General features: G+C 45.4%; 72 protein-coding genes (1 of these 72 cut by a window edge). 59 read left to right on the forward strand and 13 right to left on the reverse strand.

The window, feature by feature from the left end:
- From BM293_RS08775 to BM293_RS08925, 31 genes are all read left to right on the forward strand, one after another.
- Window positions 1–430, forward strand: a 430-nt coding sequence (locus tag BM293_RS08775) for an EF-Tu C-terminal domain-related protein (RefSeq protein WP_255360092.1), incomplete at its 5' end; no start/stop codon positions are given.
- A 106-nt stretch (window positions 431–536) separates the two neighbouring features.
- On the forward strand, window positions 537–848 hold the full coding sequence (rpsJ, locus tag BM293_RS08780) for a 30S ribosomal protein S10 (RefSeq protein ID WP_093448921.1): 312 nt from the start codon (window positions 537–539) through the stop codon (window positions 846–848).
- A 57-nt stretch (window positions 849–905) separates the two neighbouring features.
- Entirely contained in the window at window positions 906–1,541 is a 636-nt protein-coding gene (gene rplC, locus BM293_RS08785) for a 50S ribosomal protein L3 (RefSeq protein ID WP_093448565.1), read from the forward strand.
- 25 nt (window positions 1,542–1,566) lie between these two features.
- Complete coding sequence (gene rplD, locus BM293_RS08790) at window positions 1,567–2,172, forward strand: 50S ribosomal protein L4 (RefSeq protein WP_369793730.1); 606 nt, start codon at window positions 1,567–1,569, stop codon at window positions 2,170–2,172.
- Complete coding sequence (rplW, locus tag BM293_RS08795; protein WP_093448569.1) at window positions 2,169–2,465, forward strand: 50S ribosomal protein L23; 297 nt, start codon at window positions 2,169–2,171, stop codon at window positions 2,463–2,465. The genes rplD and rplW overlap by 4 nt, the downstream gene beginning before the upstream one ends.
- A gap of 10 nt (window positions 2,466–2,475) precedes the next feature.
- Window positions 2,476–3,306 (forward strand): 50S ribosomal protein L2, encoded by an 831-nt coding sequence (gene rplB, locus BM293_RS08800; RefSeq protein WP_093448571.1) that lies wholly within the window; start codon window positions 2,476–2,478, stop codon window positions 3,304–3,306.
- An 11-nt stretch (window positions 3,307–3,317) separates the two neighbouring features.
- Window positions 3,318–3,593 (forward strand): 30S ribosomal protein S19, encoded by a 276-nt coding sequence (gene rpsS / locus BM293_RS08805; RefSeq protein WP_006459607.1) that lies wholly within the window; start codon window positions 3,318–3,320, stop codon window positions 3,591–3,593.
- A gap of 10 nt (window positions 3,594–3,603) precedes the next feature.
- Window positions 3,604–3,936, forward strand: coding sequence for a 50S ribosomal protein L22 (gene rplV, locus BM293_RS08810; RefSeq protein WP_093448573.1), 333 nt, complete (start codon window positions 3,604–3,606; stop codon window positions 3,934–3,936).
- Between the two features lie 11 nt (window positions 3,937–3,947).
- Window positions 3,948–4,637, forward strand: a complete 690-nt coding sequence (gene rpsC / locus BM293_RS08815) for a 30S ribosomal protein S3 (protein WP_093448575.1) — start codon at window positions 3,948–3,950, stop codon at window positions 4,635–4,637.
- 13 nt (window positions 4,638–4,650) lie between these two features.
- A complete protein-coding gene (rplP, locus tag BM293_RS08820; RefSeq protein ID WP_093448577.1) occupies window positions 4,651–5,064 on the forward strand; it encodes a 50S ribosomal protein L16 in 414 nt (137 codons plus the stop codon).
- A 1-nt stretch (window position 5,065) separates the two neighbouring features.
- Window positions 5,066–5,257 (forward strand): 50S ribosomal protein L29, encoded by a 192-nt coding sequence (rpmC, locus tag BM293_RS08825; RefSeq protein ID WP_093448579.1) that lies wholly within the window; start codon window positions 5,066–5,068, stop codon window positions 5,255–5,257.
- A 2-nt stretch (window positions 5,258–5,259) separates the two neighbouring features.
- Window positions 5,260–5,523: a 30S ribosomal protein S17 gene (gene rpsQ, locus BM293_RS08830; protein ID WP_093448581.1), complete on the forward strand. Its 264-nt coding sequence runs from the start codon at window positions 5,260–5,262 to the stop codon at window positions 5,521–5,523.
- Between the two features lie 120 nt (window positions 5,524–5,643).
- Entirely contained in the window at window positions 5,644–6,012 is a 369-nt protein-coding gene (rplN, locus tag BM293_RS08835) for a 50S ribosomal protein L14 (RefSeq protein ID WP_093448583.1), read from the forward strand.
- A gap of 10 nt (window positions 6,013–6,022) precedes the next feature.
- Entirely contained in the window at window positions 6,023–6,337 is a 315-nt protein-coding gene (gene rplX / locus BM293_RS08840) for a 50S ribosomal protein L24 (RefSeq protein WP_093448585.1), read from the forward strand.
- Window positions 6,338–6,350: 13 nt separating this feature from the next.
- Window positions 6,351–6,890, forward strand: a complete 540-nt coding sequence (gene rplE, locus BM293_RS08845) for a 50S ribosomal protein L5 (protein WP_093448587.1) — start codon at window positions 6,351–6,353, stop codon at window positions 6,888–6,890.
- 11 nt (window positions 6,891–6,901) lie between these two features.
- On the forward strand, window positions 6,902–7,207 hold the full coding sequence (gene rpsN / locus BM293_RS08850) for a 30S ribosomal protein S14 (protein WP_093448589.1): 306 nt from the start codon (window positions 6,902–6,904) through the stop codon (window positions 7,205–7,207).
- A 10-nt stretch (window positions 7,208–7,217) separates the two neighbouring features.
- A complete protein-coding gene (gene rpsH, locus BM293_RS08855) occupies window positions 7,218–7,613 on the forward strand; it encodes a 30S ribosomal protein S8 (protein ID WP_093448591.1) in 396 nt (131 codons plus the stop codon).
- Between the two features lie 10 nt (window positions 7,614–7,623).
- The gene (rplF, locus tag BM293_RS08860) at window positions 7,624–8,157 is read left to right on the forward strand and encodes a 50S ribosomal protein L6 (protein ID WP_093448593.1); all 534 of its coding nucleotides are present in this window, start codon (window positions 7,624–7,626) and stop codon (window positions 8,155–8,157) included.
- A gap of 8 nt (window positions 8,158–8,165) precedes the next feature.
- Complete coding sequence (rplR, locus tag BM293_RS08865) at window positions 8,166–8,522, forward strand: 50S ribosomal protein L18 (RefSeq protein WP_234968975.1); 357 nt, start codon at window positions 8,166–8,168, stop codon at window positions 8,520–8,522.
- Between the two features lie 14 nt (window positions 8,523–8,536).
- Window positions 8,537–9,046: a 30S ribosomal protein S5 gene (gene rpsE / locus BM293_RS08870; RefSeq protein ID WP_093448596.1), complete on the forward strand. Its 510-nt coding sequence runs from the start codon at window positions 8,537–8,539 to the stop codon at window positions 9,044–9,046.
- A gap of 1 nt (window position 9,047) precedes the next feature.
- Window positions 9,048–9,236, forward strand: coding sequence for a 50S ribosomal protein L30 (rpmD, locus tag BM293_RS08875; RefSeq protein ID WP_093448598.1), 189 nt, complete (start codon window positions 9,048–9,050; stop codon window positions 9,234–9,236).
- A gap of 1 nt (window position 9,237) precedes the next feature.
- On the forward strand, window positions 9,238–9,672 hold the full coding sequence (rplO, locus tag BM293_RS08880; RefSeq protein ID WP_093448599.1) for a 50S ribosomal protein L15: 435 nt from the start codon (window positions 9,238–9,240) through the stop codon (window positions 9,670–9,672).
- 2 nt (window positions 9,673–9,674) lie between these two features.
- Window positions 9,675–11,003 carry a preprotein translocase subunit SecY gene (gene secY, locus BM293_RS08885; protein ID WP_093448601.1) on the forward strand — a complete coding sequence of 443 codons (1,329 nt, stop codon included), beginning with the start codon at window positions 9,675–9,677 and terminating at the stop codon, window positions 11,001–11,003.
- 87 nt (window positions 11,004–11,090) lie between these two features.
- The gene (rpsM, locus tag BM293_RS08890) at window positions 11,091–11,447 is read left to right on the forward strand and encodes a 30S ribosomal protein S13 (RefSeq protein WP_093448603.1); all 357 of its coding nucleotides are present in this window, start codon (window positions 11,091–11,093) and stop codon (window positions 11,445–11,447) included.
- 18 nt (window positions 11,448–11,465) lie between these two features.
- Window positions 11,466–11,855, forward strand: a complete 390-nt coding sequence (gene rpsK, locus BM293_RS08895; protein ID WP_093448604.1) for a 30S ribosomal protein S11 — start codon at window positions 11,466–11,468, stop codon at window positions 11,853–11,855.
- A gap of 11 nt (window positions 11,856–11,866) precedes the next feature.
- Window positions 11,867–12,487 (forward strand): 30S ribosomal protein S4, encoded by a 621-nt coding sequence (gene rpsD / locus BM293_RS08900; protein WP_093448606.1) that lies wholly within the window; start codon window positions 11,867–11,869, stop codon window positions 12,485–12,487.
- Between the two features lie 24 nt (window positions 12,488–12,511).
- Window positions 12,512–13,498 (forward strand): DNA-directed RNA polymerase subunit alpha, encoded by a 987-nt coding sequence (gene rpoA, locus BM293_RS08905; RefSeq protein WP_093448607.1) that lies wholly within the window; start codon window positions 12,512–12,514, stop codon window positions 13,496–13,498.
- Window positions 13,499–13,516: 18 nt separating this feature from the next.
- Complete coding sequence (rplQ, locus tag BM293_RS08910; RefSeq protein ID WP_093448609.1) at window positions 13,517–13,912, forward strand: 50S ribosomal protein L17; 396 nt, start codon at window positions 13,517–13,519, stop codon at window positions 13,910–13,912.
- 41 nt (window positions 13,913–13,953) lie between these two features.
- Window positions 13,954–14,691, forward strand: coding sequence for a TatD family hydrolase (locus BM293_RS08915; protein ID WP_093448611.1), 738 nt, complete (start codon window positions 13,954–13,956; stop codon window positions 14,689–14,691).
- 1 nt (window position 14,692) lies between these two features.
- Entirely contained in the window at window positions 14,693–15,421 is a 729-nt protein-coding gene (locus BM293_RS08920; protein ID WP_093448613.1) for a tRNA threonylcarbamoyladenosine dehydratase, read from the forward strand.
- Between the two features lie 2 nt (window positions 15,422–15,423).
- Window positions 15,424–16,569, forward strand: a complete 1,146-nt coding sequence (locus BM293_RS08925; protein ID WP_093448615.1) for a hypothetical protein — start codon at window positions 15,424–15,426, stop codon at window positions 16,567–16,569.
- Here BM293_RS08925 and lysA read toward each other — a convergent pair.
- Together lysA and BM293_RS10295 are read right to left on the reverse strand one after the other, a co-directional pair.
- Entirely contained in the window at window positions 16,562–17,812 is a 1,251-nt protein-coding gene (lysA, locus tag BM293_RS08930; RefSeq protein ID WP_093448617.1) for a diaminopimelate decarboxylase, read from the reverse strand. The genes BM293_RS08925 and lysA overlap by 8 nt on opposite strands.
- Complete coding sequence (locus BM293_RS10295; protein ID WP_200770630.1) at window positions 17,809–17,982, reverse strand: lipoprotein; 174 nt, start codon at window positions 17,980–17,982, stop codon at window positions 17,809–17,811. The genes lysA and BM293_RS10295 overlap by 4 nt, the downstream gene beginning before the upstream one ends.
- Before the next feature lie 71 nt (window positions 17,983–18,053).
- On the opposite strand from BM293_RS10295, the gene BM293_RS08935 reads away from it, so the two are divergent.
- From BM293_RS08935 to BM293_RS08950, 4 genes are read left to right on the forward strand one after another with little or no spacing between them, the layout of a single operon-like run.
- Window positions 18,054–18,731 carry an alpha/beta hydrolase gene (locus BM293_RS08935; RefSeq protein WP_093448618.1) on the forward strand — a complete coding sequence of 226 codons (678 nt, stop codon included), beginning with the start codon at window positions 18,054–18,056 and terminating at the stop codon, window positions 18,729–18,731.
- 10 nt (window positions 18,732–18,741) lie between these two features.
- Window positions 18,742–19,131, forward strand: a complete 390-nt coding sequence (locus BM293_RS08940; RefSeq protein ID WP_093448620.1) for an acyl-CoA thioesterase — start codon at window positions 18,742–18,744, stop codon at window positions 19,129–19,131.
- A gap of 22 nt (window positions 19,132–19,153) precedes the next feature.
- Entirely contained in the window at window positions 19,154–20,371 is a 1,218-nt protein-coding gene (gene coaBC / locus BM293_RS08945; RefSeq protein ID WP_093448622.1) for a bifunctional phosphopantothenoylcysteine decarboxylase/phosphopantothenate--cysteine ligase CoaBC, read from the forward strand.
- A 4-nt stretch (window positions 20,372–20,375) separates the two neighbouring features.
- Complete coding sequence (locus tag BM293_RS08950) at window positions 20,376–20,927, forward strand: mechanosensitive ion channel domain-containing protein (protein ID WP_093448624.1); 552 nt, start codon at window positions 20,376–20,378, stop codon at window positions 20,925–20,927.
- 2 nt (window positions 20,928–20,929) lie between these two features.
- Here the strand turns inward: BM293_RS08950 and uvrA are convergent, their stop codons facing one another.
- Both uvrA and BM293_RS08960 read right to left on the reverse strand, forming a co-directional pair.
- The gene (gene uvrA, locus BM293_RS08955; RefSeq protein ID WP_093448625.1) at window positions 20,930–23,737 is read right to left on the reverse strand and encodes an excinuclease ABC subunit UvrA; all 2,808 of its coding nucleotides are present in this window, start codon (window positions 23,735–23,737) and stop codon (window positions 20,930–20,932) included.
- Between the two features lie 125 nt (window positions 23,738–23,862).
- Window positions 23,863–25,173, reverse strand: a complete 1,311-nt coding sequence (locus BM293_RS08960) for a HipA domain-containing protein (RefSeq protein WP_093448627.1) — start codon at window positions 25,171–25,173, stop codon at window positions 23,863–23,865.
- A 343-nt stretch (window positions 25,174–25,516) separates the two neighbouring features.
- Between BM293_RS08960 and BM293_RS08965 the strand changes: the two genes are divergently transcribed.
- The 10 genes from BM293_RS08965 (at window position 25,517) to BM293_RS09010 (ending at window position 32,415) form a co-directional block, all read left to right on the forward strand.
- Window positions 25,517–25,801 carry a DUF2442 domain-containing protein gene (locus tag BM293_RS08965; protein ID WP_093448629.1) on the forward strand — a complete coding sequence of 95 codons (285 nt, stop codon included), beginning with the start codon at window positions 25,517–25,519 and terminating at the stop codon, window positions 25,799–25,801.
- A 53-nt stretch (window positions 25,802–25,854) separates the two neighbouring features.
- Entirely contained in the window at window positions 25,855–26,778 is a 924-nt protein-coding gene (locus BM293_RS08970) for a restriction endonuclease (RefSeq protein ID WP_234968976.1), read from the forward strand.
- A 59-nt stretch (window positions 26,779–26,837) separates the two neighbouring features.
- A complete protein-coding gene (locus BM293_RS08975; protein WP_093448633.1) occupies window positions 26,838–27,182 on the forward strand; it encodes a type II toxin-antitoxin system RelE/ParE family toxin in 345 nt (114 codons plus the stop codon).
- Between the two features lie 9 nt (window positions 27,183–27,191).
- On the forward strand, window positions 27,192–27,494 hold the full coding sequence (locus BM293_RS08980) for a helix-turn-helix domain-containing protein (RefSeq protein ID WP_093448634.1): 303 nt from the start codon (window positions 27,192–27,194) through the stop codon (window positions 27,492–27,494).
- A gap of 78 nt (window positions 27,495–27,572) precedes the next feature.
- Window positions 27,573–28,229, forward strand: a complete 657-nt coding sequence (locus BM293_RS08985; protein ID WP_234968966.1) for a flavin reductase family protein — start codon at window positions 27,573–27,575, stop codon at window positions 28,227–28,229.
- A gap of 58 nt (window positions 28,230–28,287) precedes the next feature.
- Window positions 28,288–28,599, forward strand: a complete 312-nt coding sequence (locus tag BM293_RS08990) for a hypothetical protein (RefSeq protein ID WP_093448636.1) — start codon at window positions 28,288–28,290, stop codon at window positions 28,597–28,599.
- 50 nt (window positions 28,600–28,649) lie between these two features.
- Window positions 28,650–29,036, forward strand: coding sequence for a DUF302 domain-containing protein (locus BM293_RS08995; RefSeq protein ID WP_093448638.1), 387 nt, complete (start codon window positions 28,650–28,652; stop codon window positions 29,034–29,036).
- A 99-nt stretch (window positions 29,037–29,135) separates the two neighbouring features.
- The gene (locus BM293_RS09000) at window positions 29,136–30,722 is read left to right on the forward strand and encodes a cryptochrome/deoxyribodipyrimidine photo-lyase family protein (RefSeq protein ID WP_234968967.1); all 1,587 of its coding nucleotides are present in this window, start codon (window positions 29,136–29,138) and stop codon (window positions 30,720–30,722) included.
- A 6-nt stretch (window positions 30,723–30,728) separates the two neighbouring features.
- Window positions 30,729–30,893 carry a DUF2256 domain-containing protein gene (locus BM293_RS09005; protein ID WP_093448930.1) on the forward strand — a complete coding sequence of 55 codons (165 nt, stop codon included), beginning with the start codon at window positions 30,729–30,731 and terminating at the stop codon, window positions 30,891–30,893.
- Entirely contained in the window at window positions 30,886–32,415 is a 1,530-nt protein-coding gene (locus BM293_RS09010; protein ID WP_093448640.1) for a cryptochrome/photolyase family protein, read from the forward strand. The genes BM293_RS09005 and BM293_RS09010 overlap by 8 nt, the downstream gene beginning before the upstream one ends.
- An 8-nt stretch (window positions 32,416–32,423) precedes the next feature.
- On the opposite strand, the gene BM293_RS09015 is transcribed toward BM293_RS09010, so the two are convergent.
- Window positions 32,424–33,134: an SIMPL domain-containing protein gene (locus tag BM293_RS09015; RefSeq protein WP_093448643.1), complete on the reverse strand. Its 711-nt coding sequence runs from the start codon at window positions 33,132–33,134 to the stop codon at window positions 32,424–32,426.
- Window positions 33,135–33,250: 116 nt separating this feature from the next.
- On the opposite strand from BM293_RS09015, the gene BM293_RS09020 reads away from it, so the two are divergent.
- The 3 genes from BM293_RS09020 to BM293_RS09030 all read left to right on the forward strand — a co-directional run bounded on the left by BM293_RS09020 (window position 33,251) and on the right by BM293_RS09030 (window position 35,905).
- Window positions 33,251–34,642, forward strand: a complete 1,392-nt coding sequence (locus tag BM293_RS09020; RefSeq protein ID WP_093448645.1) for an MFS transporter — start codon at window positions 33,251–33,253, stop codon at window positions 34,640–34,642.
- A 7-nt stretch (window positions 34,643–34,649) separates the two neighbouring features.
- Complete coding sequence (ssb, locus tag BM293_RS09025; protein ID WP_093448647.1) at window positions 34,650–35,228, forward strand: single-stranded DNA-binding protein; 579 nt, start codon at window positions 34,650–34,652, stop codon at window positions 35,226–35,228.
- Window positions 35,229–35,320: 92 nt separating this feature from the next.
- Complete coding sequence (locus tag BM293_RS09030; protein ID WP_093448650.1) at window positions 35,321–35,905, forward strand: hypothetical protein; 585 nt, start codon at window positions 35,321–35,323, stop codon at window positions 35,903–35,905.
- 28 nt (window positions 35,906–35,933) lie between these two features.
- On the opposite strand, the gene BM293_RS09035 is transcribed toward BM293_RS09030, so the two are convergent.
- On the reverse strand, window positions 35,934–36,899 hold the full coding sequence (locus tag BM293_RS09035) for a polyprenyl synthetase family protein (RefSeq protein WP_093448652.1): 966 nt from the start codon (window positions 36,897–36,899) through the stop codon (window positions 35,934–35,936).
- A gap of 295 nt (window positions 36,900–37,194) precedes the next feature.
- On the opposite strand from BM293_RS09035, the gene rplU reads away from it, so the two are divergent.
- The 5 genes from rplU to BM293_RS09060 all read left to right on the forward strand — a co-directional run bounded on the left by rplU (window position 37,195) and on the right by BM293_RS09060 (window position 41,530).
- Window positions 37,195–37,509 carry a 50S ribosomal protein L21 gene (gene rplU / locus BM293_RS09040; protein ID WP_093448932.1) on the forward strand — a complete coding sequence of 105 codons (315 nt, stop codon included), beginning with the start codon at window positions 37,195–37,197 and terminating at the stop codon, window positions 37,507–37,509.
- A gap of 62 nt (window positions 37,510–37,571) precedes the next feature.
- Entirely contained in the window at window positions 37,572–37,835 is a 264-nt protein-coding gene (gene rpmA / locus BM293_RS09045) for a 50S ribosomal protein L27 (protein WP_093448655.1), read from the forward strand.
- A 102-nt stretch (window positions 37,836–37,937) separates the two neighbouring features.
- The gene (gene cgtA, locus BM293_RS09050) at window positions 37,938–39,008 is read left to right on the forward strand and encodes an Obg family GTPase CgtA (protein ID WP_093448657.1); all 1,071 of its coding nucleotides are present in this window, start codon (window positions 37,938–37,940) and stop codon (window positions 39,006–39,008) included.
- 2 nt (window positions 39,009–39,010) lie between these two features.
- Window positions 39,011–40,132 (forward strand): glutamate 5-kinase, encoded by a 1,122-nt coding sequence (gene proB, locus BM293_RS09055; protein WP_093448660.1) that lies wholly within the window; start codon window positions 39,011–39,013, stop codon window positions 40,130–40,132.
- An 81-nt stretch (window positions 40,133–40,213) separates the two neighbouring features.
- Window positions 40,214–41,530, forward strand: a complete 1,317-nt coding sequence (locus BM293_RS09060) for an MFS transporter (RefSeq protein WP_093448662.1) — start codon at window positions 40,214–40,216, stop codon at window positions 41,528–41,530.
- A 111-nt stretch (window positions 41,531–41,641) separates the two neighbouring features.
- On the opposite strand, the gene BM293_RS09065 is transcribed toward BM293_RS09060, so the two are convergent.
- The 7 genes from BM293_RS09065 to BM293_RS09095 all read right to left on the reverse strand — a co-directional run bounded on the left by BM293_RS09065 (window position 41,642) and on the right by BM293_RS09095 (window position 48,466).
- Complete coding sequence (locus BM293_RS09065) at window positions 41,642–42,589, reverse strand: hypothetical protein (protein WP_093448665.1); 948 nt, start codon at window positions 42,587–42,589, stop codon at window positions 41,642–41,644.
- A gap of 56 nt (window positions 42,590–42,645) precedes the next feature.
- The gene (locus BM293_RS09070) at window positions 42,646–42,927 is read right to left on the reverse strand and encodes a hypothetical protein (protein ID WP_143607761.1); all 282 of its coding nucleotides are present in this window, start codon (window positions 42,925–42,927) and stop codon (window positions 42,646–42,648) included.
- Between the two features lie 14 nt (window positions 42,928–42,941).
- Window positions 42,942–43,823: an ion transporter gene (locus BM293_RS09075; protein WP_093448670.1), complete on the reverse strand. Its 882-nt coding sequence runs from the start codon at window positions 43,821–43,823 to the stop codon at window positions 42,942–42,944.
- 81 nt (window positions 43,824–43,904) lie between these two features.
- A complete protein-coding gene (locus BM293_RS09080; RefSeq protein WP_093448672.1) occupies window positions 43,905–44,912 on the reverse strand; it encodes an amidoligase family protein in 1,008 nt (335 codons plus the stop codon).
- 4 nt (window positions 44,913–44,916) lie between these two features.
- On the reverse strand, window positions 44,917–45,354 hold the full coding sequence (locus tag BM293_RS09085) for a gamma-glutamylcyclotransferase family protein (RefSeq protein WP_093448675.1): 438 nt from the start codon (window positions 45,352–45,354) through the stop codon (window positions 44,917–44,919).
- A gap of 63 nt (window positions 45,355–45,417) precedes the next feature.
- Window positions 45,418–46,473: a porin gene (locus BM293_RS09090; protein WP_093448678.1), complete on the reverse strand. Its 1,056-nt coding sequence runs from the start codon at window positions 46,471–46,473 to the stop codon at window positions 45,418–45,420.
- A 28-nt stretch (window positions 46,474–46,501) separates the two neighbouring features.
- The gene (locus tag BM293_RS09095) at window positions 46,502–48,466 is read right to left on the reverse strand and encodes a BCCT family transporter (RefSeq protein ID WP_093448680.1); all 1,965 of its coding nucleotides are present in this window, start codon (window positions 48,464–48,466) and stop codon (window positions 46,502–46,504) included.
- 185 nt (window positions 48,467–48,651) lie between these two features.
- Between BM293_RS09095 and BM293_RS09100 the strand changes: the two genes are divergently transcribed.
- From BM293_RS09100 to BM293_RS09125, 6 genes are all read left to right on the forward strand, one after another.
- Entirely contained in the window at window positions 48,652–49,389 is a 738-nt protein-coding gene (locus tag BM293_RS09100; protein ID WP_234968968.1) for an EAL domain-containing protein, read from the forward strand.
- 129 nt (window positions 49,390–49,518) lie between these two features.
- The gene (groES, locus tag BM293_RS09105) at window positions 49,519–49,806 is read left to right on the forward strand and encodes a co-chaperone GroES (protein WP_093448683.1); all 288 of its coding nucleotides are present in this window, start codon (window positions 49,519–49,521) and stop codon (window positions 49,804–49,806) included.
- Between the two features lie 37 nt (window positions 49,807–49,843).
- Window positions 49,844–51,475 carry a chaperonin GroEL gene (groL, locus tag BM293_RS09110; protein WP_093448686.1) on the forward strand — a complete coding sequence of 544 codons (1,632 nt, stop codon included), beginning with the start codon at window positions 49,844–49,846 and terminating at the stop codon, window positions 51,473–51,475.
- 137 nt (window positions 51,476–51,612) lie between these two features.
- On the forward strand, window positions 51,613–52,659 hold the full coding sequence (gene argC, locus BM293_RS09115) for an N-acetyl-gamma-glutamyl-phosphate reductase (protein ID WP_093448689.1): 1,047 nt from the start codon (window positions 51,613–51,615) through the stop codon (window positions 52,657–52,659).
- Between the two features lie 70 nt (window positions 52,660–52,729).
- Complete coding sequence (gene erpA / locus BM293_RS09120; protein WP_093448691.1) at window positions 52,730–53,074, forward strand: iron-sulfur cluster insertion protein ErpA; 345 nt, start codon at window positions 52,730–52,732, stop codon at window positions 53,072–53,074.
- Window positions 53,075–53,135: 61 nt separating this feature from the next.
- Window positions 53,136–53,173, forward strand: the 5' portion of a protein-coding gene (locus tag BM293_RS09125) for a citrate synthase (protein WP_093448694.1). 1,165 nt of this gene lie beyond the right edge of the window; only the first 38 of its 1,203 coding nucleotides appear in the window; it begins with the start codon at window positions 53,136–53,138; its stop codon lies off the right edge, out of view.

Genomic DNA, 53,173 nt, shown 5'->3' on the forward strand with positions numbered 1-53,173 from the left:
TAAAACGACCGTAACCGGTGTTGAGATGTTCCGTAAGTTGTTAGACCAAGGTGAAGCAGGCGATAACGTTGGTGTTCTATTACGTGGTACTAAGCGTGAAGACGTAGAGCGTGGTCAAGTACTAAGCCATGTTGGTAAGATTAATCCACATACGCAGTTTGAAGGCGAAGTGTACGTGTTATCAAAAGAAGAAGGTGGTCGTCATACCCCATTCTTTAATGGTTACCGTCCACAGTTCTACTTCCGTACAACTGACGTAACGGGTGCATGTGAACTCCCATCAGGCGTAGAAATGGTTATGCCGGGTGACAACATTCAAATGACGATCACCCTAATCAACCCAATCGCAATGGACGAAGGTCTACGTTTTGCGATTCGTGAAGGTGGTCGTACCGTTGGTGCGGGTGTTGTTTCTAAGATCTTGAAGTAATCAATAACTATTGATTAATTAGGTTTTAGGGTATATAATCCGCAACCTTATTAGCAGTAGGCATATGCCTGCTGCTTTTATTTTTTTTATAAAGCGAGAAGTGTTTATGGCAACTCAAAATATTCGTATTCGCTTAAAAGCGTTTGATCATCGTTTGATAGATCAGTCAGCTAAAGAGATTACTGAAACGGCTAAGCGTACTGGGGCACAAGTTAAAGGTCCTATTCCGATGCCAACGCGTAAAGAACGTTTTACTGTGTTGATTTCACCGCATGTAAATAAGGATGCGCGTGATCAATATGAGATTCGCACTCATAAAAGAATGCTAGATATCGTTGATCCAACTGATAAAACTGTAGATGCACTAATGAAGCTAGACCTAGCTGCAGGTGTTGATGTTCAGTTGGAATTACGTTAGTTAGCGATAGAAGCCATCAATCGTAATGGCGGATTGCAATAATAAGAGGTATTTTTAATGAGTATTGGTATCGTTGGAAAGAAAGTTGGAATGACACGCATCTTTAATGATGAAGGTGTGTCTGTTCCAGTTACAGTGGTTGAGGTTTCACCAAATCGTGTGACTCAGCTTAAAACGATCGAGAACGATGGTTATGCTGCAGTTCAGGTAACCGCCGGCTCAAAGCATTCTGGACGTGTTAATAAGCCAGCTGCGGGTCACTTTGCTAAGGCAGGTGTTGAAGCAGGTGAAGGTTTATGGGAGTTCCGAGTAACAAATGATGAGTTATCTGCCTATGAAGTGGGCGCTGAGCTCACCGTTGCACAGCTGGCAGATACGCCAGTTGTCGATGTGATTGGTAAGACCAAAGGTAAAGGCTTTCAAGGTGGTGTTAAGCGTCATAACTTTAGAACGCAGGATGCAACACATGGTAACTCACTGTCTCATCGTGTCTTAGGTTCAATTGGTCAAAACCAAACACCTGGTCGTGTTTTTAAAGGCAAGAAAATGGCCGGTCACATGGGTGATGTGCGTCAAACTACGCTTAATCTAGACCTGGTTAAGGTTGATGTTGAAAACAATCTACTCTTAATCAAGGGTGCTGTTCCTGGAGCAAAAGGTGGAACAGTTATCGTGCGTAAAGCAATTAAGTAAGGTGGGCGCAATGGAATTAAAAATGATTGAATTAGCAACGGGTAATCAGGCAGGTACTGTTGGCGTTTCAGACGCAGTATTTGGTGTTGATTTCAATGAAACACTGGTTCACCAGGTTGTCGTTGCCTATATGGCTGGTGCGCGTTCGGGTACCAAGAAGCAGAAGACACGCTCTGAAGTTAGAGGTGGTGGAATTAAACCTTGGCGCCAAAAGGGTACGGGTCGTGCCCGTGCCGGTACTATCAGAAGCCCACTGTGGGTTGGTGGTGGTCGTGCTTTTCCAGGTCACAACCGTGATTTTAGTCAAAAAGTAAATAAAAAAATGTACCGTGGCGCAATGAAATCAATTCTTTCTGAGTTGAATCGTAACGGTCGTTTAATTGTTGTTGATGATTTTAAAGTAGAGGCACCAAAAACACGCGAGTTTAAAGCTAAGCTTGCACAGCTTGGTGTTAATGATGCGTTGATTGTCACAGAGGCGTTTGATGAGTACTTGTACTTATCATCACGTAATTTGTATCAAGCAGATGTTTGTGATGTTGCCTCAATTGATCCACTGAGTCTTGTTGGTTTCAAAAACGTAGTGATGACTCAGGGTGCTGTTAAGCAGTTAGAGGAGAAATACGCATGAGTAATGAGCGTCTATTAAAAGTATTGCTAGCGCCGCATGTGTCTGAAAAGAGTGCCTTAATGGCTGACAGTAAGTCGCAGTATGTCTTTAAAGTTGCACCAGATGCGACTAAGAATGAAGTAAAGCAGGCCGTTGAAAGTCTGTTTGATGTGCAGGTGGAGTCTGTTAATGTGCTAAATCTTAAAGGTAAGCGCAAGATGTTTAAGGGCCGTCCTGGTAAACGTAATGGTGTAAGAAAAGCCATTGTAAAATTAACCGCCGGTCAAGAAATAGACTTTGTTGCGGGTGAATAAGGAGTAATTTATGGCGATTATTAAGAAATCAAAACCTACTTCTCCCGGACGTCGCTTCGTAGTTAGTATCGTTGAGCCTGGATTGCATAAGGGTGATCCTTATGCTCCGCTGCTCGAGAAGAAAAGTAAAAAAGGCGGTCGTAACAATACCGGTCGTATTACAGTAAGACATACAGGTGGTGGGCATAAGCAACATTACCGTTTAATCGATTTTAAACGTAATAAAGACGGGATCCCTGCCGTTGTTGAACGCTTAGAGTATGACCCAAACCGTACGGCAAACATTGCCCTGATTAGATATGCAGATGGTGAGCGTGCTTATATTCTTGCTCCGCGCAATCTTAAGGCGGGTGACAAGGTTGAATCTGGTGTTCATGTAAATATTAAAGTTGGTAATACATTGCCGTTGCGTAACATACCAGTAGGTACCGTCGTTCATGCCCTAGAAATGCGTCCAGGAAAAGGTGCTCAAATAGCCCGTAGCGCCGGTGCATCCGTACAAATTGCTGGCAAGGAAGGCTCTTATGTTTTAGTTAAGTTACGTTCAGGTGAAATGCGCAAAATTCACGTTGAATGTAGAGCAACTATTGGTGAGGTTGGAAATACCGAACATAATCTCCGCAAGCTAGGTAAAGCTGGTGCTAAAAGATGGCGTGGTGTTCGTCCAACTGTTCGTGGTGTTGCAATGAACCCGGTAGACCATCCACATGGTGGTGGTGAAGGTCGTACCTCTGGTGGTCGTCATCCCGTGACGCCTTGGGGTGTGCCGACTAAAGGTAAGAAAACTCGTAGCAATAAGCGTACAAATAATATGATTGTACGTCGTCGTAATAGTAAATAAGGAAGGACATAATGCCACGTTCAGTTAAAAAAGGACCTTTTGTAGATCATCACTTGGCAAAGAAAGTGATTGAGGCGCAAGAATCTGGTAATAAACGTCCAATTAAAACTTGGTCAAGACGTTCAATGATCTTGCCAGATATGATTGGTTTAACCATAGCCGTGCATAACGGCAAAGAGCACATTCCTGTTTTCGTTTCAGAGAACATGGTAGGTCACAAGTTAGGTGAGTTTTCTATGACTCGTACCTATCGTGGTCATGCTGCTGATAAGAAAGCTAAGCGATAGGAGATATAAGATGCAAGTTAGTGCAACACATAAATTCGCTCGTATTTCTCCACAGAAAGCACGTTTAGTAGCAGACCTTATTCGTGGTAAAAGTGTTGAGTCGGCAGTAAATATTCTTGCTTTTAGCGATAAAAAGGCCGCTGATTTGATGAAGAAGGTATTAAACTCTGCCATTGCTAATGCTGAGAACAATAATGGTGCCGATGTTGATGAGCTTCTAGTAACAGCTGTGTTTGTGGATGAAGGTCCATTAATGAAGCGTATGAGAGCCCGTGCGAAAGGTCGAGGAAATCGTATCATTAAGCGCATGAGTCATATCACTGTTACTGTTGGCGAAAAATAAGGAGAGCCATTATGGGTCAAAAAGTACATCCAATTGGTATTCGTCTCGGCATTGCAAAGGATTGGAATGCACGTTGGTATGCGGATAGCAAAAATTATTCAGACTTCCTTGTAAGTGACATTGAAATTCGTAATGAATTAAACAAGAAGTTAAAGAATGCATCAGTTAGTAAAATTCATATTGAACGCGTAGCGAATGGTATTCGCGTTACTATTCATACTGCCCGTCCTGGTATTGTGATTGGTAAGAAGGGCGAAGATATTGAAAAATTGAAAGCTGATCTTGTCAAAAAAACTGGCTTGCCAGTTAACATAAATATTGAAGAAGTTAAGAAGCCAGAATTGGATTCAAAGCTTGTTGCAGAAAGCATTGCACAGCAATTAGAGAAGCGTATCCAGTTTCGTCGTGCGATGAAGCGCGCTGTCGGAAATGCGATGCGTCTTGGTGCGCAGGGTATTAAGGTCGCTATTGCTGGTCGCTTGAACGGAGCTGAAATTGCCCGTACAGAATGGTACAGAGAGGGGCGTGTACCGCTTCACACTCTTCGAGCTGATATTGATTATACAAGTTATGAAGCTGATACAACGTACGGTAAGCTAGGTGTTAAGGTTTGGATTTTTCACGGCGAAAAGCTTGGCAAATTGTCTTTAACTTCTAATGATAATCAAAAACAACCTAAAGGCAAGAAAGGCCGTAAATAAAAGGATTTAGACCATGTTAATGCCTAAGCGTACTAAATTTAGAAAAGTTCAAAAAGGACGTAACCGTGGTTTGGCTCTAGCTGGTAGCAAAGTCAGTTTTGGTGAGTATGGTTTGAAGGCTGTAGAACGTGGCCGTATAACATCTCGTCAAATAGAGTCGGCTCGTAGAGCGATGACACGCCATATCAAGCGTGGCGGTAAAATTTGGATTCGTGTTTTCCCTGATAAGCCTATTACCAGTAAGCCTCTTGAGGTTCGTATGGGTAAAGGTAAGGGGAGCGTTGAATACTGGGTTGCTCAGATTCAACCAGGTCGTGTCCTTTATGAAGTTCAGGGTGTCAATGAAAGCCTAGCGCGTGAAGCGTTTAGTTTAGCTGCCGCTAAACTTCCTTTCAAAACACAGTTTGTAATCAGAACGGTGATGTAAGATGACTAGTAAAGAACTAAGAGAAAAAAGTCCTGAGGATTTGAACACTGAGTTGCAGGCTTTATTAAAGGAGCAGTTTAACCTAAGAATGCAACAAGCTACTGGTCAATTAGCAAGTACTGCACAGTTAAAAACAGTTAGGCGTTCAATTGCTCGTGTAAAAACCATCATTCGTGAAAAAGTGAGTGTATAATAATGAGCTCAGAAAATGTAAAAGCAAGAACGCGTGCTGGTGTAGTTGTTAGTAATGCAATGGATAGTTCAATCGTTGTGCTAACCGAGCGTTATGTTAAGCACGCTAAGTATAAAAAGTATGTTAAGAAGTCTACTAAAATAATGGCTCATGATGCTGATAATCAGTGTCAGGTTGGTGATAAGGTTACGATTCAAGAATGTCGTCCTCTGTCAAAAAGTAAGTCTTGGACTTTAGTAGAAATTAACGAAAAAGCTAAAATCTAACAATATTGGTTTTTGTTTTTTCACCGCTGATGTAACTAAGCCTTTTGGAACTGGTTACGCAGCGGTTTTTGTGTTATTATTAATTATTTGGCTGATTTATAGCAAATTTGGAGTGCCGCTATGATTCAAATGCAAACAATTTTAGACGTTGCAGACAACAGTGGTGCAAAGCGTGTGCAATGTATCAAAGTGTTGGGTGGTTCTAAGCGCCGATATGCGAGCGTTGGAGATGTAATTAAGGTTTCTATTAAAGAAGCTGCACCGCGTGGGAAGGTTAAAAAAGGCGATGTTTACAACGCTGTCGTTGTAAGAACTGCGAAAGGCGTGCGTCGTCCAGACGGTTCATTAATTCGTTTTGATGGTAATGCCGCTGTTATTCTTAATAGTAAGCAAGAGCCAATTGGAACTCGTATTTTTGGACCAGTAACACGTGAATTGCGTACAGAGAAATTTATGAAAATTGTTTCTTTAGCGCCAGAAGTGTTGTAAGGGGAAAAGAATGAATCGTTTAAGAAAAGGTGATGAAGTGATTGTCATCACAGGTAAAGACAAAGGTAAAAGAGGAACAGTCTCTAAATTTGTTACTGCCGATAAAGTTTTGGTTGATGGAATTAATCTTGTAAAAAAACATACAAAGGCTAATCCAATGACAGGTTCACAAGGTGGTATTGTGACGAAGGAAATGCCAATTCACATTTCAAATGTAGCGTTATTGAACCCTGAGACACAGAAAGCAGATAAAGTTGGATTTCGTGTTGAAGATAATGTGAAGGTTAGATATTTCAAGTCAACAGATAAAGCGGTTGACGCTTAATTGGATTGGTGAAATGGCAAGATTAAAACAAGTATATAAAGAACAAATAGTACATAAGCTGGTTGAGCAGTTTGGCTATAAGTCCGTTATGCAGGCGCCAAAAGTTACCAAAATTACCCTAAACATGGGCGTTGGTGCGGCGTTAGCTGATAAAAAGATTTTAGATAATGCTTTAGCAGACATGGAAGCAATTACTGGTCAGAAGCCTGTTAAGACATTGGCTCGTAAGTCAGTGGCTGCTTTCAAGGTTCGTCAGGGCTGGCCGATTGGCTGTAAAGTGACATTGCGTGGTGAGAGAATGTATGAATTCCTTGACCGCCTTATCAATATTTCCCTACCACGTGTACGTGACTTTCGTGGCCTTAATGCAAAATCATTTGATGGCCGTGGTAATTACACAATGGGCGTTAAAGAGCAGATTATCTTCCCAGAGATTGAGTTTGAAAAGGTTGATATGATGCGCGGTATGGATATTAATATTGCGACAACTGCGCAGACAGATGCTGAAGCTAAAGCTTTGCTAGAAGCTTTTAATTTCCCATTTAAGAAATAAAAGGAATTGAAATGGCAAAGACTTCAATGAAGATGCGCGAAGCAAAGCGTACAAAAACAGTTGCGAAGTATGCAGAAAAACGTGCTGAACTAAAGGCTAAATCTGTAGACATGAGTCTTTCATATGAAGAGCGTATGGAAGCAATGGACAAGTTGGCTCGCCTGCCACGTAATGCCTCGCCTGTTAGACAACAGCGTCGCTGCAAATTAACAGGTAGACCTCATGCTGTTTACAAGAAGTTTGGTTTATCACGAAATATGCTTCGTTTATATGCAATGCAGGGCGACGTACCTGGTTTAAGAAAAGCTAGTTGGTAGGATTTTATTTATGAGTATGTCAGATCCAATCGCCGATATGCTAACGCGTATCAGAAACGGTCAAATGGCGGGTCACAAGAGCGTCACTATGCCGTCTTCAAAATTAAAAGCATCAGTTGCAAAATTATTGGCTGATGAAGGTTATATAGAAAAATTTGATGTTAAGGATCTAAACGGTAAGATGACTCTTTCTGTAGATCTGAAATATTATCAAGGACAGCCTGTTATTGAATTGTTAAAGCGTGTTAGCCGTCCAGGATTACGCGTTTATAAGAACAAGGATGAGTTGCCTAAAGTTATTGGTGGCCTAGGTGTCGCTGTTGTTTCAACATCAAAAGGCATTATGTCTGATCGTCAAGCTCGTGAAGTGGGTGTTGGTGGTGAGATCTTATGCTATGTAGCTTAAGGAGAGATTTATGTCAAGAATAGCAAAAGCTCCCATTACGCTACCTTCTGGTGTCGATATTAAAGTCGAAGATAATATGGTTTCTGTGAAGGGTGCAAAAGGTGCGGTAACAGGTCCATTAAATAAGTCTGTAAGCATAACTAATGATTCTGGTGTATTAACCTTTGCACCTAATGGCAATGCTGTTGATGGCTGGGCTCAGGCAGGTACTGCACGCTCACTGGTTAACAATATGATTATTGGTGTTACAGAGGGTTTTGAAAAACGCCTGAAGTTAGTTGGTGTTGGTTACCGTGCTCAGGTTCAGGGTAATGTTGTAAACCTTACGCTTGGTTTTTCACATCCGGTTGCTCATAAGTTACCTGATGGTGTTACTGCTGAAACACCTAGTCAGACTGAGATTGTTTTACGTGGTGCTGATAAGCAGGTTGTAGGACAAGTTGCTGCACAAATACGTGGCTACCGTCCACCTGAGCCTTATAAAGGTAAAGGTGTTAAGTATGCTGATGAGCGTATTTTGCGTAAAGAAGCTAAGAAGAAATAAGGTTGGTAATCATGGATAGTAAACAATCAAGACTTCGTCGTGCCAAGAAGACACGTGCTAAGATCAGTGAACTGAATATGCCACGTCTATGTGTCAATCGTACACCACGTCATATCTATGCGCAGCTAATTGCTGCTGATGGTGCCACTGTTATTGCTGCTAGCTCTACGGTACAAGCTGACGTTAAAAGTGCTGTCAAGTATTCAGGTAATAAAACTGCGGCTGAAGTTGTCGGAAAAGCGATTGCTGAAAAAGCAAAGTCGGCAGGAGTGACCAAAGTTGCTTTTGATCGTTCAGGTTTTAAATACCACGGTCGTGTACAGGTCCTTGCTGACGCTGCACGTGCAAATGGTCTAGAGTTTTAAGATAAGGGTTGATTATGTCTTCACAAGAATTGCAAGATGGTCAAGACGGCTTAATCGAGAAATTAGTTTCAGTACGTCGTGTTGCTAAAGTAGTTAAAGGTGGTCGTGTATTCTCCTTCTCTGCACTTACTGTGGTAGGTGATGGTGAAGGACGCATTGGCTTTGGAAGTGGTAAGGCAAGTGAAGTTCCTGTTGCAATTAAAAAAGCAATGGAGCAAGCACGCCGTAACATGCGTAATGTCCATTTGAATGATGGTACGCTTGAGTATCCAATCAGTTTTGAACAAGGTGCTGCTAAAATTGTAATGTTACCAGCTTCCGAGGGTACTGGTGTTATTGCAGGTGGTAGTATGCGTTCTGTATTGGAAGCGGCAGGTGTAAGAAACGTACTTGCGAAATGTATTGGTACTACACGTCCAGTAAATGTTGTTAGAGCTACAGTCAATGCACTTACTTCAATGCATTCACCTGATTACATCGCTGCTAAGCGTGGTAAAACAGTAAATGAGATTGTAGGTGGATAAGATGGCAGATAAAAAAAGAATTAATGTCACTTTAGTTAAAAGTATTATTGGTCGTTTACCTAATCATAAGGCCTGTGTAAAAGGTCTTGGATTGCGTAGAATGCATCACACGGTTTCAGTGATTGATACTCCTGAAAATCGTGGCATGATCAATAAAGTTTCTTATTTATTAAAAGTAGAGGAAGCCTAAGATGTTTTTAAATACATTAGCGCCTTCTGAAGGAACTAAACGTGCACGTAAACGCGTTGGACGTGGTCAAGGTTCTGGTCTTGGTAAAATGGGTGGACGTGGTCATAAAGGTCAGAAGTCGCGCTCAGGCGGATTTCATAAAGTTGGCTTTGAGGGTGGTCAAATGCCAATTCAGCGTCGTCTGCCGAAAGTTGGCTTTACATCAATGAAAGCTATGGTTACCACTGAGATTAGGCTTGATACGCTTAATCGTCTAGATGCAGTTGAAATTGACCTTGAAACATTAAAGGCGGCTAATCTTATCGGAAAGAAAATTCGCTTTGTTAAGGTGGTCAACTCCGGCGAAATTAATCGTGCGGTTAAGTTAAACGGAATCAAGGCTACTGAATCAGCTAAGCAAGCAATTGTTGCTGCTGGTGGAAGTGTAGATATTTAAATATGAATAGTCCTGCAATAGCTCAATCTGGTAGTTCTTCCCAAGGTTGGGGTGATTTAAAGGCACGTTTATTATTTGTTCTGGGTGCTCTAATTGTGTTTAGGTTAGGCACTCATATACCTGTTCCGTCGATTGATCCAATTGCACTTGCTGCGATGTTTGAACAACAACGCGGTACTGTTTTGGATATGTTTAACATGTTCTCTGGTGGTGCGTTAGAGCGTCTATCAATACTTGCATTGGGTATTATGCCGTATATTTCTGCGGCTATTATTATGCAACTTTTGACCGCTGTGTCACCAACACTAGAGCAGTTGAAAAAGGAAGGCGAGGCTGGTCGACGTAAGATAACGCAATACACTCGCTATGGTACCGTTGTACTTGCAACCTTCCAAGCTATAGGTGTTTCAATCGCGCTACAGGCACAAAATATAAATGGTATGCCAGTTGTTGTAAACCCTGGGCCATTGTTTATGGTAACCGCTGTTGTAACACTAGTTAGTGGGACAATATTTCTAATGTGGTTGGGTGAACAAATCACCGAACGTGGTATTGGCAATGGTATTTCGTTAATTATTTTTGCAGGTATCGTTGCTGGCTTACCATCTGCCTTGGGTGGAACCCTGGAACAGGTTCATACTGGTGCATTGCATGCAATTACTGTAATAATACTATTATTGTTAGTTGCCGCTGTTACTGCATTTGTAGTTTTTGTTGAAAGGGGGCAAAGACGGATCCCGGTTCAGTATGCCCAGAGAATGAGAGGTCGTAAGCTATATGGTGGACAAGAAGGACATTTGCCACTTAAGCTTAATATGGCTGGTGTAATACCGCCCATCTTCGCCTCAAGTATTATTCTATTCCCAGCATCATTGGGTGGTTGGTTTGGTTCATCGGATAACATGAGTTGGTTAAAGGATATTGCGACAACCCTGGCTCCCGGCCAGCCGTTGTACATAATGTTCTATGCGCTTGCTATCATGTTTTTCTGCTTCTTTTATACTGCAATTGTATTTAATCCAAAGGATACAGCAGATAATTTAAGAAAGTCGGGTGCTTTCTTACCAGGTATTAGACCAGGACCTCAAACAGCTAGATATATCGACACCATAATGGGTCGATTAACACTTGCTGGCGCAGTGTACATAACCGCAGTGTGTTTATTACCTGAGTTTTTAATTCTGTATTGGAATGTTCCCTTCTATTTTGGGGGTACAGCGTTACTGATTATAGTAATTGTTGTTATGGACTTTATGACACAGATACAAGCTCAGTTAATGTCCGGTCAATACGAAAGTATGATGAAGAAGGCTAATTTAAAAGGGCGATAGTTTTTTTACTCTAGCCTAGTTTTTGAGCGCGAAAACAAGTATAATCGCCTGTTTTCGCAAAATAGAATTTTTTAGGGGAGCGTCAATATGGCACGTATTGCCGGCGTAAATTTACCGCTAAACAAGCACATTGTTATCGGTTTAAGATCAATTTATGGTATTGGTCAAACAACAGCGCAAAACCTTTGTACTGTTGCCAACATTGATCCAACAACTAAGGTTAGAGATATGACCGAAGACCAGTTGGAATCTTTACGTGTTGAAATTGCAAAATATAAAATTGAGGGTGACCTTCGTCGTCAAGTCTCGATGAATATTAAACGTTTAATGGATATGGGTTGCTACCGTGGTATTCGTCACCGCCGTAGTTTGCCATTACGTGGTCAGCGCACAAAAACAAATGCGCGTACACGTAAAGGGCCCAAGAAACCAATTAAAAGATAAGCATAGCTGAGATAAATTATGGCAAAAGCAAATACGCGTGCAAAGAAGAAAGTTAAGCAGGTTATTAGTGATGCGGTTGCGCATGTGCATGCTTCTTTCAACAATACTATTGTTACAATCACTGATCGCCAAGGTAATGCACTTTGTTGGGCTACTGCAGGTGGTAGTGGTTTTCGTGGTTCAAGAAAAAGTACACCTTTTGCAGCGCAGGTCGCTGCAGAGCGTGCCGGCCAGATGGCTCACGAATACGGCGTGAAAAATATGGATGTTATGGTAAAGGGTCCAGGCCCTGGTCGTGACTCTGCCGTTCGTGGTTTAAATAGTGCTGGATTTAAAATTACTTCGATTTCTGATGTGACACCTATTCCACATAATGGCTGTCGTCCATCTAAGAAACGTCGTGTTTAAGGGATAATTTCATGGCAAGATATATTGGTCCAAAGTGTAAATTAGCACGTCGCGAAGGAACTGATCTGTTCCTAAAAAGCGGTGCTCGTAGCATTGATTCTAAATGTAAAATTGATCAGGTGCCTGGTCAACACGGTGCACGTCGTACACGTGTTACTGAATATGGCACCCAGCTACGTGAAAAACAAAAGGTTCGTCGTATTTACGGTGTACTAGAAAAGAAGTTTCGTCTTTATTACAAAGAAGCTGATCGTCGTAAAGGTTCAACAGGTGTAAACCTGTTACAAATTCTTGAAAGCCGTTTAGATAATGTTGTATACCGTATGGGCTTTGCCTCTACGCGTGCCGAAGCACGTCAATTAGTATCGCATAAAGCTATTCAAGTAAATGGCCAAACTGTAAATATTCCTTCTTATGAAGTATCAGCCGGTGATGTGGTCGCTATTCGTGAGAAGTCACGTAATCAATCGCGTATTGCTCAAGCGTTAGAGCTATCTGCAAAAATGGGTCAAGCTTCTTGGGTAGAGGTAGATGCCAAGGCTTTTCAAGGAACATTTAAATCAGTTCCGGACCGCAGTGATTTATCATCTGATATCGCTGAAAACCTTATCGTAGAGCTTTACTCTAAGTAATAAAAATTTTGGAGATGACTCCTGATGCAAGAGATGTTAGAACAGTTGTTAACCCCGCGTCTTGTTGACATCAAAAGAATTAGTGCAACGCATAGTCGTGTAACGCTAGAACCTCTTGAACGTGGTTTTGGACACACGCTAGGCAATGCACTAAGACGTATTTTATTGTCCTCTATGCCCGGTGCAGCTATAACTGAGGTTCAGATTGATGGTGTGTTACATGAATATTCTTCTATTGAGGGTGTTCGTGAGGACGTGCTAGAAATTCTATTGAATCTGAAAGAGGTTGCGGTCAAGCTTAATACACGTCAGTCTACCGAGATGAGTCTGTCTGTTGTTGGGCCTGCAGTTGTACGCGCTAAGGATATTCAAGTTGATCACGATACTGAGATATGTAACCCAGATTTGGTTATAGCACATCTTGGTGACGGTGCGAAACTTGCAATGGATTTGCGTGTCGAAAAAGGTATTGGATATAGTGCTGCTACTCAAGGTGATCAAGCTGCTGGAACGGTAGGATTTCTTAAATTAGATGCTAGCTTTAGTCCAGTTCATACTGTAAGTTACTCGGTTGAGAACGCTCGTGTTGAACAGCGTACTGATTTAGATAAACTTATTTTAGATGTAGTGACTAATGGTACTTTAGATCCTGAAGATGCAATCAAACAGGCTGCAACGGTATTGCATTATCAGTTGAATGCCTTTGTTGACTTGAAGCATCAGGAAGTTGAGGCACCTCAGGAAGAAGAAAATGAATATGATCCTATTTTCTTACAACCTGTTGATGACTTAGAGCTTACAGTTCGTTCAGCGAACTGCTTGAAGGCAGAGCAGATTTACTATATTGGTGACTTAGTACAACGTACTGAAGCGCATTTATTAAAAACGCCAAACCTGGGTAAAAAGTCATTACAAGAAATCAAAGATGTTCTTGCTCAGCGTGGCTTAGGTTTGGGTACTAAATTAGACAATTGGCCACCATCAAGTTTGGTGGGTAAAGAGTCAGCGTAATTTTAGAAGGAAGCTATTATGCGTCATCGTAAGAGTGGTCGTAAATTAAACCGCAATAGCTCGCACCGTAAGGCGATGTTCAAAAACATGTCTGCCTCTTTGATCGAACATGAAATGATCAAAACGACGGTAGCGAAGGCTAAAGAATTGCGTAGTGTTGCAGAGCCGTTAATTACTCTTGCAAAAGAAGACAGTGTTCATAACCGTCGTCTTGCTTTTGCACGTTTAGGTAGTAAAGCGGCAGTTGGTAAGTTATTTTCAGATTTAGGTGTTCGTTACCAGGGTCGTCCAGGTGGATACATTCGTATCCTTAAGTGCGGTTACCGTGCTGGTGATAACGCTCCTATGGCTATTGTTGAGTTAGTTGATCGTCCTGTTTTGGATGTTTCAGCTGCTCCGGCAGAAGCTGAATAGTCTAAAACCGGCGCAAGCCGGTTTTTTTTAACCTAAAATTTATGTTGTTGTTTGACAGTCATGCCCATCTAGACAGTATTGCTTATCCAAAATCTGTTGATATATCCAATGTCATTGCTGTCTCTGTAGATTTAAAAACATCTCTGTACTTTTCTTCCTGTTCTTCCTTAAGTCGAAACTTAAATGTTTATCCGTTTGTTGGTCTGCATCCATGGTTTATTGAACGTAATTTTGAATTTGATTTGACTAGCCTTAGGCAGCTGATTATAGAATCCGGTAATTCAATTTATGGCATGGGTGAGATTGGCCTCGATTATTACCATAACTCTAGTAATAAAATAGAACAGCAGGCCTGCTTCGAAGCTCAGATAGCAATGGCAGCCGAGTTTAGCTTGCCTGTCTCAGTTCACTGTGTAAAAGCTTTTAACGATTTGTATGCCATTTTAAGATTATCATCTGTAAATGGTGTGATACATAGTTTCCCATTAAAGCGTCAGGAAGCAAAACGGTTGGTTTCATTGGGGCTTAAATTAGGATTAAATCCCCGAATTATTACCTCTAATATGACTGAACGTCATGCTTTTTATCAGCAGTTTCCTTTGAGCGTTTGGGTAGTGGAGTCTGATTTTCCCAATTTAAATCGTGACAATGTTTGCTATGACCCGCGTTTGGGTATGCTTGCATTAATCAAGGATTTGGCACTTGCTTATGGAATTAGTAATGAAGAGGTTGCGGTTCAAATTTATAATACTACCCAACAGTTATTGATGAGAGCGTGAAATGAACCTAAGAGATCCTCTGTTTGAACGCAGTTTGCTGGTTTTTAATGAACAGACTTTACTAGACCTAGCAAATGCCAGGATTTTAATCGCCGGCGTGGGCGGTGTTGGAGGGTTTGTGGCTGAAGCCTTGGCGCGTGCCGGGGCTGAAAATATAACACTTGTTGATCATGATCGTGTGTCTGCATCTAATAAGAACCGTCAAATCGTTGCACTCGATAATACGCTAGGTGAGTTAAAAGTAGATGTGATGGCAGATCGAATTGCGCAGATTAATCCTAGTTGTCAGGTTGTTTGCCGGGCCGCGTTCTTTGCTCCCGAGTCCATGGCGGAGCTTGTTGCGTCCTTTGATGTTGTGATTGATGCAATTGATAGTCTTAATTGTAAGGTGGCATTGGTTGCTGAAGCTGTTAAGCAGCGAAAGCGTATTTTTTCTAGTATGGGTGCGGGTCGGCGGATTGATCCAACCAAAATTATGGTGACAGATATTAGTCTTACACATACCTGCGGTCTTGCTCGTGTCATGCGACAGCGTCTTAGGAAGTTGGGGATAAAAAAAGGTGTGCCAGTGGTGTTCTCAACAGAGCTTCCAAAAGAGCCCGGCCCGATGGAAGCCATTGCTAATGCGCGTGGGCGGGTAGTGAATGGTACGGCGAGTTACATGCCAGGTATTTTTGGTTTGACCTTAGCAGGCCTGGTGATTAAATCATTCTCTGAGGCGTCGAGTTAATAATGGATGCGCGAGTCCGTTCTTGGTTAAATCGTCATCTATATGAGGATGAAGCGGGCGGTATTATTTTGCCCTATAGTCTGCTCGATCAAAAACATCCCGATTTGCGCATTCCCAGTTGGGATGAAATGCTCACAGATCAGGCGGCCATTCCGCGTTATCCAGCTAAGCTGAATTTGTTATCCTGGCCAGTGCATGGGCGTCTGCAACGCTGGCAGTCTGCGATTCCTGCATGGATTAAAGAGAGTGTTGCGTTGTTTGAAACGCACCAACTAAGTCTGCTTCATTATGCAGCGCGCTATCCACAGTTATTGGAAGTGCTTGATCAGGCGCCCGTTATGGCGTGGAAATTAGTGAGTATGCCCGGTCAGGAAGAAGATCGACAGCGCCTGCTAAATGGTAAACGATCAGATTTAATGGCGGCTTTGGGTGTTGAGTCGCAGCAAGAGGGCGCACGTTTTTTGCGTCAGCTACGGTTGCGTCAGGTTTCGCCAATTATTCTGGATCAGATTGATACCTGCTTGGTTGATAGGCAACGACTCGCAGGGTTGAGTCAGTTGCCGCGCGTCAATTCAATGGCGCTGGCCTTAGCCGCACGCTTCCCGGCTTTGATTGGTTGCCGATTGCACCGAACGCTGGCACAACTGCCTTGCCGTCCTATGCAGTGTCAGTCGATGATTGCCTTGTTGGAAGATGTGTATGCACTCGCAGCTTTCTTGGATACTGAGGCTGGTGAGCAGATTGGTGAGTGTCGTTATCTTACTGATGTGGAATCTCTCTATCAAAGTTGGATTGAGCAATCTATTGCCGTTATGAATTACGCTCAATTACAGTTAACATCACAGCCACAGCGTCTTAAAACACTTGCTGAGTTTGTAGCGCTCAGTCGCCTGCAGAACCAGGCCTGGTGGTGTGATTTTGAACAGCCGCACCATCAGTTGTGGGCATGGCTGGAGGATCAAACGCCTGTAGGTGTGTTGATATCGGAAGTGAACCAGCCGAATACAACTTCAAATGACTCAAACCGATATCAAGCTAGACCTTATCAATTGGTACGCATTCGTCAAGGCAAGAATCAACTCCCTTCGGCAAACTTAATCGCCAAAGTAGAGTTGTGGTTAGTTAGCTTAAATCAACGACCTAATTAATAAGTTGCTCTTTGCCCATTAAGTCGTCATAGGTTTCGCGTGGACGCACTAACCAGGCCTGCTGATTATGTACCATCACTTCAGCCGCGCGTGGCCGAGTGTTGTAGTTAGAGCTCATGGTGAAGCCATAAGCGCCCGCTGACATTACCGCCAATAAATCGCCGGCCTGCAGATTTAACAATCGGTTTTTACCTAAAAAATCCCCCGTTTCACAAACTGGCCCCACGACGTCCCATTCTACGGTGGTGCCCTCGTTTCTAGGGGTAACGGGAATAATGTCTTGATAGGCTTGATAAAGCGCGGGGCGAATGAGGTCATTCATGGCGGCATCAATAATGGCAAAGTTTTTGTGTTCGGTGGGTTTAAGGTATTCCACCTCGGTCACCAAAATCCCCGCATTACCTGCGATAGCGCGACCCGGTTCAATAATGACCTCAATGCTGGGGTCATTCAGTTCGGTTAAGAGCGCGGCCAAATAATCGCTAATCGCCGGCGGCGTTTGATCTGTATAGCGAATGCCTAAGCCGCCGCCTAAATCTAAATGGTGAATATCAATACCCAGTCCTGCGAGGGTTGTTTTGAGCTCTAAGACCTTTTTCAGCGCATCGACAAAAGGAGCGATTTCGGTGAGTTGTGAGCCAATATGGCAATCAATGCCGATCACTTTGATATTCGGTAAAGCGGCCGCTTGTTGATAAAGTGCTGGCGCAGTCACAATATCTACGCCAAATTTATTTTCTTTTAAGCCGGTGGAAATGTAAGGGTGTGTTTTGGCATCAACATTTGGGTTGACGCGAATCGAAATCGGCGCGATTTTATCCATGCGAGCCGCAACGGCCTGAATGCGTGCCAGCTCGGCGTGGGATTCGATGTTAAAGCAACGGATGCCTACCGTGAGGGCGCGTTCAATCTCGACTTCTTTTTTAGCCACACCGGAGAACACCACTTTATTAGCTTGGCCACCGGCGCGCAGCACGCGTTCTAGTTCACCTTGCGACACAATATCAAAGCCGGACCCTAATTGGGCGAGCACTTGCAAAACCGCAAGATTAGAATTGGTTTTGACCGCATAGCAAACGAGGTGAGGTTGGCTGCCAAAAGCCTGATTAAATGCCTGCCAGCGTTGCTCTAGTTCGGTTCGAGAGTAGATGTAAAGCGGTGTACCATAGGTTTTAGCGAGCTCAGTAACAGCCTTGCCTTCTGCAAATAATTGGTTGTTTTGGTAGTGAAAAATGTCGCTCATCGGGTTTCCTTGAAGGCTAAAGCCGGTTTGAATTCGTTTGGCGTCGCTTGGTGCGCGGCGGTGTGCACCTTGTCTGGCAACGTGAGTGGCCCCTTTTTGCCACATCCACCCATTAACCACAGGAGGCTGATCAGCAGGCCTGCTTTAAAGCCAGTTGATTTTAAAGACATGTGCAGCCTCCAGCGCAAGGGGTTAAAATGGGCCTATTTTAGCAGACTTTTAAAACAGATAGGACAGACGAATGAGTAAGCTTGCCCCGGTGATTATTGAACCACAAAGCCCTGCCACCGCCGCCGTCATTTGGCTACATGGCTTAGGCGCAGATGGCCATGATTTTGCCGAGGTTGTACCGAGTCTAAATTTGCCGGCTAGTCATGGCATACGATTTGTGTTTCCGCACGCACCTGTTCAACCAGTGACCATTAATGGCGGTATGACGATGCGCTCATGGTTTGATATTCGTTCGATGGACTTAATGAATGATGTCGATTCAGCGGGTATTCGTGTGTCGTGTCATCAGGTTTATAAGCTTATCGAACAGCAGCGTGATAGCGGTATTGATGAACAGCGGATTGTGTTAGCCGGCTTTTCGCAAGGTGGTCTAGTGGCCTTGCATGCTGGTTTAAGTTATGACCACGCCTTGGCGGGGATTATGGCGCTATCGACCTGGTGCCCGTTAGTAGAGCAGTTTTATTTACATCGCCAAATGCCCATTTTTATCGCACATGGCCAGCAGGATCCTATTATTCCATTGCAGTTGGGCGTCCAAGCGCGTGATGATTTAATGGCAAAAGGCTATGGAGTGCAGTGGCAAGTCTATCCGATGCAGCATCAGGTCTGTGCTTCAGAACTCGATGCCATTGGACAGTGGCTGCAACAGGTATTACGCCTAGAGTTAGCCGTCGCAGACGGATTATAAGGAGCTGAATATGTTTACGATTTCGTTACGGGTTCGCGATTATGAATGTGATTTACAAGGTGTGGTCAACAATAGTGTTTATATGAATTATCTTGAACATGCCCGCCATGAATTTTTATTAGCGCACAAGGTTAATTTTGCTGAACTAACGGCCCAGCACATTCATTTGGTGGTTACCCGTGCTGAACTGGACTATAAGGGCTCATTGCGCCCCCAGGATGATTTTTATATCACCGTGGAATGCGTTAAAGAATCGCGGCTACGCTTTGCTTTTTTGCAGCATATTTATCGGTCTGAGGATGATAAACTCATTATGCAAGCGAAGGTGGTGGGTACGGCCCTAAATCCGCAAGGACGCCCTGAAATCCCTGCGCAGTTAGATGCGTTATTTACCAACTGATATTATTGAGTAATAGAAAACGATGAAGATATTATTGGGTGTCAGTGGCGGTATTGCGGCTTACAAAGCCTTGCAGCTCGTCAGGTTACTGGTGAAAGCCGGCCATCAAGTGCAAGTGGTCATGACCGAGGGCGCTAAACAGTTTGTGCAGCCGTTGTCTTTTCAAGCGCTATCGGGACGTCCGGTTCGGGATAGCCTATTTGATTTAGCGCAAGAAAATGGCATGGGGCATATTGAATTGGCGCGTTGGCCCGATTTGATTGTGTTAGCACCGGTGTCGGCCAATTTACTGGCACGTTTGCGGGTTGGCATGGCCGATGACCTATTAACCACCTTGTGTTTGGCTAGCGACCGGCCCATTCTGTTTGCACCCGCGATGAATCAATTAATGTGGGCAAATAGCGCGACGCAAGACAATGTGGCGGCATTGATGGCGCGAGGATGGCAGCTGATAGCGCCCGGTGAAGGTGAGCAGGCCTGCGGTGATGTGGGTGCGGGTCGCTTAGCGGAGCCAGATGATATAGCCCGAGCTGTCGCCGCTTATCATTCAGCGTCTGCAATAGCTGAAACAAGCCATCAGCAGGCCTGGTTAGGTAAAAAACTACTGATTACCGCTGGCCCTACTTTTGAAGATTTGGATCCGGTGCGTTTTATTGGTAATCGGAGTTCTGGGCAAATGGGCTTTGCCATCGCGGCCGCGGCGGCGCAACAAGGTGCCGAGGTCACCCTAATCGCCGGTCCTGTTAATTTGGATACGCCAACAGGTGTTACACGGATTAATGTTCGTTCGGCCATGCAAATGTTTAGCCAAGTGCAGGCCCATTATGCCAGTGTCGATGTGATGATTGGTGCTGCTGCGGTTGCGGACTATCGCCTAGCGCAACCCTCGTCACACAAAATTAAAAAACAACCCAATCAAGATGAACTCACACTGACATTGATTAAAAATCCCGATATTATCGCTTGGGTCGCGCAGCAGGTTGATAAGCCTTACGTGGTGGGCTTTGCTGCTGAAACTCAACAGCTAGTTGACTATGCGCGTCAAAAACGCCTGCAGAAGGGTTTGGATATGATATGCGCCAACCAAGTGGGTGATGGCCAAGGTTTTGAAGTGGATGAGAATGCTTTGTTGGTGATGACCGCAACGGATGAGGTCGCCTTACCTAAGCAGGCCAAGTACAGCCTTGCTGTGGCGTTATTGGCGCAATTACGTAAACAACTAGATATAACAAAAGGGTGAAGCCTTGGACGAGTATCGTTGGATTTATCAGCTATTATTTAGTGCATTGGTTTTAGCAGGCTATAGCGGCTTATTTCATTTAACCCAGCGTGCCGTGCGCTCATGGGGTGAGCGGCATCGTAATCAAATACAGCGGATTAACCAGGTCGTTATTTATTTTAAAGTGATTTTGTTGGTCATGTTACTGGTGGTGTTGGCGTTGATTTGGGGCTTCGATTATCGGGGTTTCTGGGTGGTGGCCAGCTCGGTGTTAGCGGTCATGGGGGTGGTGTTATTTGCGCAGTGGTCGATTTTGAGCAATGTGACTTCTGGTGTGATTGTCTTTTTTACTTTTCCAGCGCGAGTCGGTGATGAAATCGAGATTATTGATGGCGCCAATTCGGTGCGCGGTAAATTAGATGATATAGGTTTGTTTCAAATCAGAATCATTGATAAAGAGCAGAATGTGTTGGTGTATCCCAATAATTTACTGCTCCAAAAACCGGTTAAGCGCTGGCAGCATGAACCGGTTAAAAAAGCAGAGCGATTAAGCTGGCAAGGCCGTACCGAGCGATAGCGTTACTTTAACCAGGATTTTAGATAGTAACCTGTGTGTGAATCAGGATTATGCGCAACATCTTCCGGTGTGCCGGTGGCAATAATTTGGCCACCGCCCGCACCACCTTCGGGGCCGAGATCGACCAGCCAATCGGCGGTTTTAATCACATCGAGATTGTGTTCGATAATCACAATGGTGTTGCCGCGATCACGCAATTCATAGACGACCTTCATCAGTTGTTCGATATCGTGGAAATGCAAGCCGGTGGTCGGTTCATCCAAAATATACAGCGTGTTGCCGGTATCGCGTTTGGACAGTTCTTTGGCCAGTTTCACGCGCTGGGCTTCACCACCGGATAGGGTGGTCGCGCTTTGGCCGAGTTTAATATAACCGAGTCCAACATCCATCAGGGTTTGCAATTTGCGCGCCAAAGCCGGAATCGCATCAAAAAACGCGCGCGCGTCTTCCACTGTCATCTCCAGAATGTCGTGAATGGTTTTGCCCTTGTACTGAATTTGCAGGGTTTCGCGGTTATAGCGCTGGCCGTGACAGACATCGCAGGGCACATAGACATCTGGCAGAAAATGCATTTCGACTTTAATCACGCCATCACCTTGGCAGGCCTCACAACGCCCCCCTTTGACGTTAAAGCTAAAGCGTCCCGGGTTATAACCGCGTGTGCGGGCTTCTGGCGTGGCGGCCAGTAATTCACGAATCGGCGTGAACAAACCGGTATAGGTGGCCGGATTGGAGCGCGGTGTGCGACCAATCGGACTTTGATCGATATTCACCGCTTTGTCAAAATGCTGCAAGCCTTCTACTTTTTGGTAAGGCGCAGGTTCGCCTAAGGCGCCATTAAGATCCCGCGCAGCAATTTTGCTCAGGGTTTCGTTAATTAACGTCGATTTGCCTGAACCCGATACCCCGGTAATGCAAGTTAGCAGGCCTGCTGGAATTTCTAGGGTCACGTCTTTAAGGTTATTGCCCGTTGCACCAATAATTTTCAGCCAATTTTTGCCCGGTTTAACCCGTTGTTGCGGCACTTCGATTTTGCGCTTACCGCTAAGGTATTGGCCGGTTAGCGATTGTGGGTTAGCTTTGACTTCGTCCGGCGTGCCTTGCGCCATAATGCGCCCACCGTGAATGCCGGCACCGGGGCCAATGTCTAATACATAGTCAGCGGCGCGTATCGCATCTTCATCGTGTTCGACGACTATCACGGTGTTGCCTAGGTCACGCAAATGGGTCAGGGTGCGCAGCAAACGGTCGTTATCACGTTGATGCAACCCAATCGAGGGTTCGTCCAAGACATACATCACGCCTACCAAGCCTGCACCTATCTGACTGGCAAGGCGAATACGTTGCGCTTCGCCACCGGAGAGGGTGTCGGCGCTGCGATCCAGGGTCAAATAGTTCAAACCAACATTCACCAAAAACGACAGGCGTTCACGGACTTCTTTTAAAATCGGTGCGGCAATTTTGCCTTTCGCGCCCGGCAGGCTGAGTTGGTCAAAAAATGCATACAACTCGCCGACCGATTTATGGGTCAGTTTAGGCAGGGTGATATCAGCGACAAACACATGGCGCGCTGCTTCGTTCAAACGCTCACCGCCACAGGTTTTACAGGGGGTGGTGACGCGATATTTATCCAGCTCATCGCGCACGGTTTTGCTTTCGGTTTCTGTGTAGCGTCGCTCCATATTGGGCAGTACGCCCTCAAAGCGGCGAACTTTTGCATAGCGGCCATGCGGTAATGCAAGCTTTTCGCGGCCTGAACCATACAGCACGATTTGGCGGGCTTTTTCATCCAACTCTGCCCAGGGCGTTTCCATATCAAAGCCATAGTGGGTCGCCACGGCCAATAAAATATCGTAATAGTATTTATGGCGGCGATCCCAACCGCGAATCGCGCCGCCTGCTAAACTCAGTTCTGGATGCGTAATCACGCGTTGCGGATCAAAGCTTTCTTTGACGCCTAAGCCGTCACAGGAAGGGCAGGCGCCATGCGGGTTGTTAAAGGAGAATAAACGCGGTTCGAGTTCCGGCACGCTATAGCCGCAATGCGGGCAAGAGAACTTGTCTGAAAACAACAGTTCAAAGTCATCGTCTTCGTCCATCGGTACCACACGCGCCAAGCCATCGGACAAGCGCAATGCGGTTTCAAAGGATTCGGCCAAGCGTTGTTTCAGATCTTCGCGCACTTTGAAGCGGTCAATCACCACTTCGATATCGTGCTTTTTGTTTTTATCGAGCGCAATCGAGCCGTCTAAATCCATTAAGCGGCCATTAATGCGCGCACGAATAAAGCCTTGGGCTTGCAATTCATCTAGCAGATTGTTGTGCTCACCCTTGCGGCCACGTACCACGGGCGAGACCAATAAACATTTGGTGCCTTCCGGCAGTTCCAAGGTGCGATCGACCATTTGGCTGACGGTTTGGGCTTCCAGGTCAACATCGTGGGTCGGGCAGCGCGGTGTGCCGGCGCGGGCGTACAATAAGCGTAGATAATCGTAAATTTCGGTGACGGTGCCGACGGTCGAACGTGGGTTGTGGGAGGTGGATTTTTGCTCAATTGAAATTGCCGGTGACAAACCTTCAATATGGTCTAAATCGGGTTTTTCCATCACCGATAAAAACTGGCGTGCATAGGCAGACAGCGATTCGACATAACGGCGCTGGCCTTCGGCGTAGATGGTATCAAACGCCAAGGATGATTTGCCTGATCCCGACAGGCCGGTAATCACAATCAGCTTGTCGCGCGGCAAAGTGACATCAATATTCTTTAAATTATGCGTCCGCGCCCCGCGAATAATAATCTTCTCAAGCATGACCAACCCGCCCAAATTAAGCAAAACGCAGATTATAACATGATTCGTTTTTACACCGATTTAACAAGCAGGCTTGGTGAGCAGTCGCTTGATTTTTCCTTAAAGACTGAGGGGGCTTTTTTGCCTCAATCTGGGATCTGCGGAATAACCTTTTCGTTGATAAATTGCCTGAACTCCGCTGAAAGAAAAGGCTCTTGGGCTAGGTTCTTCCAAAAGCGCGTTGCATAGTGTTTTACGCCATTAAGTCCGAACTTTTTGACTTTAACCGATTCTGGCCAGCTAAATTGTAATGGCGCAACTTCACCGTTACTTTTGGGTGCAAACCCCATCGAACACATGTCATAAATCGGCAAAAGAGCAAAAATATCCCGATGGGTTGCAAAACTGATATTGCCCAAGTGCGTATCGGTATTATGGATGTAGCGCGCAAAGGCAGACAAAAATTCAACCTTGATGTAGTCCTGTTCAGTGAGTAAACCTTGCTGCAAAAGTTGAAAGCAACTGTCCATCCAGCTTACGCCGGATCCGACGAATTCCGCATCAATCACCTCAAGTGATAGCATGGAGCGCCGACCATTTTTCCCCGAACGATCAAAGCGCTTGGATTCGAGAAACAGACGCTCGTGACCCTCGAAAATATGGGTTTCAGCGGCGGTCACAAAGCCGGTTTCATTGAGCACTTTGGCGGCATAGTGCTCTGTAATAAGCACATCCTTCCAGCGGCGCGCGTTCGCGTCATTGCCTTTGGGTGAAAACTTAACAATAACATGCGCGTCAATGTCCGTGCAAAAGGTGGCGAATTTTTGATGTTCACCACCGGCAGAAGAAACCAGTACATCTTCATCCATAATATGATCGGCGAGCGTAATGTATTCCTTGCGTGAATGCGTTGTGAAAGGAGTATGTAATTGCAAGGCGGCATTATTGCCAAATTTTAAATTACCAATGCTGTTGTCAGGATTTGCCAGCAAGTAACGGCCAATATGCTCGGTTTTCCAATCTTTTAGATGCGCGGGAAAACTTTCATCCACGCGAGATAGCTGCTCAGCAATTTTTTTGCCCAGAAAACCTTTCGGTGCCATATCAACTAAGAAAAACGGCAAGTCATCAAATAGACCATTTTTGGCTTCACCCAGAAAAACTCTGGGCATGTTTTGATGTTCTTTAATAAAAAAGCCACCGGCGGCTAAGGGGCGAAGCTTTGCAATACAGGTTGGTTTGCCAAAGTTATCCATCTCCCAAATAAGAATGCTGTCGCCCACGCCAAATTTTGCTGTGGTCAGGGCATATTTTGGACTGCGTCCATTAGCAATTCTAACAACGCGATCCCCGAGCTTGTTGATTTGCAAGCCAACTTGGCGTTGGGTGAGGTTGCAGGCGGTTTGGATTTGTTTGCTGGTGGCAATCAGGGATTGCAAGTAATCTTCGACGTTCATAGGATGTGTTTTATGTAGTATATAATGTCGTATATTTAACCATTAATTTTTAATAATAACAATAAGTTATGATATTTTGTGTTTTATTTTATGTTGTAAATTTTTTGGATTTTATAAGTATAACTAGACGGCTTAATTAATGATTGTGAAGGTTATTTGGTTGAAAAGTCAGAATCAAGGCAAAATTGAAGTATTGATTTTGTAGTGAATTAGCAGGCCTGATTAGATTTTCAGTTGGTTTTCACCTAGTTAATTAACCTTGTTATTGAGGTCAAATTCTGAATAATGACCTAACAAGCTTGATTAAAAAAATTGATCCTTTAGATTGCTGGGAGTCTTCTGTATGTGGCATTTCAATGAGATTGTTCAAGCAGACTATCGCGGTGACTATCGGTTTTATATCGCTTATGACGATGGTATAGCGGGTCAAGTGGATTTGAATTACTATCTTGAAAAAGGCCGAGTTTTTGAGCCTCTGAAGGACAAGGCGTTTTTCGCGCAAGCGAAGGTGGAATGCGGTACCTTGATTTGGCCGAATGAGGCCGATATTGCGCCAGAAACCTTGTATGAAAAGGTTGTCGCACAAATGCAAAAAGTCGCCGAACCGGTTTTCGGTTATAAGGTTTGATGGCTGCGTGCATGTGCTTTTTGAATGATAAATAGAACTAATTTTTTGAGGTGATGATGTCGATTCCTGATTTTCAAACGGTGATGCTGCCGGTTTTAAAGTGTTTGGCGGGCAAGGATGTGGTGAGTTCGGCGCAGATTGTCGAGCAGGTGAGCGATGAATTTGCTTTAACGCCGGAACAGCGTGCCGAGTTATTGCCGTCAGGCAAGCAGACAATTATAAAAAATCGAATTGGTTGGGCGATTACCTATTTGAAAAAAGCAGGCCTGGTGAGCTCACCGAAACGTGCGCATTATCAGCTTACGGACTTGGGGCAATCGGTGTTGGCGCAGAATTTAGAACGTATCAATGTGCGTTTTTTAAAGCAGTTTGAGAGCTTTCGAGTATTTCATAGTGTTAAGCCGTCAACCGATAAAGACACCTTGGATGACAATGCAGCCGAAGCTTTGCCGGATACGCCAGACGAGCAATTGCAGCAGGCGTATCAGTCACTGAATCGCAGTTTGGCGGCGGAGTTGTTGGAAAACGTTAAGCAGCTCTCACCGCAGGCGTTTGAGCAGTTGGTGGTAGATTTGATGATTGGTATGGGTTATGGCGGCGCGCGTAAAGAAGCGGGGCAGGCTACCAAATTGACAGGCGATGATGGCATCGATGGCATTATCAATGAAGACAAATTGGGGTTGGATGCGATTTATCTGCAGGCCAAACGTTGGGAAAACACGGTGCATCGTCCGGAAATTGATAAGTTTATCGGTTCGTTGACTCGCCAGGGCGCGAAAAAGGGCGTGTTTATTACCACCTCGGATTTTTCGCAGGGCGCCTTAGCCTCGGTGCGCGGACTCAATTTGTCGGTGGTGTTGGTGGATGGTCAAAAGCTGGCCGAGTTAATGATTGAGCATAATGTCGGCGTGAGTGTAAAAGAGACGTATCAAGTCAAAACCTTGGACAGCGATTATTTTGATGGATTTTTGGGGTAATGCAGAGAGTGTGAAATAGCTTATAAGCTATATAGTCTTTAGGTTATAATGAGGTTTGTATGTGGCAAGTAGTGACGGTTGATTATTTTGATGATTGGTTTTTATCGCTAAATCCAGCCGAACAGCAAAGTATTTTGACCGCTATTTTTAAACTGCAATCGATTGGACCGTTATTGGGTCGTCCTGATGTCGATACGCTTTCAGGCGTGCATAGAGTTAAAAACTTAAAGGAGCTGCGGGTTCAGTATAAAGGCAAACCGTATCGTGTGTTGTTTGCTTTTGACCCTAAGCGTCAAGCGGTCATGCTGTGTGGCGGTGATAAAACCGGTGATAAACGTTTTTATGACAGGATGATTCCGATTGCCGAGCGTGAATTTATTGCACATCTTGAAAAACTGGATTAGGAGAAAGTTATGGCAAAACCTTTAGGGGATTTATTGCAAAAAATCAATCCGGCGATTGTTGAATCCGCGCAAAAACAAGCCGAGGAAGAGGTGCTAGCTTGGCGTTTGGCTTATTTGCGAGAACAGTTGGCGCTTTCACAAGTTGAAATGGCGGAGCGTTTGGGTATTTCACAGCCTTCAGTAGCTAACTTAGAAAAACGCGGCCACGAGGTGAAGCTGTCTTCGCTTAAACGTTATGTGGAGGCGTTAGGCGGCAAATTGTCTTTAGATGTGCAACTTCCTGATGGGCGGCATATTGGTATTCATATTTGAGTTGGGTAGAGCAGGTTTTAGCGTTTTTAAACGCATGATTCCGTATTTTCTTCACGCTTAACCAGGCCTGGTTAAGCTATGGTTACTGCAAATTTAACCGTTGTCTTTAACCGTGAGCCTGCCATGATTCTAAATGCCCAAGCCTTAGCCGAATTACCAAAAACTGAACAGATTCTATTGATTAATTCGATTACGGGGATTAAACCAGCAAATTTAGTCGGTACCGTAAACCCACAAGGTCAAACTAATCTTGCGATATTTAGTTCGGTGTTTCATATGGGCAGTAGTCCACCGCTGATTGGCATGGTGTTGCGCTCGAAAGGCGATGTGCCGCGCCATAGCTATGACAATCTTGTCAGCAGCGGTTGCTACACCCTAAACCATGTTCATCCTGACTGGGCGGATAAAGCGCATCAAACCTCCGCTAAGTATCCAAAGGAAGTATCAGAGTTTGACGCGACAGGCCTAACGCCGGTTTTTTTAGACGGATTTGCGGCGCCGTTTGTTGCGGAATCTCAGGTCAAGTATGGGCTGCGTTTTGTCGATGAAATGCCGGTTAAACATAATAATACAGTCATTATTATTGGCCAGATCGAACATGTCTGGATTGAACAGCCGCATTATGCGCCGGACGGGGGCTTGGATTTAAGTGCGTTAAACAGTGTGGGTATCAGTGGCCTTAACAGCTATTATCAGTTGGAGCGCTTGGCCACTTTTAAGCTAGCCCAGCCATAACCCTTAGCAGACTTTTTCCAGTACAATGGCGTTTTAGTTTGATAAACGAGATAGCTAGATGATTACCGAATATGACCAGCTGTATAGTCTTTTGCAAGCCCAAGCTGATGCGGCCGGCTTAAATGACGCGGGCTTACCGATTGTGCGTTGTGAGATTAACCCTAATAACACCTGCTCACTGATTTTAAGTGCTAGTCGTGCCAAGCTGACCTTTGTGTTGGGGCGGATGGGCGATGAATATAAAATTGGTTACGCCTTTTATATGCCGGGTATGCGTGAACCTGACTGGATTGATGATGTTGATGCAGACGGGTTTTCTGAAAAATTTTTGGTGCAATTAATTCGCTCGAATTTTCACTTAGCGGTTTAAATTCGAATCGAAAGTAAATCTAAATCAGCGTTTAAAGCCAGGGAGGCGAGATGTATTACGTATTAAATACTGGAAAGACTTTTGAGCAAGCCTGTGAAGCCCTTAATGCGGCGGTGGTCGCTATTCCGTTTGGCGTGTTGCATGTACATGATTTAGGCGCCACGTTGCGCAGCAAGGGGTTTGATTTTGCCGAAGAATGCCGTGTGTTTGAAGTATGTAGTCCCGCTGCTGCATCAAAGGTGTTGGCTGCGGATATGCATTTAAATATGGCGTTACCCTGTCGTATATCGGTATTTACTGAGCAGGGTCAAGTGAAGATCGGTATGATTGAACCGATTCAAGTTTTGAATATGTTGAGTGATGATCCAGCTATCAAGGCGGTCGCCACCGATGTGCAGACCAAGCTGTCGCAAGCCATCGAACAAGCTGCCCAATAATCGCGTTAGTCTTTTCTTTTCACGGTGTTATCTTTTTTAGTTGTATAACGCCTGTATCACTTTTGGTCGGCAATGCCTATAATTTAGCCTTCATTAATTATGTTGAGCTATGTTATGGATCGGCCGGCTATTCAAAGCAAGCCAAGGGTGCAACTGGTCTGGTTTAAACGTGATTTGCGTATCCATGATCATGCGCCGCTGTATTTTGCCGCCCAACAGGGCGCGGTCTTACCTGTCTATATTTTCGAGCCAGATCTTTGGCAGCAGCCGGATGCCAGTTTGCGCCAATGGCGATTTGTCGCTGATTGTTTGCTGGACTTGGATGCGGACTTACGTGCGTTGGGACAAGGCTTGGTGTTTGCGGTTGGCGAGGTGACCGACCTTTTTGCGCAACTTCAACAGGATTATCAGATCAGTGCGATCTGGTCGCATCAAGAAACCGGCAATGCCTGGAGCTATCAACGCGATAAGCAGGTTAAAGCTTGGTTACAAGATCAACAGATTCCTTGGTATGAATTAGCCCAGCATCCGATTAAACGTGGCCTTGCACAACGAGATCATTGGCAGGCTCAAGCCGAACAGTTTTTTCAACAAGCCTTAATTCCCGCACCGGTCAGCTTACCAGGCCTGCTGACGCCGCCGCCATTAAATGCCAACGGGCTGGCCCAACAGCTAGAAGATTATTTGCCTGCAGCGATTGTGGCCGATGAGCACACTCAGCCGGGCGGACGGCGACGCGGCGAGCAACGCTTGGCCGATTTTCTGCAGCGCCATCTATCGCGTTATTTGTATGACATTGCCAAGCCGTTGGCTTCACGGCAATCCAGTTCACGGCTCAGTCCACATTTAGCTTGGGGTAGTCTGTCGATTCGTGAGGTGATGCAAGCCGCCTATGGCGCGCGAGGCAAGCTGGGCGAAAAAAATGGCCGCGCCTTAAGTGCTTTCGTTTCACGGCTTCACTGGCAAAGTCATTTTATGCAAAAACTGGAAAGCGAGCCGGAACTGGAATTTAGCTGTTTGCAAGCTGAAACCGAGGGGTTGCGTAGCCAAGGTCAGTATCCGACACGTTTGCAGGCCTGGTTCGAGGGGCAAACTGGCGTGCCCTTGGTCGATGCGTGTATGCGTTGCTTGCGCCAGACCGGTTGGTTACCGTTTCGGATGCGGGCGATGGTAATGAGTTTTGCCAGTTATCAGCTTTGGCTGGATTGGCGCGATACGGCGCCGCTGTTGGCGCGTTTGTTTACGGATTATGAACCGGGCATTCATTACTCGCAGGTGCAAATGCAATCCGGCACCACCGGGATTAATGCGATGCGGGTGTATAACCCGGTTAAGCAGTCACAAGACCATGACCCTGAAGGACGCTTTATCAAGCAGTGGTGTCCTGAACTGGCCGGTTTAGAGGCCGCGTTTATTCACGCACCTTGGGATGCTGCACCGGAATGGTTGGCACAAGCAGGCCTGGTATTGGGGCAAGATTATCCCTGGCCGATTGTTGATCTTGAGCAGTCAGCGCGTGAGGCAAAACAACAGCTTGCCGCGTTACGCAAGCAGCCAAGTGCTCGCGCACAAGCGCAGCAGGTTTATGTTAAGCATGGTAGCCGCTTGCGTCCGGCCAGTCGGCGTAGGTCAAAAAAAATTGCCAGCGCTCGTGAAGCTGATAGTCCACAATTGAGTTTGTTTTAAATGAAAATGCGCAAGAAATCCGAGTTGCCGACCAAAACCTGCCCGGTTTGTTTACGTCCGTTTGTCTGGCGCAAAAAGTGGGCTAAGGATTGGGATCAGGTGATGTATTGTTCGGAACGTTGTCGGCGGTCTGCAAAACACGGAAACAAGATGGTATCAAAGAATGATTAGAAAATTAGTGGTGGTGTTGGGCGATCAGTTAAACCGCGATGCGCTGGTTTGGCAGGACTTTGATCCTACGAAAGATGCGATATGGATGGCGGAGTTGCCTGAAGAATCGACCCATGTGCAATCGCATAAACAGCGCACGGTGTTATTTTTAAGCGCGATGCGGCATTTTGCCGAGTCTTTGCGGCAGCAGGCCTGGTCGTTGCATTATTTGGTTTTGGGTAGTCATGATTTTGTGAGTTTTGAACAGGCATTAGGCGAATTTTTATCTCGCCATCAAGTTGGTTCGGTTGAATTGGTGGTGCCGGGTGATTATCGGGTGTTACAACAGGTTAAAGCCGCGTGTCAGCAAAACGCTACACCGCTGAATGTTTTACCGGACATTCACTTTATCGCAGAACCTGGGGAGTTTAAAACCTGGTTAGCGGGTCGCAAAAAACCGACCATGGAGTATTGGTATCGGCACTTGCGCCAGCGCACCGGTATTTTAATGGACGATAAAAAACCGATTGGTGGCAAGTGGAATTATGATGCGGATAATCGCCAAAGCTTTGGTAAAGCCGGCCCGCAAGCGGTGCCAGCGCCATTAAGGTTTACGCCCGATGCGATTACGCAACAGGTCATTAAAGATGTTGAACTTCATTTTGCGCAGCATCCCGGCAAGTTGGCTGAATTTGGCTGGCCGGTGACCCGTGAGCAAGCGCTGGCCGCCTTGGAGGATTTCATTACACATAGGTTGGAAAAGTTCGGTGATTATCAGGATGCAATGTGGCCTAACCAGGCCTGGTTGTATCATTCGTTGTTATCGGCGGCGCTTAACCTTAAACTGCTCAATCCGCGTGAAGTCATGGCGGCGGCTGAACAGGCGTATCAACAAGGGCGCGCACCCTTGAATGCGGTCGAGGGTTTTATTCGGCAAATTTTAGGTTGGCGTGAATATGTGCGCGGGCTGTATTGGTCGTATATGCCGGATTGGTTAAGCATGAATGCTTTGAATGCGCAGCAGGATTTACCGGCGTTTTACTGGACAGGCGACACTGAAATGAGCTGTTTAAAGGATTCAATCAGTCAGGTGTTGGAGCATGGTTATGGTCATCATATTCAGCGCTTGATGGTGACCGGCTTATTTGCGTTGTTGTGGCAGGCTAAACCTGAGCAGGTGCATAAATGGTATTTGGCGATGTATGTTGATGCCGTGGAGTGGGTCGAGTTACCGAATGTGCTGGGCATGAGTCAGTTTGCCGATGGCGGCTTAATGGCGAGCAAACCGTACATTGCCAGCGGTCAGTATATTGACAAGATGTCCGGCTATTGCCAACACTGCCGCTACAAACCCAAAGAGGCGACCGGCGACCAGGCCTGCCCGTTTACCACGCTTTATTGGGGTTTTATTGAGCAACACCAAGAACAGTTTCGCGGCCATCCCCGGCTGGGGATGCAGGTCAAGCATCTTGAACGCATGTCAGAAGGCAAGCGCCAACTGATTCAGCAAAAAATCCGGCAACTGCGCGAAAAACTGGCCTAGTCAAATTGTTACTCAATAACCAAGGTACCATTAACACTTATTGATAGCGTTTGGTTACCGGCTTCAATGACTGGCGCACTATCCATGCTCGCGGCTAGTGCCATGCGTGCTTGAGGAAAGATACCGGCTTGTTGTTGAGTATTAATGTGGGTTTCACGAATGCGGTACTGGTTTGCAGCTAAACTAGCCGCAATCAATTTGGCGCGGGCTTGGTAGCTTTTAAGTGCCGTTTCAAGCAGAGTGTTTTCGGCCTCTTGGCGTTTAGGGTGACTCAGTCCTGCCTGCATGGATTGGTAAGACAAATAGGGTTGCAAGCGGCTTAATAATTCGCTGATATCGGCATCAATAGGTAAGGTCAGGATCAGTTGTTGCTGGCCTTGCCAGTGGATAATGTCACCATCACGATTGTGGCGTGGGTTAACACTGTATTGACCGGTCTGCACAAAGTTGCGTTCATCGGCGGTGAGTTGTTGAAAGGCTTGTTGCATTGCCTGATTAATTTGTCGGCTCACCGCTTGGGTGTTGCCGGCTTGGGCTTGTGCGGCCAGCTGGATAATCATTTGGTCATTGGCCACCTCGAGTTGCTCGGTGATACTGAAATGAATATCATGTTGCGCCTGCGCCAGCCCCGCAAAGCTAAACACCAGTATCACCAGTAATTTGCTTAGGCGATTTGATGTCATCAAGTTTGTCGTGGTAACGTGCGGGGTGATTTGCATAGCTTTACCTCTTGGATGGTTTGCGGGTGGTATAATCGTTCACATTATTTTTTCTATTTTACTATGCTAACGCAGCCATTTATAAAATGGTTGCGTAAATGATAAAAAGGGTCGATATGTCTGATGCCTTATCGCGACGCATGAATCCACTAGAGCGTCGTGCTACCTTTTCAATTGCCAGTATTTTTTCAACCAGAATGCTCGGCTTGTTTATGATCTTTCCGGTCTTTGCATTGTTTGCCGAGCAAGAGTTTTCTAATGTCACCGGGATTCAAATTGGTTTAGCGATTGGCGCTTATGGTTTAACCCAGGCCTTGTTACAAATTCCGTATGGAATGTTGTCGGATCGTTTTGGGCGCAAGCCATTAATTCAATTGGGGTTAATCGTCTTTTTGATTGGCTCGATTATTTGTGCCCTTGCTGAATCAATTGAAATGATGATTTTAGGGCGAGCGATTCAGGGCGCAGGCGCGGTGGCAGCCGTTTTAACAGCCAGTGTGTCGGATTTGGTGCGCGAGCCTTATCGTTTGCGCGCCATGTCGATCGTGGGTATTACCATCGGATTATCCTTTACCTTGTCGCTCGTATTAGGGCCTCTTTTGGCTGAATTTATTGGCGTACGGGGTATTTTTTGGGTTATTGCCGGATTAGCACTCTTTGCGATGCTATTGGTGTGGTTAGCGCTGCCACCGATTACCGAGCAACGCTTTCAACGTGAAGCCGAAGCGATTCCGAGCCAGTTACTGCAGGTAGTTAAAAATACCCAGCTGTTAAGATTGGATGTAGGTGTATTTATATTACATGCGATATTAACGGCCATGTTTGTGGCAATGCCGTTCATTCTGCGTGATGAAGGCGGTATGGATTCGATGAGTCATTGGGAAATTTATTTGCCGGTGATGTTATTGTCCTTTGTGTTGATGGTGCCACTCATTATTCAGGCGGAATCGCGTGGGCGCATGAAAATGGTCTTTGTGGGTGCGATAGCCATGATTGCGTTTACGCAATTGGGTTTCGCGGTCTATCAGCAAAGCTTGTTTTTGTTGTTTATTTTGCTATTATTATTCTTTACGGCATTTAACGTACTTGAGGCGTCTTTGCCATCTTTGGTAGTCAAGCTTTCGCCTGCGGATAAAAAGGGTACCGCCAGTGGCGTTTATTCGAGCAGTCAGTTTATGGGCGCCGCTATTGGTGGCGCAGTTGGCGGCTTTTTCTTCCAGTTTTATGGTTATAATGGATTATTCCTGTTTACGATGACCTTGGCGTTAATTTGGGTCGCTTTGGCGGCCACCATGCAAAAGCCCATGCCTTGGAGTATTGCATCAGTGGCAGTAGGCCCGGTTTTAGCAAGTGAAGTGGCCGAGCTGGAACACAAGCTGTGTGCCTATGAAGGTGTGTTTGAGGCGGTGGTTATACCTGATGAGCAACAGGCTTATTTTAAGATTGATCGCAAGCTAGTCGATGAGACAGCGTTATTAGAATATTTTAAGCAAGTAAGAGAAAAGTGAGTAAGCGATGCGTGGAGTAAATAAAGTAATCCTAGTGGGTACCCTAGGTCGTGATCCGGAGGTGCGTTATGCTGCCAATGGTAATGCGATCGCCAATATAAGTTTGGCGACCAGTGAGCAGTGGAATGACCGAGCCACTGGAGAGCGTCAAGAGCGTACTGAATGGCATCGTGTGGTGATTTTTGGCAAGTTAGCTGAAATAGCCCAGCAATATTTGACAAAGGGTTCACAAGTCTACTTTGAAGGTAAGTTGCAAACGCGTAAGTGGCAAGATCAAAATACTGGACAAGACCGTTATTCTACCGAGGTGGTAATAGATCAAGGTGGCGGTGTGATGCAGATGCTGGGTGGTGGTAATCGCCAAGGTGGACAGCCTAGTCAGGGTGGCATGGGTGGCACGGGTGGTGACCCTTATGATCAATCAAATTACGGTGCTGCCCCCGCACGTCCAGCACAGCCTTCTGGTGGTTATGCTCAACCTCCTATGCAAGGCGGTGCGCCTGCAAAACCAGTAGCTAAGCCGGCACCACAGCAGCGCCCAGCTTATCAGCCGAACGACTTTGATGACGATGATGTGCCGTTCTGACCTTTACATGATAGTTTGGTCGAAATAAAACAAAAGCGCATTAAAGCTTCACATTCAATGGTCGTTATTAGTTATCTAGACAAGGAGTTGATGTGAAGCCTGAAGAGATGTTTAGCCCGGCTGTTGAAGCCTTTTTTGAAAAATTAATCCATCGTGAGCAAGCCGTTCGTCGCATGGAAAAGTTTGCGGCATCTTTGCAACCGGATTTGGATGTTGATGAGCTAGTCCACTTTTTTCGGGTGCTTAAAAGTCAAGAGATATTTATCCAAACGATTGGGTTGAACGGTAAACTTGTTCCAGATGTGCTTTCCAATATTATTTACAATTTTAATGATGAAGTGCGACTGTACTATAGTCAAAGTCTGGACTTAGCGGAAGCGGGCTATATCAAAATTTGTCCTGACTATGCAGATGGTTTAGTTGTTGTCGAAAATATCTATGGCGATCCACTAAGTCGCCATAGGCTATATCAGTCTACCGATCAAAAAGCTGTGCTGAAATACATGATTCGCTGGTTGCTAAAGCGAATCGATTGGGATAAGACACGTTTAAATAATATGGATTTGTATAAAATCTTTATTGAACGAAAGCAGGCTGAAGCTGAAGCAGAAATGGCGAGAATCCAAGCTGAAATTGCGTCACATAAAGCCGAGATTTTGGGTCAAAAAAGTAAATGATATGCCTTGTTAAAGGCTAATATTGATGCTAGTTTCGTCGATTCACCGCCAGATCTGCTAACGCGCGCATAGCGTCTTTAAAAGCTGAATCTGGTAGGGGGTCTAACGAAGTTTGTGCAAGCTGGGCTTGTTTTTTCGCGATTTGGATCGTGTAGTCAATTGCACCTGTTTGCTTAATAATCTGGGTAACCTGCTCAATCATCGCAATATTACCTTGTTTAATGGCATCTTTGATAAGCTGTGCATCGGCGTCTGGAGCTTGTTGCATAGCATAGATCAACGGTAGCGTTGGTTTACCCTCAGCCAAGTCGTCGCCTAAATTCTTGCCAAGCTCGGCTGTATTGCCGGTATAGTCCAATACATCATCAATGAGTTGGAACGCGGCGCCCAAGTGCCTTCCATAGGCTGCGAGGCTATCATCCCATTGGCTTTGTGCGGTTAATGTTGAACCCATTAATGCCGCTGCCTCAAATAATTTAGCGGTTTTGCGTTCAATGACATCCATGTAGCGTTGCTCGTTAGTATCTGGATCATGACAATTAAGTAACTGCAGTACCTCACCTTCAGCAATCACATTGGTCGATTCAGACATAATCTGCATAATTCGCATCAAGCCGGGTTCAACCATCATTTCAAAAGAGCGCGAGTAGAGAAAGTCACCAACGAGCACACTAGCAGCATTGCCCCAGACTTCATTGGCCGTTTTATTACCTCGACGAGTGTCAGATTCGTCTACTACATCATCATGCAGTAACGTGGACGTGTGAATAAACTCAATTACCGCGGCCATGGTGTGATGGTGAGTGCCCTGATAACCACAAGCGCGAGCGCTCAGCAACACAATCAATGGCCGTAAACGCTTGCCACCATTGTTAATAATATAGTGACCAATTTGATTGATTAATAGCACATCCGACGCCAGCCGTTCCAGAATCAGGTGATCCGTAGCATTTATATCATCGGCTATCAGTGTTTTAATGTCAGCAAGCGTCATGCGGGGATACCTTGATGTTGAAAAAACTAAATGGAGCACAAGTTTATTATGAATTATAACTTTTTAAAAGTTATTGCCATGGGTAATCTTGTTTCAAGTGACTTATCAGTATGACATTGCGCCACTTAAAATAGCGCTAAAATTAAAAACATGGCTTTTAGCTTAATTTATTTTGACCTGGTAGATAAAAATCTATATAATCCCGCCTTTACTATTATGCCGGATGGTCTTGCGCAGGGTCGCGCTTGAATGCTTCCGCATCTTAGCAGAATTTTCAATCCGGGAGATGTTACAAATGTATGCCGTAATTAAAACCGGTGGTAAGCAATATCGAGTTCGTCAAGGTCAAACACTTCGCATTGAATCATTAAACCTTAATGAAGGTGACAATGTTGAATTTGACCAAGTCTTGATGGTGGGTGAAGGTGAGTCTGTAACACTAGGCACGCCAGTTGTTGAAGGTGCTAAAGTAGCTGCAACTGTTGTTGGAAACGGTCGTGGTAAAAAAGTAACTATCATCAAATTCCGTCGTCGTAAGAACAAGTCTCGCTCGAAGCAAGGCCATCGTCAAAACTTTACTGAAGTTGAAATCACAGGTATTTCAGCTTAAGTTGAAAATAATTTCTTAATTTTGTGTAAACTGCAAAATTAAGTTAACAAGAGGGATCAACCATGGCACATAAGAAGGCCGCAGGTAGTACGCGTAACGGTCGCGATTCTAATGCCAAACGCTTAGGCGTAAAGCGTTTTGGTGGCGAAACTGTTTCAGCGGGTAGCATTATTGTGCGCCAGCGTGGCACTAAGTTTCACGCAGGCGTAAACGTAGGTCGTGGCAAAGATGATACTTTGTTTGCAAAAGCAGAAGGTCAAGTTGCATTTGTAAGCAAAGGTAAGCCAGTACGTACATACGTTGAAATTATTGAGCAGACTGCTTAGTTAGTAAAGTTTACGCTATGCTAAAATGACGCCTCGTACTTAATTAAGTACGGGGCGTTTTTTTATTGGATTTAAATGATGATAATCAAGGTATAGATTTGAATGCAGTTTGTTGATGAAGCACATATAGTCGTCGAAGCAGGGCGCGGTGGTAACGGCGTGGTCAGTTTTCGCCGGGAAAAGTACATTCCATTTGGTGGTCCGAATGGTGGTGATGGCGGTGACGGCGGGAGCGTTATCTTTGTTGCTGATCTTAATCTAAATACCTTGGTTGATTTTCGATTCACCAAACGCTTTAAAGCCCAAAATGGTCAAGCCGGCATGGGTAATCAAAAAACCGGTCGTGCAGGTGAGGATTTGATTGTAGCGGTACCTGTGGGGACGCGCGTATTTGATGAAAACACCCAAGAGTTAATTGGTGACTTAACCGAACATGAGCAGCGTTTAGTCGTAGCACAAGGCGGTCGGCATGGTTTAGGTAACGTTCATTTTAAGAGTTCTACCAATCGCACGCCGCGTCAGCATACGCTGGGTGAAGATGGTGAAACCCGTGAGTTGCGTCTTGAGATGGCGGTATTGGCAGATGTCGGTTTATTGGGTATGCCCAATGCGGGTAAGTCGAGCCTTATTGGTGCGGTGTCTGCAGCTCGCCCAAAAGTTGCAGACTATCCTTTTACTACCTTATACCCGAATCTCGGCGTGGTGCGTGTTTCACCGGAAAATAGTTTTGTGATTGCGGATATCCCGGGATTAATTGAAGGCGCGGCAGAAGGTGCGGGATTGGGTGTGCAGTTTTTAAAGCATCTATCGCGGACTGGTTTGCTGTTGCACATTGTTGATGTCGCCCCGATTGATGAAAGTGATCCAGTTACGTCATTTAAAACCGTTGAAGCGGAGCTAGGCAAGTTCAGCGAGGAATTGGCGGGTAAAGAGCGTTGGTTGGTACTTAATAAAATTGATTTGTTACCCGCGGATGATGCGAAGGCACGTTGCGATGAAATTGTGGCGGCAATAGGTTGGGAAGGTGAAGTGTATGCGATTTCTGCAGCGGAGCGAACGCATACCGAAACCTTGATGCAACAAATTGGCTGGCGCTTAATTGCGCGTAAAGCGGCTTTGCATGCCGAGCAAGCTGAACAAGTTGCACAGGCGGTGGAGCGGGGAGACGCATAAACATGGATCGTTTGGCCTTATCTAAGTCACGTCGCTGGGTTATTAAGTTAGGCAGTGCATTACTGACCAATGATGGTTCAGGGCTTAACCAAGCTGAGCTTGCCAAATGGGTGGCGCAAATGGTGGCATTGCGCAACCAAGGTGTGGAGCTGATTATTGTGTCATCAGGTGCCGTAGCAGAAGGTATGCAGCGCCTTGGTTGGAAGACACGTCCAACGGCCTTGCATGAGTTGCAGGCAGCGGCAGCTGTGGGGCAAATGGGCTTAGTACAGGCCTATGAGTCAGAGTTTGCTAAAAGTGGCTTGCATACGGCGCAGATTTTGATGACCCATGATGATTTATCGAATCGCGCTCGCTATTTGAATGCACGCTCAACGATCCAGACATTGGTCGAACATGGTGTCATACCGGTTATCAACGAAAATGATACGGTAGTGACCGATGAAATTCGTTTTGGTGACAATGACACTCTAGCCGCGCTTACAGCGAATTTGATTGGTGCTGATGTGTTAGTGATTTTGACCGATCAGCAGGGGTTGTACGACAGCAATCCGCGTGAAAACCCGCATGCGCAATTAATTAAACAAGCACAGGTGAGTCGTAAGGATATTGAAGCGATGGCCAGTCCGGAAGGGGGTGCATTAGGTCGAGGTGGCATGTACACCAAAGTCATGGCCGCCAAACGTGCGGCACGATCAGGAACGGCGACCCTGATTGCTTCGGGGCGAGAGCCGAATATTTTGCCTAAACTTTATGCCGGTGAAGATTATGGCACCTTATTAATTCCCGATTTAGAGCCGATGACCGCCCGCAAACAATGGTTAGCGGGTCACTTGCAAGCTCGCGGCATACTCACGCTAGATGAAGGGGCGGTGCGCGTTGTGACTGAGCAAGGGCGTAGCCTATTGCCTGTGGGTGTAGTCAAAGCGGAAGGTGGCTTTAAACGCGGTGAAATGGTGATCTGCCAAAACCAGCAGGGCATTGAAATTGCACGTGGTTTGGTGAATTACGATGCAGAAGAAGCCCAAAAAATTCTGCGCCAATCTAGCCAAAAGATTGTGCAAATTCTAGGTTATGTTGATGATGAATCTTTGATTCACCGGGATAATTTAGTACTGTCCTAGTCTGTTTTATTGTTATCTAATTGATTTATAGGGCTTCTTTTGTGTAGGCAAAAGAAGCCATTATTTTATTTAGGAAAAATTGTGTTTCTAAAGCGTGCCTTACTACCTATATCCACTTTGTTTTTATCAATTGCCTTGTTAGCCACCGGCTACGGCCTGTTGATGACTTTTATTGGGGTGTTTCTCAAGCAAGAAGGTCTGACCGAAGGCGTGATCGGTTTAATTAACGCTGCCTTTTTCTTGGGTGCAATGTTGGCGGCGATTTTCAGTCAGAAACTGATTGTTACCGTTGGGCATGCGCGAAGTTTTTCTGCCTTTTCGGCTTTGCTGGTGATTTCATTTTTAGGCCATGCACTTTGGTTTGACCCTTTGTTTTGGGGTGGTTTACGTTTAATCTCTGGTTTTGCCTTTTATGCGATGTTAATTGTGCTGGAAAGCTGGTTGAATGAGAAAAGCTCGAGTCAAGACCGAGGTAAAATCCTCGCGGTCTATACCATTATTTTCTTCTTGGCACTCGCCATCGGTCAATTGCTGTTAATGTTTGAATGGCCAGCGGCCACCATTTTTATATTAGGCTCTATTCTGGTACTTTGGTCTTTGGTTTTGGTAGCGATTACCCGAGTCACTCAACCGGTATTAAAGCCTTTTGAACGTTACAGTATGCCCAAATTATTGTCGATTGCGCCTTTGGCTTTAGTCGGTAGTTTTATTGGCGGGGTGTTTGTTGGCGCGTTTTACACCATGTTGCCTCTGTATGTATTGAATGTGTTTGAACAAGCCAGCGTGGTGTCTTTGTTTATGGCGATTACGATTCTTGGTGGCTTAGTTGCACAGCTTCCGGTAGGGATGTTATCAGACCGTTTAGGACGCCGAAAAATGCTAGCTTGGGCAGGGTTTTTTAGTGTTGGTGCATTGGCATTAATGTTAGTGCTACCCTGGGTTTGGCAAAATTCAGCGGTGTTGCTTTATATGGTTGGGTTTTTATTGGGCATGAGTTTGTTTAGTATTTATCCACTCAGTGTTGCACGTGCCAATGATGTGTTTGACGAGAATAAAGACTTGATCGAGATCAGCCGAACCCTGCTGTTTTCCTATGGCTTAGGTTCGTTTATTGCACCATTGGTGCTAGGGTTTATTCTTGGGTTTTCAGCAACGGTGTTTTTTATTGTATTGGGTTTATTCGCGCTAGCATTGGGGATTTATTCGTTAATGGCTGAACGTATCCCAGATGATCAGATGAATGTTTATGTAGCGGTGCCCGCATCTTCCGCATCAACTTTAGCTGAAATGGATCCGCGTCAAGATGAAGAATGGGTTGAGGAACACCGTCCTAATCTCGAGGAGGTTGAGGATAGCGCCTTACTTAACACCAGTGAGACTGATCACAAGAGTAATTAGGTCGATAGCTTGCAATGGGTTAAGACATCCCAGCCCATCAGTTTTGGACAGCGTTTGGCACGAGAGCAAACTGTGCGCCTATATTGAGGAGTTCGGCTTTGCCGCGTATGGTCATATCGGTGATAAAACGAAATTGTTGGGAAGCGTCGACCGGATAGGCTTTAAGTCGATAATGGGTACCCCCAGGTTTTTCAAATACCACGACCGCAACCGGGTCATCAAAGTAAATGTAAGGGCTTGTTCAAGTTGAGCAAGCAATCCTTGACAGCGTGTTTGTGAGTAGGGCAATACGTTTTCTAAGCCAATTTCATCTAAGCCGTTATGGATTAATAGGACATGTAAAACAAGAAAAAAGGCTTCAGGATTACCCGTTGGCATACTTGGTTCTGCGGGCATTTTGGCAAGCCAGAGGTTTTTGCCGGTTGATTGCTCTGTTGATTTTGGTTCAGTAGTGGATTGGGTATTTTCAGCTGCTCCGTTTTGAGATTGTGTTTCTTCAGGTTCGTTACACAGGCGTTCTTGCCAATAATGCAGCGCAAGCGCTAAATTACCGCGACAATATGCCGCCAACTCATTAAATTCAGTTTCTGACGATGCTGAACCCTTATCCTCTAGTAACATTTCATGACCATTTTTAGCATTATAGAAATGGATGTGCATTTTGGAGTGTTTTGCAAATGTTGTAATCATCTTGGCCAAGCGTTGACTATCAAAGGCTTGAAGGGTTAAGGCTTGGATAGTTGGCCAAGCATGAATACGTTGAAAAAAAGCCCAAGCCCAGCTGTCGCAAGCAATGACGCCTCGACCGAGTTGTCCTTGCGTGGCAAGTGTTAGCAAGCTGCGCAGGAGTTTTAGCCCGTTAGCGTGGCGTAAAAAACAGTGCTCAAGCTCGGGGAGCACCCAAAATTGATTTGGTGTAAATTGATCAAACCAGCTTAAGTCCTGATTAAGGATTTGCTCAGGGGTAGGGGGCGCAATAATCAGTGCATTATGGCGCTGCCCCAGAATCCGTACAATATTTGCGTGTCCTGAAAAAGGCTGGCTAATAAGAAATTTCACGCTATCGTGTTTGTGATGTGGGTTGTCGTTTTTAAACCAGTCTTTAATCTGAGCATCTAACGCAGCGGCAGCCTCATGCCAAGGGATCTGCGGAAAAAATGCGAAAGACGCACTTCAGAAAGGGCTTGGAGTTCGTTTTCAGGTTTAAAAAGGGTTTCGTGCGCGGGTTCATCCCGTAGGTTTTTCTTAAATACTCGCCAAGCATTAGCCGTTGCTTTTTGAATTTGTAGCGCAGGTATTGCATAGTCCTCGGGATGAACAAATAGCCAAAGAGGTTTGGGTTTTTCTTTAGTTTCTTCATCCTGCTGTGTTGATTCAGTCATTTTATGTTCTGTCATATGGCCTGCTTGCATTATGCATCCTTTTTGCTCGTGGATGTGTCAGAGGTGTTGAGCGGGTTTCCACAGTGATAACAAAATTGAGCTTCGGTAGTGTGCCCTGTGGTGCCACAGTTTTCGCAAGCACGGCCATCCTTTTGTTTTTGTTTGTTCATTGACTGATAGACTTGTGCCGAGTAAATCCCGGTAGGGACGGCGATAATGCCATAACCTATCAGAATTAAAATGGAGGCGATAAATTGACCAAACGGGGTGATGGGTGTGATATCGCCATAACCCACGGTTGAAACACTAATCAGTGCCCAATACATAGACGTGGGAAGACTGGTAAAGCCGTGTTCTGGTCCCTCGACAACAAACAGTAAACTGCCAAATATGGTAATTATGGTCAGGACACCGACTAAAAATACCAGAATTTTGCGCCAACTGTTAGCAAAAGAATCGACTAGAACGCTGGTTTCACGTTGATAGCGATGCATGTGTAATACGTCAAAAATCCGCATGATCCTTAGAATCCTAATTACGGCTAGGTAGTGAATACCGCTTTCGGGAAATACCAGTGCGAGATAGCTGGGTAATAGCGCGATTAGGTCAATGACACCATAAAAACTGCGTGCGTATCGAACTGGGTCGCGGACTACCCAAAGCCTAATCAGGTACTCGATTGTGAACAGTAGGGTAAAGAACCATTCAATACGAAAAAGGGTTGTGCCATACTGCTGGTGTACAGCATGGATTGAATCGGCAAACAAGATAGCCACGCTGGCAAGAATGGCCAATACCAACATCACATCGAATAAAATGGAGGCGCGTTGTTGGTAACCAAAAATAATATGAAATGTTTTGCTACGAAGCCCTTCGCTATCACAGCTTTCTGGGAGGTAGAATCTAGCCATCAATTATCGCTTTTTAGTTTAAATGAATCATGACAATATATTACTCCAAATTTCGCTTTTTAACGGCTTGTTGTGGACCAGTTATTGCGATGGTGGGTTTAGCCATTCCGTCTCCGTGATGTCTGCCCAGTTATTAAGCATGTTTTTGAGTGGGCTATTAAGATAGTCCTGATAGGCGTCGCAGCAGGCCTGCAAGCGAACAGTATCTTCAGCTAAGCGCTCAACTTCCACCCAATCATTCCATGCAATATATAAGCCCCAGTTTGGTTGATGGATATTGCAGTCCGGTAAGCGGTAATGGAAGGTCGGTCGTGGCTTAATCAGCGCATCTTGGGTGACTTTGGCCACACGGTCAGAGTCTAGGTGCGCGAACAGGGGGAGCATATCCAGTGCGCGGTTACGGGTTGGGTTATCCATGAGGTAGTCATCGATTAACTGCCCAAGATTGGGCTGGTAATCAGCTTGTGTAATCTTTTGTGCATAGCGTTTAGGATAGGGGTTGACGTAGCTGGTGATGCGGCGAGTCATATTAATATTCGTGTGTTTAAATAGCCAGTCATACAAGCAGGCAAAGGCCTGTAAACAGCGGGTAATAAAGGGTGCATCAAGTTGCGGTAACTCAGGATTAAACTGCATGCCAAAAGCATTGATTAAATTGTCTGAGGTGCCCTTTGCGCCCGCATCGCGCAAGTGGCTGATCATCTCTTCGACTTGCGTAAGGCGCGTGAGCGGAAGCGGCGGACTGACGATTTCGAGTGGCACGAGCATTTCTGCCGTCCACGCTAATAAATCCTCAGCGGTTTGTTCTAACTCTTGTCCTTTAACGTCCTGCGCCCGTGGTTCTCGTCCAATTTTTTTGAGTAAATCAAAATCCAGTTCAATCACCCAATCCCCGGCGGGGTCACCGATTAACTTGCGCTCATAGCGCCCGGGATGTTCAATCCGTAAGTCAAAGAATTGCGCCAAAATTTGGGTTAAGTGGTCGAGGTCAAAACCGGCAATTTCAAGTTCAACACCGACTCGTCGGGGTTGGTTTTCCGCATTCTTCGACCAGGATGCGGTTTTTAATGAGTGTTTTGACGCTGACATAGATTCATTCCGTTATTGGAGGATGGATTAACTGGTACACCCAGGCCTGCTGACCATTGGCGAGCGTTTTTAGAACGCGTTGATAGCGAATCCCTAAGCGTTCATAACGATCAAGCCGTTTTAATTCAGCTGGGCTCACTGTAAAAACCAGCCCATTTACTGACGCATTAGGATGAGGCTGCAGGTCAAGTGCCTGCCGCTGATAGCCTTTAATCTTTGCTGGTTCTGTTTCAACCGAACGTCCGATAACTAGGCGTCGAACCCAAGCGTGTGTCAGTGTGCCATAAACAAAAACACGATGCTCAGCGTGCTGAGTAATGGGAGGAAGGTTGGCTGGGGGCGAATATCCCCAGGAGCTGAAAAGATTAAACCAAAGCCAGCCGCTGAGCGCCAGTATCGGTAAGAGTGAAACGAGCAGAAGTGGGAATAGACGTATTTTCATAATGAAAATACTAACAGGCCTGGTAGCTAGAATACCAGGCCTAGTGCTGAAGGGAGAGGCTGATTAAAAATCGTAACGGAAACCGACGGCAAGAGCTTTACCACCGCCTTTTTTGGCATTTGGCGCAAAATCACCAAGAGGATTACGGAAATCACCTGCTCCACCTGCCTTCTCTGCTGCAAGGGCATTAACTGATTCCTGTTGATAAAACTCAATAAAGGTTTTTAGGTTTTTGCTGTATTGATAGTCTGCACCTAGATGAAAGATTTCACCACCAAAGCCATCCACATCAGCATACATCGCTTTGAAGGTATAGTCATTCAGCGTGTAATCGGCATAAAGGTTAAAGACATTCGCATCAGATTGACCCTTAGCGCTTGATTGTTCTAACTTGATCCCAATGTAAATATTATCAATTTGTTGGCCCAGTGCCGCACCCAATAGGCGGGTGTCATTGTTGTCGTCGACTTGTTCGATACCTACCGAAACGTCAGTACCATTGGCGTTATAGGTTGCGGTAAATTGGTAGCGATTGTCACCGAAGGTATCGGCGCGATCTGAGGTGTCTTTAAGCACGGCCCCTGCGCCAAAAGACACACCATTAAAATCTGGACTGTAGTAACTTACAGTATTAAAGGCGCGGAAGAAAGCGAGTGTGGCATAGCCGCTATAGTAGGTGCTAAAACGATCAACTTTATAAGAAATGGCGTTATAAAAAGGCAGCCACATTTGACCATAAGCCAAGGTACCATAATCACCGCTCACGCCGACCTGGGCAACACGTAAATCACGACGATCATCATAAGGGTCCTGTACTTGGAAATTAGCACTATCGAATGGTACTTCGAGTTGACCAAAAATATTTAAACCGTCAGTGGCTTGCCAGTTGGCGGTGACGCCCAGTCTTGAATAAGCATCACGAATATTGCTATAGCTGCTATTGCCACCATTAGCAAATTCAGCGCTCGAATCCGGATGCACCGTTTCCGCTTGCATGCGTAATGAGCCATAAAAGTCAATATCGACTGCAGCCAATAAGCTGGCAGGCGCAGTCGTAGCCATAGCAAGCACAAGCGTTTTAAGTGTGAATTTAGTTGCTGTATGTTGTTTTGTAGACATGATTTGTAGCATTCCTTTTTTGGTTATATTAGTTGTTAACTTGATTTAAGAAAGTGACATGACGCGAGTACTGTTCTAGTACATCATTTAGGATGGTCTCTTTCGTCCAGCCCATGATGTCGTAGTCTTGCCCGCCTTCGCCTAGGTGCACTTCAATACGATAATACTTATTTGTATCCTCGGCTTTTTCAGCGGCATCGCGCATTACTAAAGCGGTCGGTTCATAGGCTTGTGGGCGTGCTGAGTAGAAGAAGTCAATTTGGTCGCCATGGCGAATTTCTAACCAAGCGCGACCATCTTCGCCTCGTTGCACACGCGAATCAAGCTGTTGTTTTTTAAGTTCGCTAGCAACCTCTTCTAGTGCAGGTGTAACTGTAGTATCAATAAACTTTAGCACTTCTTTTTTCTGCGGCATGCTGACCAGCGTTTTTAAACGGGTTTTCCAGTCCATTTGGCTATCAGTTAATCTCGGTGCTGCCAAACTAGAGTGTTTAGCGATATCCAGCTTGAGTGAACGCGCTAGCCCCCAAGCCATCAAAATCATAATAATGACAAATGGAAAAGCACTGGCAATAGTAGCGGTTTGCAGTGCTCCCAAGCCGCCTGCGAGTAGCAGGCCAGCTGCTAGGATCCCTTGAATCACCGCCCAGAAAATACGCTGCCAAGTATGTGATTCACCCGTTCCGCCAGAGGTTAGGCGATCGACCACCAGTGAGCCAGAGTCTGCGCTGGTCACAAAGAAAGTGATAATCAACAGGGTAGCAATAATCGCAGTAATGCTCGAAAGTGGTAAATGTTCTAGGAACTGGAATAAGGCCACCGAGGTGTCCGCTGCAACTGCATCAGCCAGTTCAGTAATACCCTGAACCATAATCATGTGCAGTGCGGTGCCACCAAAAAAGGTCATCCACATAAAGGTGAAGCCGACCGGTACAAGTAATACACCTAGCACAAACTCACGAATAGTTCGCCCTTTAGAAACCATGGCAATAAACATGCCTACAAACGGTGCCCAAGCAATCCACCAACCCCAGTAGAACAGTGTCCAGCCACCAATCCAGTCGGTCGGTTCATAGGCATAGAGGTTAAAGGTCATATTTAATAGGTCAGAAATATACATGCCGGTGTTTTGCACTAGGGTTTGTAGCTGGAATACGGTGGGGCCTGCGATGAGGACAAATGCCAGCAATGCCGCCGCAAAAATCATGTTTAAAATCGATAAACGGCGAATCCCGCCGGCCAAACCGAGGGCAACAGAAATGGTCGCAATAGCTGTTATAACAGCTATTAAAATGACCTGGGTGATTACACCGACTGGAATGTCAAATAGGTAGTTTAAGCCGGCATTTATCTGCATAACACCAAAGCCCAGTGACGTTGCCACCCCAAACAGCGTGCCCAAAACAGCAAAGGTATCGACCGCATGACCAATCGGGCCGTGAATACGCTCACCAATCAGCGGGTAAAGCGACGAGCGAATGGTCATTGGCATGTTGTGACGGAAGGCAAAATAAGCGAGCGACATGGCAACAATGGCATAGATTGCCCAAGCGTGCACGCCCCAGTGGAAAAAGGTGATTCGCATTGCTTGGCGTGCGGCTTCGGCCGTTTCTGGGTCACCAACCGGTGGGCTGACATAATGCATCACCGGCTCGGCCACGCCAAAGAACATCAAACCAATCCCCATGCCGGCAGAAAACAGCATCGCAAACCAAGAAAGGTTAGTGAATTCGGGTTTGCTGTGTTCTGTGCCGAGCTTGACGTTACCAAAGCGGGATAGCGCTATAACAGCGATAAATACTAAGAAGCCAGCAACAGCCAGCACATAAAACCACCCTAGCTGAGCGGAAATCCAGCCCAGTGTGGCAGAGAAAAAGGCACTGGCTGAATCGTTAAAAATGATCGTGTACAACACCAGTGCTAGTGTTAGCACTGCCGAGCTGATAAACACTGGCGGGTTGATTTGAAACTTTTTTGTGTTTGCGGACAGCATAAGTTTTACCTTTGGGTGTAAATAAATATTCATCAATAAACTTAACATATTGGATATATTAATTACTAGCTAGTATTTTAATAAATTTTTTTCAATGGAGGGTCAGTTGGCCTGCGAGTTGTGTTATAAAAGACGAGATTTTCATTAATCTTAAATTGGAGAGCATTATTGTGACATACTTTCCCGTGGAAACTATTTTGTCGGGTTGTAAGCAATGCCATAAGCCACTTGGTTTTGATTTTACGTTCGCATTTCAGCCCATTGTCAACATTCAAAGCAAAAGTATTTTTGGTTATGAGGCCTTGGTAAGAGGAGCGCAAGGTCAGGGCGCGGGTGAAGTATTGGCAAAAATCAATGATCAGAACCGTTATGCGTTTGACCAAGCTTGCCGGGTTAAGGCAATACAACTAGCGAGTAAGTTACAGCTCGATACGATGTTAAGCATTAATTTCCTTCCCAATGCTGTGTATGAGCCAGCGCATTGCATACGAAGTACGTTAGAGGCGGCAGAAGCCTACTCATTTCCGACAGAGCGACTTATGTTTGAAATTACTGAATCCGAGTATGTCGCCGATGTTAAGCACATGTCAAAAATTTTTACTGAATATCAAGCACAAGGCTTTACCACCGCCTTGGACGATTTTGGTGCCGGTCACGCAGGTTTGAATATGTTGGCAAGTTTTGTGCCGGATATTCTTAAAATTGATATGGAGTTAATTCGCGATATTGACCGAAGTCCAGTTAAACAGAGCATTGCTCGAGGCTTGATGCAGGTTTGTAATGACCTCAATATTACTGTCTTAGCGGAGGGATTAGAAACAGCAGCGGAAGTTGCTTATTACCAAGACCTAGGCGTAACCCTGATGCAAGGATATTACTTTGCTAAGCCGGGTTTTGAATCCTTGCCCTGTGTTAAGTTTTAATTTTTTTTGTTTTGCCTCTTGAATCTCCGTTTTAGCCCCCCATATTAGCCTTGTCTTTATAAAAAACCGTTCATTGTTCTTGATCGGTTTTGTTTACGTACAATAAATCCAAATTAGGAGATTACATAAATGAGTATCAAACCTTTGCATGATCGTGTGGTCATTCGTCGTCTTGAAGAAGAGCAAGTGTCTGCTGGTGGGATTGTGCTGCCTGATTCAGCTAAAGAAAAACCTGCCGAAGGGGAAGTGGTTGCGGTGGGTCCCGGTAAAGCAGCTGACAACGGTAATTTAATCGCTTTGAATGTTAAGGTAGGCGATAAAGTGTTGTTCGGCAAATATGCGGGTCAGGAAGTAAAGGTTGATGGCGAAGAATTAGTTGTGATGCGTGAAGACGATATTATCGCGATTCGTGGTTAATTCAAGTTCAAAACATCGAATAAAAGGATAAGTTAAGATGGCAAAAGAAGTTAAATTTGGTATTGAAGCGCGTGAGCGTATGGTTGAAGGCATTAACGTACTTGCAAATGCAGTTAAAGTAACCTTGGGCCCTAAAGGACGTAATGTTGTATTAGAGAAATCATTTGGTGCTCCAACGGTGACTAAAGATGGTGTCTCTGTTGCGCGTGAAATTGAATTAGAAGACAAGTTTCAGAACATGGGCGCCCAGATGGTGAAAGAAGTGGCGTCAAAAACCAACGACGTAGCTGGTGACGGTACAACCACTGCGACTGTATTGGCACAAGCTATTGTGCGTGAAGGTATGAAGTCTGTTGCTGCCGGTATGAATCCAATGGACTTAAACCGCGGTATTCATAAAGCCGTTGAATCAGTTGTGTCTGAAATTCAAAAAATGGCAAAACCGTGTGAAACCTCTGCATCTATTGCGCAGGTTGGCACGATTTCAGCCAACTCTGACAGCGCGGTCGGTAAATTGATTGCGGATGCAATGGAGCGTGTAGGTAAGGAAGGTGTTATTACCGTTGAAGAGGGTTCTTCACTACATGATGAATTGGAAGTGGTTGAAGGTATGGAGTTTGACCGTGGTTACCTATCACCTTACTTCTGTACCAACCAAGAAAAAATGGTTGCTGAGATGGAAAACCCATTTATTCTGTTAACCGATAAAAAAGTTTCTAACATCCGTGAACTATTGCCAACCTTGGAAGCGGTTTCAAAAGCAGGTCGCCCATTATTGATCATTGCTGAAGATGTTGAAGGCGAGGCCTTGGCTACATTGGTTATCAACAACATGCGTGGTATTGTGAAGGTTGCAGCGGTTAAAGCACCAGGATTTGGTGAGCGTCGTAAAGCCATGTTGCAAGATATTGCAATTTTAACCGGTGGTACGGTTGTTTCAGAAGAAGTTGGCATGACGCTAGAAGCCGTTACGCTGGATGATCTTGGTCAAGCTAAGAACGTTAATGTGGCCAAAGATTCAACGACGGTAATTGATGGCGTTGGTTCGAAGGATGATATTGAAGCGCGTTGTGCTCAAATTCAGTCGCAGTTGGCTAATACAACTTCTGACTACGATAAAGAGAAGCTTCAAGAGCGTTTGGCTAAATTGTCTGGTGGTGTTGCGGTAATTAAATTGGGCGCAGCAACTGAAATGGAAATGAAAGAGAAGAAAGATCGCGTTGATGATGCATTGCATGCAACACGTGCGGCCGTTCAAGAAGGGATCGTGCCTGGTGGCGGTGTGGCACTAGTTCGTGCTAAGGCTTTGGTTAATGTAGAAGGTGAAAACCATGACCAAAACGTCGGTATTGAAATTGCCTTGCGTGCAATCGAAGAGCCAATGCGTCAAATTGCCATTAACTGTGGCCTAGAAGGCTCAGTGATTGTAAACAAGGTTATTGAAGGTTCGGGTAACTTTGGTTTCAACGCATCAACCGAAGAGTATGGTGATATGCTTGATATGGGTATTATCGACCCAGCTAAAGTAACCCGTACCGCATTGCAAAATGCAGCATCGGTTGCAGGTTTAATCATCACCACTGAAGCAATGATCGCTGATTTGCCGAAGAAAGATGCGCCAGCTGCACCGGATATGGGCGGCATGGGTGGTATGGGCGGTATGATGTAATCAAGCCCTACTCTACTTGGTATATAGAAACCTCGGTCAGTTGTTATTGGCCGAGGTTTTTTATTTATGGTCTAAAAATAGTCGCCTGCCATAATGGGCTATTAGCTAAAATAGTCGCAAGCATTAAGGAGAGCAGCATGCAAAAAGTAAAAATTGGAATTGTTGGCGGCACAGGTTATACCGGCGTCGAGTTGTTACGATTACTCGCTAATCATCCGCAGGCAGAGCTATCGGTAATAACGTCACGTTCTGAAGCGGGTCAGGGCGTAGCTGACATGTTTCCCAATTTACGCGGTCATTATGATTTAGCGTTTAGTGAACCCAGTATGGACAACCTGAAGGTGTGTGATCTGGTGTTTTTTGCCACGCCACATGGTGTCGCAATGAGCCAAACTCCGGAGTTAATTGCAGCCGGTGTGCGGGTAATTGATTTGGCGGCGGATTTCCGTTTAACGGATCTTGCGGTATGGGAGCAGTGGTATGATATGAAACATACTTGCCCAGAGATTATGTCAGAGGTCGTGTATGGGTTGCCAGAAGTGTTTCGGGAGCAGATTAAGCAAGCTAAAGTGATTGCCAATCCAGGTTGTTATCCGACTGCCGTGCAGCTTGGTTTTCAGCCTTTATTAGCAGCAGGCCTGGTCGATACTGGCTTTTTAGTTGCTGATGGCAAATCTGGCGTCAGTGGCGCGGGACGAGGCGCCAAGGTCAGCTCATTGAGTGCCGAGGTCAGTGAAAGCTTCAAAGCTTATGGCGTGAGCGGTCATCGTCATGCCCCGGAAATTGCCGAGGGTTTGGCGCGGATGACACAAGGGCAGACCGTTAACTTAACCTTTGTACCGCATCTAGTACCGATGATTCGTGGTATAGAAGCGACGCTTTATGCCAAATTAACCCAGCCTAAGTCGCAAGCAGAGCTGCAAGCCCTATTTGAGGAATGCTATCGCAATGAACCTTTTGTGGATGTGATGCCGGCGGGTAGTTTACCAGACACTAAGATGGTGAAAGGATCCAATATGTGTCGGATGGCGGTATATGTGCCAGCGGGTGGCGATACGGTGGTGGTCACATCAGTCATTGATAACTTGGTTAAAGGGGCGGCGGGTCAGGCTATTCAAAATATGAATATTATGTTTGCGCTGCCGGAAACTATGGGCTTAGAGCAGGTAGCAATGATGCCCTGATACAGGGTTTTGGTTTAAGCTGCCCAATTGGTCTATAATAGGGTATTGGGCTTTGTAAAAGGAGAGTGTCATGTCAGAGCAAGCAATGCAGCCAGTAAATTTTACCGATGCAGCCGCGTCCAAGGTCAATGTCTTAATTCAGGATGAGGGTAACCCGGAACTGAAATTACGTGTTTATATTTCCGGTGGTGGTTGCTCGGGCTTCCAATATGGCTTTACCTTTGATGAAAGCTTAGCTGAAGACGATACGGTGGTCGAAAAAAGTGGCGTGCAGTTGTTAATTGATCCGATGAGTTTTCAATATCTAGTTGGCGCTAAGATTGATTATCTTGAAGACCTGCAAGGTGCGCGGTTTGTGATTGAAAACCCAAATGCTACGTCAACTTGTGGTTGTGGTTCTTCATTCAGCGTATAAGTATTTAGCTGTACTTTTATCAGTTTCGTGCTGTTCTAAAATGGTGTTTTAAGGAAGTGTTATGCAATATATTCCCGGTTTAGCAGGTGTGCCCGCCAC

Source organism: Thiomicrospira sp. ALE5 (assembly GCF_900112445.1).
Lineage (GTDB): Bacteria > Pseudomonadota > Gammaproteobacteria > Thiomicrospirales > Thiomicrospiraceae > Thiomicrospira.

What these genes read in the sequence shown, in the direction of transcription:
- rplV (WP_093448573.1), top strand. Translation starts at nt 3,604, where the DNA reads ATGCAAGTTAGTGCAACACATAAATTCGCTCGTATTTCTCCACAGAAA.
- BM293_RS08915 (WP_093448611.1), top strand. Translation starts at nt 13,954, where the DNA reads ATGTTGTTGTTTGACAGTCATGCCCATCTAGACAGTATTGCTTATCCA.
- BM293_RS08990 (WP_093448636.1), top strand. Translation starts at nt 28,288, where the DNA reads ATGATTACCGAATATGACCAGCTGTATAGTCTTTTGCAAGCCCAAGCT.
- BM293_RS08920 (WP_093448613.1), top strand. Translation starts at nt 14,693, where the DNA reads ATGAACCTAAGAGATCCTCTGTTTGAACGCAGTTTGCTGGTTTTTAAT.
- rplW (WP_093448569.1), top strand. Translation starts at nt 2,169, where the DNA reads ATGAGTAATGAGCGTCTATTAAAAGTATTGCTAGCGCCGCATGTGTCT.
- groES (WP_093448683.1), top strand. Translation starts at nt 49,519, where the DNA reads ATGAGTATCAAACCTTTGCATGATCGTGTGGTCATTCGTCGTCTTGAA.
- rpsQ (WP_093448581.1), top strand. Translation starts at nt 5,260, where the DNA reads ATGAGCTCAGAAAATGTAAAAGCAAGAACGCGTGCTGGTGTAGTTGTT.
- BM293_RS08935 (WP_093448618.1), top strand. Translation starts at nt 18,054, where the DNA reads ATGAGTAAGCTTGCCCCGGTGATTATTGAACCACAAAGCCCTGCCACC.
- BM293_RS09015 (WP_093448643.1), bottom strand. Translation starts at nt 33,134, where the DNA reads ATGCAAATCACCCCGCACGTTACCACGACAAACTTGATGACATCAAAT.
- rpsK (WP_093448604.1), top strand. Translation starts at nt 11,466, where the DNA reads ATGGCAAAAGCAAATACGCGTGCAAAGAAGAAAGTTAAGCAGGTTATT.
- BM293_RS08995 (WP_093448638.1), top strand. Translation starts at nt 28,650, where the DNA reads ATGTATTACGTATTAAATACTGGAAAGACTTTTGAGCAAGCCTGTGAA.
- lysA (WP_093448617.1), bottom strand. Translation starts at nt 17,812, where the DNA reads ATGAGCGACATTTTTCACTACCAAAACAACCAATTATTTGCAGAAGGC.
- BM293_RS08980 (WP_093448634.1), top strand. Translation starts at nt 27,192, where the DNA reads ATGGCAAAACCTTTAGGGGATTTATTGCAAAAAATCAATCCGGCGATT.
- rpsD (WP_093448606.1), top strand. Translation starts at nt 11,867, where the DNA reads ATGGCAAGATATATTGGTCCAAAGTGTAAATTAGCACGTCGCGAAGGA.
- BM293_RS09080 (WP_093448672.1), bottom strand. Translation starts at nt 44,912, where the DNA reads ATGTCAGCGTCAAAACACTCATTAAAAACCGCATCCTGGTCGAAGAAT.
- BM293_RS09035 (WP_093448652.1), bottom strand. Translation starts at nt 36,899, where the DNA reads ATGACGCTTGCTGACATTAAAACACTGATAGCCGATGATATAAATGCT.
- BM293_RS09075 (WP_093448670.1), bottom strand. Translation starts at nt 43,823, where the DNA reads ATGGCTAGATTCTACCTCCCAGAAAGCTGTGATAGCGAAGGGCTTCGT.
- rpsH (WP_093448591.1), top strand. Translation starts at nt 7,218, where the DNA reads ATGAGTATGTCAGATCCAATCGCCGATATGCTAACGCGTATCAGAAAC.
- BM293_RS09070 (WP_143607761.1), bottom strand. Translation starts at nt 42,927, where the DNA reads ATGACAGAACATAAAATGACTGAATCAACACAGCAGGATGAAGAAACT.
- BM293_RS09020 (WP_093448645.1), top strand. Translation starts at nt 33,251, where the DNA reads ATGTCTGATGCCTTATCGCGACGCATGAATCCACTAGAGCGTCGTGCT.
- rplO (WP_093448599.1), top strand. Translation starts at nt 9,238, where the DNA reads ATGTTTTTAAATACATTAGCGCCTTCTGAAGGAACTAAACGTGCACGT.
- rplP (WP_093448577.1), top strand. Translation starts at nt 4,651, where the DNA reads ATGTTAATGCCTAAGCGTACTAAATTTAGAAAAGTTCAAAAAGGACGT.
- rplB (WP_093448571.1), top strand. Translation starts at nt 2,476, where the DNA reads ATGGCGATTATTAAGAAATCAAAACCTACTTCTCCCGGACGTCGCTTC.
- BM293_RS09095 (WP_093448680.1), bottom strand. Translation starts at nt 48,466, where the DNA reads ATGCTGTCCGCAAACACAAAAAAGTTTCAAATCAACCCGCCAGTGTTT.
- rplE (WP_093448587.1), top strand. Translation starts at nt 6,351, where the DNA reads ATGGCAAGATTAAAACAAGTATATAAAGAACAAATAGTACATAAGCTG.
- groL (WP_093448686.1), top strand. Translation starts at nt 49,844, where the DNA reads ATGGCAAAAGAAGTTAAATTTGGTATTGAAGCGCGTGAGCGTATGGTT.
- rpsS (WP_006459607.1), top strand. Translation starts at nt 3,318, where the DNA reads ATGCCACGTTCAGTTAAAAAAGGACCTTTTGTAGATCATCACTTGGCA.
- rpmA (WP_093448655.1), top strand. Translation starts at nt 37,572, where the DNA reads ATGGCACATAAGAAGGCCGCAGGTAGTACGCGTAACGGTCGCGATTCT.
- rplU (WP_093448932.1), top strand. Translation starts at nt 37,195, where the DNA reads ATGTATGCCGTAATTAAAACCGGTGGTAAGCAATATCGAGTTCGTCAA.
- BM293_RS09000 (WP_234968967.1), top strand. Translation starts at nt 29,136, where the DNA reads ATGTTGAGCTATGTTATGGATCGGCCGGCTATTCAAAGCAAGCCAAGG.
- cgtA (WP_093448657.1), top strand. Translation starts at nt 37,938, where the DNA reads ATGCAGTTTGTTGATGAAGCACATATAGTCGTCGAAGCAGGGCGCGGT.
- BM293_RS09090 (WP_093448678.1), bottom strand. Translation starts at nt 46,473, where the DNA reads ATGTCTACAAAACAACATACAGCAACTAAATTCACACTTAAAACGCTT.
- uvrA (WP_093448625.1), bottom strand. Translation starts at nt 23,737, where the DNA reads ATGCTTGAGAAGATTATTATTCGCGGGGCGCGGACGCATAATTTAAAG.
- BM293_RS09010 (WP_093448640.1), top strand. Translation starts at nt 30,886, where the DNA reads ATGATTAGAAAATTAGTGGTGGTGTTGGGCGATCAGTTAAACCGCGAT.
- BM293_RS08970 (WP_234968976.1), top strand. Translation starts at nt 25,855, where the DNA reads ATGATGTCGATTCCTGATTTTCAAACGGTGATGCTGCCGGTTTTAAAG.
- BM293_RS08985 (WP_234968966.1), top strand. Translation starts at nt 27,573, where the DNA reads ATGGTTACTGCAAATTTAACCGTTGTCTTTAACCGTGAGCCTGCCATG.
- argC (WP_093448689.1), top strand. Translation starts at nt 51,613, where the DNA reads ATGCAAAAAGTAAAAATTGGAATTGTTGGCGGCACAGGTTATACCGGC.
- rplQ (WP_093448609.1), top strand. Translation starts at nt 13,517, where the DNA reads ATGCGTCATCGTAAGAGTGGTCGTAAATTAAACCGCAATAGCTCGCAC.
- rpmD (WP_093448598.1), top strand. Translation starts at nt 9,048, where the DNA reads ATGGCAGATAAAAAAAGAATTAATGTCACTTTAGTTAAAAGTATTATT.
- BM293_RS08965 (WP_093448629.1), top strand. Translation starts at nt 25,517, where the DNA reads ATGTGGCATTTCAATGAGATTGTTCAAGCAGACTATCGCGGTGACTAT.
- rplN (WP_093448583.1), top strand. Translation starts at nt 5,644, where the DNA reads ATGATTCAAATGCAAACAATTTTAGACGTTGCAGACAACAGTGGTGCA.
- ssb (WP_093448647.1), top strand. Translation starts at nt 34,650, where the DNA reads ATGCGTGGAGTAAATAAAGTAATCCTAGTGGGTACCCTAGGTCGTGAT.
- rplC (WP_093448565.1), top strand. Translation starts at nt 906, where the DNA reads ATGAGTATTGGTATCGTTGGAAAGAAAGTTGGAATGACACGCATCTTT.
- rplF (WP_093448593.1), top strand. Translation starts at nt 7,624, where the DNA reads ATGTCAAGAATAGCAAAAGCTCCCATTACGCTACCTTCTGGTGTCGAT.
- rpsN (WP_093448589.1), top strand. Translation starts at nt 6,902, where the DNA reads ATGGCAAAGACTTCAATGAAGATGCGCGAAGCAAAGCGTACAAAAACA.
- rplX (WP_093448585.1), top strand. Translation starts at nt 6,023, where the DNA reads ATGAATCGTTTAAGAAAAGGTGATGAAGTGATTGTCATCACAGGTAAA.
- rpsJ (WP_093448921.1), top strand. Translation starts at nt 537, where the DNA reads ATGGCAACTCAAAATATTCGTATTCGCTTAAAAGCGTTTGATCATCGT.
- proB (WP_093448660.1), top strand. Translation starts at nt 39,011, where the DNA reads ATGGATCGTTTGGCCTTATCTAAGTCACGTCGCTGGGTTATTAAGTTA.
- BM293_RS08975 (WP_093448633.1), top strand. Translation starts at nt 26,838, where the DNA reads ATGTGGCAAGTAGTGACGGTTGATTATTTTGATGATTGGTTTTTATCG.
- BM293_RS09085 (WP_093448675.1), bottom strand. Translation starts at nt 45,354, where the DNA reads ATGAAAATACGTCTATTCCCACTTCTGCTCGTTTCACTCTTACCGATA.
- BM293_RS08940 (WP_093448620.1), top strand. Translation starts at nt 18,742, where the DNA reads ATGTTTACGATTTCGTTACGGGTTCGCGATTATGAATGTGATTTACAA.
- coaBC (WP_093448622.1), top strand. Translation starts at nt 19,154, where the DNA reads ATGAAGATATTATTGGGTGTCAGTGGCGGTATTGCGGCTTACAAAGCC.
- BM293_RS08925 (WP_093448615.1), top strand. Translation starts at nt 15,424, where the DNA reads ATGGATGCGCGAGTCCGTTCTTGGTTAAATCGTCATCTATATGAGGAT.
- rpoA (WP_093448607.1), top strand. Translation starts at nt 12,512, where the DNA reads ATGCAAGAGATGTTAGAACAGTTGTTAACCCCGCGTCTTGTTGACATC.
- rpsM (WP_093448603.1), top strand. Translation starts at nt 11,091, where the DNA reads ATGGCACGTATTGCCGGCGTAAATTTACCGCTAAACAAGCACATTGTT.
- BM293_RS10295 (WP_200770630.1), bottom strand. Translation starts at nt 17,982, where the DNA reads ATGTCTTTAAAATCAACTGGCTTTAAAGCAGGCCTGCTGATCAGCCTC.
- erpA (WP_093448691.1), top strand. Translation starts at nt 52,730, where the DNA reads ATGTCAGAGCAAGCAATGCAGCCAGTAAATTTTACCGATGCAGCCGCG.
- BM293_RS09005 (WP_093448930.1), top strand. Translation starts at nt 30,729, where the DNA reads ATGCGCAAGAAATCCGAGTTGCCGACCAAAACCTGCCCGGTTTGTTTA.
- rpsC (WP_093448575.1), top strand. Translation starts at nt 3,948, where the DNA reads ATGGGTCAAAAAGTACATCCAATTGGTATTCGTCTCGGCATTGCAAAG.
- secY (WP_093448601.1), top strand. Translation starts at nt 9,675, where the DNA reads ATGAATAGTCCTGCAATAGCTCAATCTGGTAGTTCTTCCCAAGGTTGG.
- BM293_RS08960 (WP_093448627.1), bottom strand. Translation starts at nt 25,173, where the DNA reads ATGAACGTCGAAGATTACTTGCAATCCCTGATTGCCACCAGCAAACAA.
- rpmC (WP_093448579.1), top strand. Translation starts at nt 5,066, where the DNA reads ATGACTAGTAAAGAACTAAGAGAAAAAAGTCCTGAGGATTTGAACACT.
- rpsE (WP_093448596.1), top strand. Translation starts at nt 8,537, where the DNA reads ATGTCTTCACAAGAATTGCAAGATGGTCAAGACGGCTTAATCGAGAAA.